This is a genomic window from Nocardia terpenica, assembly GCF_013186535.1.
Taxonomy (GTDB): domain Bacteria; phylum Actinomycetota; class Actinomycetes; order Mycobacteriales; family Mycobacteriaceae; genus Nocardia; species Nocardia terpenica.
The window spans coordinates 1,591,977-1,648,800 of record NZ_JABMCZ010000002.1 but is presented as its reverse complement, the minus strand read 5'-3'; the positions used below and the strand labels follow the sequence as shown (position 1 = coordinate 1,648,800).

The window sequence follows — 56,824 nt, the reverse complement described above, 5'->3', positions numbered from 1 at the left end:
CGCTGATGTCCTGCGGTCACGAATTTCTCGCCCAGCAGTGTGAGCGCGGCCGAGGGATTCGCCAGGCCGAGGGCCGCTATCTCGGCGACGTCGGCCGGGGTCAGCATGCGTCCGGTGAGCGCCAGTAGCGAATTCAGGGCGCTGGTACCGATTTTCAGCTCGGCCTGCCGGACGTCGGGTGTTTCGCGGGGATCGGAGGCCTCGGCCAGGCGCTGGCTCAGCGAGTATCCGGGAGCCAGCGACAGGGTGCCCAGGGTCGCGCCGCGCAGGTCGTGGTCGACGATCTCGGTGGCTGTTTTGGACGCGGTCGCCTGGACGGCCCGCTGGATCGAGGTCAGCGCGGCCATCGGGTCGGCCGGATCCAGTTCGACCTGCCCGGCGATATTCACCAGCACCCGCAGCAGGGGCATGCGGGGCGCGTCGCAGGCCAGGTCGCCGGGCAGGCAGAACGACGCCACTCGCCCGGTGAGCGCGCCGAAATCGGTGGTGATATCGCGTTCGGGCCCGATCCCTTCGCCGTCGGGGATTCGGCGCGGGTCGGCGTGCAGGCGGGATACTTCGGTGCCGGTGGTGCCGGGCGCGGGTGCGGGCGTGGTGCGGTCGGGTGCGCCGGGGAACAGTGATTCGTCGCGGCCGCGGGTGGGGTCGGCCAGCAGCGCGACCGCGGCGACCCGGTCGGCCGGGATCGCGGTCGCGCCGTTGCCGATCTGCTGGGCGAGCATCGAGACGATATGGGCGCCTTGGGAATACCCGAGCAGTGCCAGTTCGGTCCGCGGGCAGCGCGCCACCAGCGTGGCCGCCATCGATCGCAACCGATCCAGCCCGCCGCCGATCGACGCCGCGTAGGGCACGTCGCCGCCCGGTACCGCGCCACCGAAACCCGCCTCGTACGGCACGTACGCGTGACCGGCCAGGTGTTCGACCGCCCGCAGCGGGCCCAGCACCGCCCCCAGCATCCCGCTGTCGGCGCCGGTGAGCGGGCTCTGCGGCGACGACTGGCCGGTACCCTGCACGCCCAGGACATACAGGTTCGGGCAGCCCTGCACCGGGATGCCGGGGTCGGCTTGCGCGACACCGGATGCCCCGATTGTCACGATCAGCGATACCATCGCGATGGCCATGCCCCGGATCCCTGCCATCGGACATGAATGCCCGCGCACTATCCCCCTATCGATACGAAACAAGCAGTGCCACTATCGATTTCGATCTACGCGAACGGGTCGGGGCGGACGCCGTGTGGATCCGCCCCGAACGCCGGGAAAGATCAGGCGTTACCGCCGGTCAGCAGCGCGGTCAGAACCCCCGTGAGACCATTCAGCAGAGCGCTCACAATACCCATCACCATGAAATTGTCCTCCCGATTCGGATGATTCGACGACACATCACGGGGCCCACACCACGCGGGCACCGGCCTTCACTTGGTGACCCGATGCCAGCCCTCGATTCCGTCGAAACCGGACAGTGCGAACAGGCAGACACCGCAATGTGATTCGATACCCGCACCGCTGCGGATTGGCCCCGGCATAAATTTTTGTGGGCCGCTTATCGATGTGCGAGGGCGGTGGCGATGATCTCCGCGCTCGGGGCGCTCAGGGCCTGGGCCGCAGTTTGTTTCGTCGCCGCGAGATAGGCGTCGACCAGGCGGTTGCCCACGGCGTATCCGGCTCCGGTGGGCAGGCCGACCGGGGGGATGCCGAAGCGTTCGGCGCTTGCGTCGCCGTGCACCCAGGCCGTGAAATTCTGCATGCCGGTTACCCCGAGGCCGGATATCACCTTGGCGAGGACGGCGTCGTCGTGCAGATGGGGTACGCCGATTCGGGTGTAGCCGAGGGTATTGCCGTAGAGCTGGCGGGCGAAGGCGTCGGCCAGGCCCTCGGAGATCACGTGGTCGCCGACCGTGACGGTTGCCGGATCCCATACGACGCCACCGGGACCGAAGCGCAGGTTGTGCGCGAGCTCGTGCACGGCGGTCGCCTCCAGCCGTTCCACGTTCTCCGGGTAGGGCCACAGGGTGATGGTGATATAGCCGGATATGCCGCCGAAGCCGGTGACGCCGAGGACGGGGCCCATGAAGTGGGAGTCGGCGGGGTCGCCGAGGAGCAGGGCGACGGTGATGTCGGGGACCTCGAGCCCGGGCGTCGCCGCGAGTTGCACGGCGAGCGCCTGCTCGCAGGCCCGGCGCATCCGGTCCCAGGCCCCGGCCGCGGCCAGCGTCTCGAGGGCGTCCAGGCAGCGGTCCTCGTCGCGGTCGATCGGGAAACCCGATGTGCGGCCGTGGATTTCGGCGAGATCCGGCTCCCCGGGGTAGTAGCGGTACATGCCCGCGATCGGCTCGAGCATCGCGCGCAGCAGGTCGGCGCGATCGGCCACGGGGGCCCGCAGGATCTGCCGGGTAGCCGTGTAGGTATCGAGAACGGTGATGGTCATGTTCGGCGATACTGAACCCTGACGCAGCGTCAGGGTCAATCGAATCAGAGATCGCCCTCGTAGTTCTGGGTGATCCAGCGGTCGGGGCGGATGGTGAACAGGATCGAGGTGGCGCCGTCCATACGCTCGGCGAAGGCGCGGCCGCCCTCGGGGCCCAGGTAGCGGGCGGCGATGGCCTCCCGCGCCGCGCGCGGTGACGGGGTCACGGCGTCGACCACCGTGCCCTCGACGATGACGTACTGATAGGGCAGCTCTTCGCGCTGCACGACCAGCGAGACCGCACCGGCCGCACGGATGAGCCGCGCCTTGCGCCGCTCGTTTCCGGTGTTGATCACGATATTGCCGCCGGGGGTGTAGTCGTACCAGATGGGGAAGGCCGCGGGCGGGCGGCCGTCGGTCGCCGCGACCGACAGTGTCGCAACGCGCTTGCCCGCGAGGAATTCTTGACGCTCGTTCTCCGTGAACGGTTTCGGCATGCGAGCTGGAACATTCCGGCCGGTGAGGTTATTCCGGTCACTCGTCGAGCGGCAGGGTGACGGCGGTGGACAGGGCCTCGTGTACGCGGGCGCGAAGCCAGCGGTGGGCGTCGTCGGCGGTGTGGCGGGGATGCCAGGCCAGGGAGAGCTGGACCGGCGGCAGGTCCAGGGGAATCTCGAAGGGGCGCAGGTCCAGTGCGGTGAGGGCGGGGGCGTCGGGGCGGCCGTGGGCCAGGGTGACCAGATCGGTGAGGCGGACGGCGAGCAGGGCGGCGGCGTAGCCGGGGACGGTGGCCACCACGCGGCGGGACAGGCCGAGCTCGGCCAGGCGGTCGTCGATCGGGCCGCGGATGCGGCCGCGCCGGGAGACGCCGAGATGGGCTGCGGCGGCGAAGGATTCGGGAGTGACCGGACCCGTGGTGAGCGGGTGCCCGGCGGCGGCGATGCCGAACAGGCCCACGCGGGCAACGGGTTCCACGACGGTCTCCGGGTCGGCCTGGTCGACGGCGCCGACCTCCAGGTCGATGCGGCCGTCGCGGAGCGCGGAGCTGCCCTCCAGGCTGTCGGGGAGGAAACGCAGGACGACGCCGGGAGCCGCGGCGCGCACGGCCGCGGTCAGCGGGGCGACGATATCGATCAGCCCGGCGTCGCTGGCCTGGATCGTGAAAACCCGTTCCAGCGTGGCTATTTCGGGCGCGGCGTGCGGGGTGAGCAGCGTGCGGGCCTGCTCCAGCAGCGCCGCCACCTCGCCGCGCAATTGCAGGGCGCGCGGCGTGGGCACCAGGTCGCGCCCGGCGCGGACCAGCAGCGGATCGCCCAGGGCGCGGCGCAATCGGGCCAGGGCGCGGCTCACGGCGGGCGGCGAGGTGCGCAGGCGTTCGGCCGCGAGGGTGACGCTGCTGGTGTCGAGCAGCGCGTCCAGGGCGACCAGCAGGTTCAGGTCCAGATTGGCGGCGCGCGGGCTCCCATCCGATTTCATACAGCGAAAAGTACTCTGGCCGATCTTGGCATTGCCGGTCATCGGGCAGGTGGCGACGATGGAGGTATCGGCGGGCGCCCGAGCCGAATCCCGGCCAAAAACATGCCGGGATCAATCATTCGAGTAGTTCGCAGGAAGGATGTTGGTCAACCATGCCGACCCATGCCACCCACGCCGGTGCCCAGCTCGCGGTCTTGAGCCATACCGCTTGCACCGTAAGCTTTTTCGATCTCGCGACCGGTCACCGCACCGATATCGTCGAGGTGCTGCCGCAGGGGCACGAGTTGCTGTTCGACCCCGCGCGGCGCGTGGTGTACGCCAGCCACACCTACCGGTCCGGGCACTATCTCGCGCAGGGCGAGAAGGGCCACGAGATCTCGGTGATCGATCCGGACGCGCACAAGGTGCTCGATGTCATCGACATCGCGCCCGAGGGCGCGCCGCACGGCATGCAGCTCGATGCGGCCGGAATGCTGTACGTCAGCGTCGAAACGGGGCCGCAGGGGCCGGGCGCGGTGATCGCCGTGGATCCGGACACCGGCCGGATCGCGGCCCGGCACAGCGCGGAAGCGACGCTGCCGCACTGGTTCTCGCTCACCCGCGACGGCCGCAAGGCGTACACCACGAACAAGCACGACACGTATGTGTCGGTGCTGGATATCGCGGACGGCGGCCCCATGCGCCGGATTCCGGTGTCGGGCAGCGAGGATCTCGCACTCTCCGCCGACGGCACCCGGCTGTTCGTGGCGACCCCGACCCTGATCAACCCGGCCGGTGACCCCGCCGTGGAGGTAATCGACACGGCGACGGACGAGATCGTGCACAGCATTCGGCTGGGTCACCTGCCCGGTCCCGTGCACGTCACCACCGACGGCAAGGTCCTGGTCGGTCAGTGGCGAGTCGACGGCGACCCTATGGCGGGCCCGCGGCTGCCGGGGCTGCTGTCGGTCTTCGATGCCACCACCTTCGAGCTGATCGCCGAGGTCGATGTGGACTGTGGGCCGCTCAATATCATCTCGTCCCCGGACGAGTCGACGGCCTATGTCTCGAGCCTCCTGGCGGGGACGGTCGATGTGGTGGATCTGGGCACCTACCAGACGATTACCCGCTTCGCCATCGATCCGGAGGGACGGCACACCGCGCACGGAATCGCGTATATCCCTGCGGCGACGGCCGATTCGCGCTAGTCGTCGTACCGCGGCGAGCCGCGCGACCGGTGCGTACCCGGTCCCGCGGCTCGCGGTGCGTTCGCCTCAATTCACCTCGGCCGGAACGAGTTCGGCGGGCACGATCGCGGTGGTGTGCTGCTCGCGCAGGTGCGTCCAGCCGACCAGCAGCAGCGCGCCGAGACCCAGTACCGCGCCGATCCAGGCGACCGACGGGTAGCCCATGCCCGCGCCGATGGCGAGGCCGCCGAGCCAGGGACCGGCGGTGATGCCGATATTGAAGGCGACGATGTTACCGGCCGCGCCGAGCGTCGGAGCCTGTGGGGCGAGGGCGAAGACCCGGCTGTTCAGCACCGGATTGATCCCCAAACCGAAGGCGCCCAACAGCAATACCAGAACGACCACCGGGCCGATGTGCTGCGCGGTCAGCGCCAGCAGCACCGAGGTGGCGATCAGGCCGGTGATTCCCACCGCGAGGGTGCGCCGCGGATGCGCGTCCGCGGTCCGGCCGCCGACGGCGATGCCGATGAGGCTGCCCACGCCGTAGAGTCCCAGCACGACGGGCACCCAGCCCTCGGCCAGCCCGGTCGTCTCGGCGAGCAGGGCCCCGAGGTAACTGAAGGAGACCAGCAGCGCGGTGGTCGCCAGCACGTTGGTGATCATGAGCCGTGCCACCGCTCCGGTGGCCAAGGCGCGCAACTCTTCTCGCACCCGTGAAACGGCGGTGGGGCGGTCGTTCGGGATCTTGGCCAGCACACCGATCATGGCCAGCGCCGAGAGCAGCACCACCGCCCAGAACGCGCCGCGCCAGCCGAAATGCTGTCCGATGAACGTCCCGGCGGGCAGGCCGACGACGCTCGCCACGGTGAGCCCACCGGCGACGATGCTCATCGCCCGGCCGCGGGCGTGGTCGGCCACCAGCCCGATCGCCGTCGCGGCCCCGACGGACCAGAACCCGGCGTACACGAAGGCGGCGATCACCCGGGTCGCGAACAGCACCCAGTAGCTCGGGGTCAGCGCGGCCACCACGTGGGCGGCGACGAACACCGCGAGGAAGGCCAGCAGCGCGGTGCGGCGCGACCAGCGCGCGGTGACCACGGCCAGAATCGGCGCGCCGAGCAGCATGCCGAGGGCGAAGGCCGAGATGAGCAGGCCCGTCTGTGGCACGGAAACGCCCAGGTCCGTGGACATCTGGGTGAGCAGGCCCGACAGCATGAGCTCGGAGGTGCCCTGGGCGAATATCGATAGGCCCAGGATGTAGACGGCCAGCGGCATCGGAAAACCTCTCCATTTTGGATCGTACGGTTCAAAATTGAGGCGAGAAAAAGGCGGCCGCGTGGCCGCCTCGTCTCAGAGACAGGTCAGGGCGACATTCGCGATGGCCTCCAGCGTGTTTCGATCCGCGCCGCCGCGGGCCGCGACCCGCATGCCGCCGATGGTGGCGATGATGAACTGCGCGAGATCCGTTGCGGCCGGGCCCTTTCGGATCTCCCCCGCGCTCTGCCCGGCCGCGATGGTGGCGGTCAGGGCGGTCAGGCGGAGGTCCTGATCGGCCCGCAGCAGCGCGGCGACCTCGGAGTCTCGAGTGCCCAGCTCGACCGTCGAATTCACCACCAGGCAGCCCAGCGGATCGCGCTCCGGCGCATCGACGATCCGGTGCAGCAGGGTCCGGATCTTGTCCACCGCCGAGCCCGGGCCGTCCAGCACGGCGAAGGTCCCGGCGTTCTTCTGCTCCATGTATCGGCGCAGCGCCCGCTGGAACAGGTCATGCTTGCTGCTGAAGGTGTTGTAGATGCTGCTCCGGCCCAATCCCGTTGCGGCACAGAGCTCTTGCGTCGACGTTCCCTCGTAGCCCGCCCGCCAGAACGCGCGCATGGCGGCATCCACCGCCTGGTGCTCGTCGAACTGCTTGGGGCGTGCCATGGGGGTACCGTAGCATGTTTTGAATTGGTCGGTCCAAAATGGGTGGGATCCCGGCCAAAAGCATGCCGGGAACAAGGGGACCGCATGCCGGGAACATGGGGCGGCATGCCTGGGACATGGGGCGGCATGCCTGGGACATGGGGGCGGCATGCCGGAACATGAAGCGGGGGTGGGCTAGAACTCTCCGGCGACGGTGAGGATGGTGCGGCCCGAGTGGTGGCCGGAGCGGATGGAGTTGAGGATGGATTCGGCTTCGGTGATGGGGGATTGGTTTTCGAGGGCTGAGAGGTGTTGGGGTTTGAGGTCTTTGCCGAGGCGGGACCAGAGGGTGCGGCGGCGGGCGATGGGGTAGTGGGCCGAGTCGACGCCGAGGAGGGCCACGCCGCGCAGGATGAAGGGCATGACGGTGGTGGGGAGGGCGGCGCCGCCGGTGAGGCCGCTGATGGCGGCCGCGCCGCCGTAGGCGATCGTACTGAGCACGTAGGCAAGGGATTTGCCGCCGACGCTGTCGACCGCACCGGCCCAGGTGGCCTTGCCGAGGGGGCGAATTTTCGCCTCCGGGTCCTCGGGCAGGCGGCCGATGACCGACTTCGCGCCGAGGGTGGACAGCAGTTCCCCGGCGTCGGTCTTGCCGGTGGAGGCGACGACCTCGAAACCGAGCCCGGCCAGGATGTCCACCGCGACGGTGCCGACACCGCCGGTCGCACCGGTCACCAGCACCGGGCCGGAGCCGGGGGTGAGGCCGCGGTCCAGCAGTTCCTGCACGCTCAGGGCGGCGGTGAAGCCCGCGGTGCCGATCGCGGCGGCCTCCCGCATGGTCAGGCCGTCCAGCTTCACCACCCAGTCGGCGGGGACGCGGGCGTACTCGGCGAAGCCGCCGTTGTGCGAGACGCCGATGTCGTAGCCGTGCGCGATCACCGGGTCGCCGGGCGCGAAACCCGGGTCCTCGGAGGAGACCACCTCGCCGGTGATATCGATGCCGGGGATGATCGGGTACTCGCGCACCACGCCGCCGCCCGGCGTAATGGCCAGTCCGTCCTTGAAGTTGGCACTGGAGTAGTGCACCTTGATCGTCACCGTGCCCGGGCCGAGGAAGTCGTCGCCGACCTCCTCGCGCGCGAGCACCACACCGCCGTCGGATTCGCGTGCCACCATCGCCCAGAACCGCATGCGTTCGAGCATAGGGCCGGAACGGCGTTCTGGTCGGTCTACTCGAACGCGGCCGCGCGTTTGTCCAGGAAGGCGGCGATGCCCTCGCGGCCGTCGGCGGAATCGGCACAGGCGCCGATGAAGTCGGCCTCGCGCGCCAGCTGCTCCTCGAGGTTGTGGCCCGAGCTGACCAGCAGCAGCTTCTTCACCGCGGCGTTGGCGTGCGCGGGACCGGCGGCGAACTGCGCGGCCAGCTCGTCGACGCTGGCGGCCAACTCGGCGTCGGGCACGACCCGGTGCACCAGGCCCCAGTCCAGCGCTTCTGCGGCCCGCAGCGTGCGGTTGGTGAGCATGAGCTCCTGGGTGCGGCGCAGGCCGATCAGGCGCGGCAGATAGTAGGACGCGCCGCCGTCGGGGCTCAGCCCGGCGCGGGTGTAGGCCATGGTGAACGCGGCGGATTCGGCCGCCACCACCAGGTCCGCGGCGATGGCGAGGCTGAATCCGGCGCCCGCGGCGGCGCCGTTCACCGCGGCCAGCAGCAGCGCGTTCATGCGCGCGAACGACGACATGGCCTCGTGCAGATCGTGGGCGAGATGTTTGACGTAGGCGCCCGCGCCGTCCTCCTGGGCCGCCATCGCCTTGAGATCGCCTCCGGCGGAGAAGAATTTCCCGGCCCCGGTCAGCGCCACCACCTTCAGCGCGGGATCGTCGGCGCACCGGTTCGCCACCTGCGCCAGCTCCCGGCCCATCTGCTGATCGATGCCGTTGGCGGCGGTCGGCCGATCGAGCGTGATCCGGGCGATGGCACCGGACTGCTCGAACCGGATCGTCTGGAAATCACTCATGCCGTGCCTCTCGTCGGCGCTCATTCCTCCGGGACCAGTTCCAGCCGGACCCCGAGCAAGCGTACCGGGCGATCGATCTCGAAACGGTCGAGCACATCCAGTGCGGCCTGCGCGATCTCGGCCGGATCGGTGCTCGGCGCGGGCAGTTTGCGCTGCTTGGTGCGGGTGTAGAAGGTCTTGGTGCGCACCGTGACCCCGACCCGGTGGGTGCTGCGGCCCGCCTCGACCATCTCCTCGGCCACCTCGGTCGCCAGGCGCCGCACCTGGGCGCGGATCTCGGCGGGATCGGTGAGGTCGTGCGGGAAGGTCTCGGATTTGCTGCGGCCCACGGGGATTCGCGGCCGGGTGACCACGTCGGTATCGCCGCGGCCGTGGCCCAGCACCCACAGGTACGGTCCGGTGCTCGGGCCGAATTCGGCGGCCAGCACGTCGCGGTCGGCGGCCGCGAGCTGGGCCACCGTTTCGATTCCCAAGTCCGCCATGCGTTTCGCGATGCGCGACCCGATGCCCCACAGCGCGCTGGTGGGGCGGTCGGCCATCAGGTCGGTCCAGTTGTCGGCGGTGAGCCGGAAGATGCCCGCGCCGCCGGTGTCGACGGATTCGGAGCCCTTGCCCACCGTCTTCGCGAAGCCGGTGGCGAGCTTGGCGCGCAACTTGTTGTCGCCGATGCCGATCGAGCAGGACAGGTCCAGGGCGGCGACGGCGGTGCGGATCTCGCGGGCCAGGCGCTCGGGGTCGGCGGTGTCGGCGGCGAGGAATGCCTCGTCCCAGCCCAGCACCTCCACCCGGACCGGGAAGGTGCGCAGCAGGTCCATGACCTCCGCGGACGCTTCTCCATAGGTGGCCAGGTCGAGCGGGAGGAAGATGCCGTCGGGGCAGGCGCGGGCGGCCTGGCGCAGCGGCATTCCGGCGCGGACGCCGTAGCGGCGGGCCGGATACGACGCGCAGGTCACCACCTTGCGCGGCTCGGTGGGATCGCCGTTGCCGCCGACGATGACCGGACGGTCCCGCAGTTCCGGATGGCGGCGGAATTCCACCGCGGCCTGGAACTGGTCGAGGTCGACGTGCAGGATCCATCGGGCCATCGTTTCGGAAGCTACTCCCCTTCCGACCGCGCCGTACGATGTGGTCCGGGAGCGACCGAGGGGATGGCACCGATGACCGAAGATTCCTCCGCCCTACCCGCGATCCGGGTGGGCGATGCCGAGCGTGAGATCACCGCGCGGCAATTGCGGCTGGCCGTCGAATACGGTCAGCTGACTCTGGTGGAGCTCGACAAGCGGCTGATCGCCGTCTACCGGGCGGAGACAGTTCGCGATCTCGTCGCGGTGACCGCGGACCTGCCGGTGGCCGCGGCCGCGCGCGAGCCGCTGGAGCTGGAGACCAGCAGCGGGGCGCACCGCAAGGCCGGGCAGTGGATCGTTCCGTCCCAGATCTCGGCCACGACCGGGTCGGGCGTGATCACCATCGACTTCACCGAGGCGCTCTGCCCGCACGCCGAGGTCGCGGTGCGTGTGCAGGTCGGTTCCGGGGTGGTGAAGCTGATCGTGCCGCGCGGCTGGCGGGTGGATTTCGACCGGGTCAAGATCGGCAGCGGCAGCGCGGCGAACCGGGCGAACGAGCCGATGCTGCCGGGCAGCCCGGTGCTGCGGGTCGAGGGCCGGGTCAAGTCGGGGGCGGTCAAGGCCGAGTACCCGCGCCCGCCGCGCCGCTCGTTCTGGGCGTGGTTGCTACGGCGGCCGCGCTGAGGGTTAGTCGACGGTGGCGCGGACCAGGTTGTGGTCGGAGAGGCCGTGGGTGTTTTCTACGGTGATTTCGCGGATTGTGCCGTGGCGGACGGCGATGTGATCTACGTACTGCGACTTGGGGTCTGCGGAGGTGCGGGGGTGGGTGGGTAGTGCGGTCGGGGGGAGGTCGGCCACGGTGAAGGCGGGGCCCAGGGCCGCGGCGACGGTGGCGCGGTCGGCGTTGAAATCGCCGAGGAGGATGGTGCGGCGGCCGGGGGTGGCCAGTTCGGCCAGGCGGGCCAGCTGGCGGGTGCGGTGGAAATTCCCGGTCACGTGGGTGGCGATGACGACGGCCGCGTCGGTGTGGACGACCAGCGCGCCCTTGCCGGGATCGCTGGCGAAGGGTTCGGCGACGACCTCCCGGCTCGGCCCGGTGGTCAGCACCACCAGATATTCCGCGCGGTCGCGCAGCGCCGATTCGATTCGGCGCGAACGCGGTACGCGCGGATACCGCAGCGCGTGCAGCGTCCGGTCGGGCACCGCCGAGCGCAGGGCGGCGAGCTGATCGCCACTCACCTCCTGCAACGCGATGACCTCCTCGGTGCGCCGCGCCACCTGCCGCGCGATGGCCGCGATGCGATGCGGCTCGTCCGGCCACCGATTCGCCACGTCCCGATACCAATTCTCGGCATGGACGCGATGCAGAACATTCCAGGTGACCGCCGAGACCATGGTTAGTACGTAACCACGCCACCCACCGGAACGGGAGATGTCGAGCACACCCTGGGTCGGGCGTTCGACCAGAACATATGGCACACCGTAGTATCCGAGAAACTCCGCGATCACCATCCACGACCAGAACCGGGACCTGCCGTACAGATGAGCGAAATCCGTTGCGCCGACCCCCATCTTCGGGGCATGACGGCGGCGGCGGTGGTCACCTAGGTTCGGCTCTCGTGCGCACATCCCCGCTCACGTCCATACCCCGCACGCGCGCAACGCTTTTCGTGCTGGGTGTGACGGCGGTGCTGGCGGTGGTGCTGGTGTTCACGCTGGTCGATCCGTGGCTGGACAAGGCCGGGATCCTGGTCGGCGGGCTGGACGCGCACGTCTACCGCGACGGCTCCTGGAAGATCCTGCACGGCCATCCGCTCTACACCGAGCCCAGCGTGTACGGGCTGCTGTACACCTACACGCCGTTCTCCACGCTGGCGTTCCTCCCGCTGGCCGCGTGGCCGTGGAATTACGTCACCAACACCTGGCTGCTGGTGAATCTGGGGGTGTTGTTCGGCTGTGTGCTGCTGAGCTGGCGCATCCTCGGCTACCGACTGGATCGCAGGCTGGTGTCGATCAGCGCACTGCTCGCCATCAGCTGCGTCTTCGTCGAACCGGTGCGCACCACGCTGTACTACGGGCAGATCAATCTCATGCTGATGGCGCTGGTGCTGTGGGACTTCTCGCGCGCCGACCGCAGCAGGCTGCGCGGGCTGGGCGCGGGCCTGGCCGCGGGAATCAAGCTGGTGCCGCTGTATTTCGTGGTGCAGTTCCTGGCGCTGCGGCAGTGGCGGGCGGCCGTGACCGCGGCGACGGTGTTCGCGGCCTCGGTGGTCGGGACGTGGCTGGTGCTGCCGTCCGACTCGCGGCAGTACTGGACCTCGACGTTCTTCCAGTCGGATCGGATCGCGCTGGACACCCATCCGGCCAATCAGTCGCTGCGCGGCGCGATCGCGCACCTGACGAAACACGCTGCGCCGCTCGGGTTGTGGGCCGTGCTGTCGGCCCTGGTCGTGATGGCGGGGCTGGCCGTGTCGGTGGGTCTGTTCCGGCGGGGGGAGCGGCTGCTGTCGGTCGTCGTCGCCGGGATGACCGCGTGCGTGGTGTCGCCGTTCTCGTGGAGCCACCACTGGGTGTGGTTCGTGCCGCTGCTGGTCTACCTGGTGCATCGGGCACAGACGCGGCCGCTGTGGTGGCTGGTGGCGGCGATGCTGTATTTCTCCATCGGCGCGTGGACCTATCAGTGGACGCCGGACTGGGTGGTGGTCGGCTTCTGCATGTTCCCGCCGTGGTGGACCATCGCGCCGATCCTGATGAACTCCTACGTGCTCATCTATCTCGTGCTGCTGGCGGTCACCGGGGTGGGGCTGCTGCGAAAGACGAAGGGGCCGCGCCCCATCCGGGAGGATGAGGCGCGCCCCCGGTCCGGTGCGCACGAGGACGCGGCGGTCGGGTCCTAGGCCACGGCGTAGGCGGGCTCGGCGACCGGCTCGATGGCGTAGGCCAGGATGTCGGCCACGTCGGCGACCGGGCGCACGTCCAGCGCCTCGCGCACCTCGGCCGGGACCTCGTCCAGATCCGGTTCGTTGCGCGCCGGGATGAACACGGTCTTCAGCCCGGCCCGCTGCGCGGCCAGCAGCTTCTGCTTGACGCCGCCGATCGGCAGCACCCGGCCGTTCAGCGTGACCTCACCGGTCATGCCCACATCCGAGCGGACCTGGCGGCCCAGCGCCAGCGACACCAGGGCCGTGACCATGGTGACGCCCGCCGACGGACCGTCCTTGGGCACCGCGCCCGCGGGGAAGTGGATGTGGATATTGCGGTCCAGCACGCTCGGCTCGATGCCGATCTCCGCCAGGTGCGAGCGGACGTAGGTCAGCGCGATCTGCGCGGATTCCTTCATGACGTCGCCCAGCTGTCCGGTCAGGGTGAGCGAGCGCTCGCCCTCGGCGGCATTGGCCTCGATGTAGAGGACGTCGCCGCCCGCGCCGGTCACGGCCAGACCCGTGGCCACGCCGGGGACCGCGGTGCGCTCGACCCCATCGGGGGTGAAGCGGGGGCGGCCCAGGTAGTCCTTCAGGTCGCCGAGGCCGATGCTCACCGGCTCGGCGGGCGACGGGGTTTCGTGCTCCGACAGCCGAGTCGCGGCCTTGCGCAACGCCTTTGCGACCAGCCGTTCCAGCTGCCGCACACCGGCTTCCCGGGTGTAGTTCGCGGCGATCTCACGCAGGGCCTCGTCGGTGATCGAGACCTCCTCCGCCGTCAGCGCATTGCGTTCCAGCTGCCGCGGCACCAGGAAGTCGCGGGCGATGGCCACCTTGTCGTCCTCGGTGTAGCCGTCGACGGTGATCAGTTCCATGCGGTCCAGCAGCGGGCCGGGAATGGTCTCCATGACGTTCGCGGTCGCGATGAACAGCACGTCGGACAGGTCCAGATCCAGGTCCAGGTAGTGGTCGCGGAAGGTGTGGTTCTGCGCCGGGTCCAGGACCTCGAGCAGGGCCGCGGCCGGGTCGCCGCGGTAGTCCGAGCCGACCTTGTCGATCTCGTCCAGCAGGACGACGGGATTCATCGAGCCCGCCTCCTTGACCGCGCGCACGATGCGGCCGGGCAGCGCGCCGACGTAGGTGCGCCGGTGGCCGCGGATCTCCGCCTCGTCGCGCACGCCACCCAGGGCGACGCGAACGAACTTGCGGCCCAACGCGCGTGCCACGCTCTCGCCGAGCGAGGTCTTGCCGACACCGGGCGGGCCGACCAGCACCAGCACCGCGCCGGAACCGCGACCGCCCACGACCTCCAGCCCGCGCGCGGCGCGGCGGGCCCGCACCGCCAGGTACTCGACCATGCGGTCCTTGACCTCGTCCAGGCCGTGGTGATCGGCGTCGAGCACCGCGCGGGCGGCCGAGACGTCGGTGGAGTCGGTGGTCCTCACCGTCCACGGCAGGTCCAGGACGGTGTCCAGCCAGGTGCGGATCCAGCCCGCCTCCGGGCTCTGGTCGCTGCCGCGCTCAAGCCGGTCGACCTCGCGCAGCGCGGCCTCGCGGACGTGCTGCGGTAGATCCGTCTTCTCCACGCGGGCGCGGTAGTCGTCGGCGCCGTCGGGCTCGCCCTCGCCCAGCTCCTTGCGAATCGCGTTGAGCTGCTGGCGGAGCAGGAATTCGCGCTGGGACTTCTCCATCCCCTCGCGCACGTCCTCGCTGATCTTCTCGGTGACCTCGACCTCGGCGATGTGGTCCTTGGTCCAGGCGATCAGGCTGGTCAGTCGGGCGCCGACGTCGGGAGTGTCGAGCAGTTCGCGCTTCTGCTCGTCGGTCAGGTACGGCGCGTATCCGGCGGTATCGGCCAGCGCGGACGGGTCGCTGAGCCGGTTCACCGCGTCGATGACCTGCCACGCCTCGCGACGCTGCAGCACCGACACGACCAGCTTCTTGTACTCGGCGGCAAGCTCTTTCGTCCGCCCGTCCGGCGCGGGGTCCTCGACCGGTTCGGCCTCGACCCACAGCGCGGCCCCCGGCCCGGTCACCCCGTGGCCGATCCTGGCCCGGCGCTCGGCCTTCAGCACGGCCGCGGGCGCGCCTCCGCGCATCCGCCCCACCTGCTCGATACTCGCCACCACCCCGTAGGCGGCATAACCCTCGGCCAACCGGGGCGCCAGCAGCACGGCGTCCAGGTTCGCGGCCCGCGCGGCGTCGATGGCGGCCTGCGCCGACTCGTCCAACTCGATCGGCACCACCATCCCCGGCAGCACGATCGGATCGGTCAGAAACAACACCGGCAGTCGTTGTGGGGTACTCATGTGTTCAGCCCCTTCCAAAGCATGCCCTGGATGCTTCTTCCAGGGTTGAGCGATATCTACTCAACCTTGGGTCGGGGCGAGTTGTTCCGCCCGGGCGTTCACCGGCAGCGAACTACGACGGTCGACACCGAGGTGCACCCGCCGAAGATCCTGCTCATCCGGGGCCGGGCGGAGCTGGACGTGGTGGACGGCATCCCGGAGGTACCTGCCCCCCGAGCAGCACGGTCGAGGAACTGATCCGGCAGCGGGCCGAACGGCAGCGCGCCTGAGTCTCTGGCACGAAACCGAAGATCGGGTTAGGGTGCTGGATCGTCGGGGCGCTCGGGCGCCGGATTCGATCGATTCGCGAGGGCTCCATGGGGTTTCGGGTTGTGGCTGCGCGGCGGGCGGGCGTGGTGGCCGGGGCGGTGCTGGCCGCCGCGGTGACGGTGGGCGTGAATGTGCCTGCGGCGGGGGCCGATTCGATCGCCGATGCGTTGCCCACCGGGGTGGAGGCCAGCCTGGTCGTGTTCGATCGAGACAGCGGGACGGCCAGTGTGCAGTTCGAGCCGCACAAGCAGTTTCGGTCGGCGTCGGTGGTCAAGGTGATGATCGCGCTGGACTATCTGGAATCGCATGACCCGGCGGCCATTTCGGCGGACGACCGGGCTCGGCTGGAGGCCATGCTGCGGTCCAGTGACGACGACGCGGCCAGTTATCTGTGGGTGGAGAACGGGTGGGACGGCATCGTCACCCGGACCGTGGCCAAGCTGGGGCTGACCGATACCGCGCCGCCCGCCAGCCGCGGGATGTGGGGATACACCGCGATCAGCGCCGCCGACGTGGTGACCGTCTACCGCTACATTCTCGACCGGGCCGCGCCCGCGGTCCGCGACTTCATCATGGACAACCTGCACGCCTCCACCAAGTGCGGGCAGGACGGCTTCGACCAGTCCTTCGGTCTCGCCCGCGCCGTCGACCGGCCCCGGGCGGTCAAGCAGGGCTGGTCCGGATTCGGCGATGCGCCCGCGCCCGACAAGGTCTGCGCCCCCGGCAATCCGAAGCCGCCGATCCCGCAGGACGCGCTCAGCGCCGCCGCCTCCGGCCCGCTGAGCTTCGGTCCGGACGGCGTGCGGGAGAAGTGGAACTTCACCCAGGGCACCCCGCCCGCCGGACCGGCCATCGACCTGACCCGGCGCGCCATGCACACCACCGGCACCGTCGGCGTGCACGACGACCGGATCGTCGCGCTGCTCACCCTTGAGCCCACCACCACCTCGTGGGAGGCGTCGGCCCAGCGCATCACCCTGCTGACCAAGGCGGCCGACGTCGCCGACTGGGGACTGGCCACCGGGCTCGGCGACCACGACGGCTCGCCGGACCGCTGACCGCACGCCCGTGTTACGTGCGAAAACGACCGGCGCCTGACCTATCGTTGAAGGTCACCGGCCGAGAGGAGCCCGCGCGTGCAGCAGCGTCGTAGCCACGACTACCGGCCCGCGGCGGCGGTGCTCGGCGTCGTGGCCGCGCTGATCGCGATCCCGGCGGCGCTGGCGGTGGTGGTTCCCGAGCGCGAGGACGTGGTGCTGCCCGACACCGAGATCACCGTGACCGCGCCCGGCGAAAGCCCCGACACCGTCACCTTTCCCGGCCCGCCCGGATGGTCGCGGCGGCCCACCGGCGACCCCACCACCGCGGTGCTGACCGCGCCCGGCGGAGCGGTGCTGCTGGTGAACGCCGTCAACGGCGTCACCGACTTCCCGGCCGCCGCCGACTGGCGCCGGAAGGTGCTGGGGCTGCAGGCCTTTCCCGTCGAATTCGACGGCGGGCAGCTCACCACGCGCGGCGGCTTCGCGGGGCCCACCTGCGTGGGCGTGGATCGCGTCGGGCAGTGCGCGATCGTCGGGCACCGCAATCTGGCGGTGAGCGTGCTGGTCAGCGGCGACATGTCCGGCGGGGTGCTGAGCGCGGTCGTCGAGGCGCTGCGGGTGAAGTCATGAGCTGGTTCCAGCCGCGTTCGGCGCTGTTCTGGGTGTACTGGGTGGTCGTGGTCGGCGGGGCGCTGGGGCTGGTGGTCCAGGTGCTCCCGGTCGCGGCGGTGACCTGGTCCGGCATCCTGGTCGGCCTGCCGTTCGTGCTGACGAAGCTGCTCGCCATCGGCGCGATCATCGTGCTGCTGGACCGATTTCGCGCCCGGCGGCCGATCGTCACCCCGCTGATCATGGGCTTCGTCTGGGGCGCGGCCGCCGGGCCCGGCATCGCGATGTTCGCCAACGACAACAACATGCGGGTCGTGCAGAACGTCGCGGGGGACGCCTTCGCGGTGAACTGGCAGGCCCCGATCTCCGCGGCGATCGTGGAGGAGGGGATCAAGGGCGCGGGGGTGTTCGCGGTCGCCTGGCTGTCGCGGCCGCTGCTGATCCGGCCCATGCACGGGCTGCTGCTCGGGGCGTTCACGGGCCTGGGATTCCAGGTGGTCGAGGACGTCGTCTACGAGGCCAATGCCGGATTGCAGTCCGCGCAGGGCGATATCGCGTCCGCGGTCGGAGTCGGCATCCTGCGGCTGGCCACCGGCATCACCTCGCACTGGATGCTGACCGGCCTGGCCGGCATCGGCATCGTGGTGGCCGTCGGCGAGTCGGGCTGGCCGCGCGCCCGGCGCGCGCTGGTGTTCGCCACCTTCTATCTGCTCGGCGCCGCACTGCATTTCGGCTGGGACGCGCCCGCGCCGTGGAACGCCGGAGTCGGCAGCATCGTGCTGCGCACCCTCGGATACGTGGTGGTGTTCGCGGCGGTCTACGCCTGGGTGTTGCGCACCGAACAGCGGTGGTACCGCATGATCGTCGGGTGGGTGGTGGCGCGGGGGATGGCGCCGCCGGACGAGCTGGCGACCCTGGTGTCGTGGCGGTCGCGCCGCCGCGCCCGGCGGCAGCGGCGCGTACCCCACCGCGTCGCGCGGCAGCGCCAGCACGTGCTGCTGGACTGGGTGCAGATGGTAGGCACGAATCTGCGCATCGCCCACGGCCCCGGGGGCGATGTAATACTCGAAAGGTCGGCCGGGCCGACCGGTTTCGACGTGGCGACCACCGGTCGCCCCGACCCGCGAGGAGCACATGATCATGCTGGCCGCCCGCCTGCACCTGGGACCGGAACGTAGCCTGCGACTGGACGAGGTGCCGGTGCCCGAGCCCGGCCCCGACCAGGTCCTGATCAAGGTCCAGGCCGCGGGCGTGTGCCTGTCCGACGTGCATCTGCTCGATGGCACCCTCAACCCGGTGTTCCTCGACGGCAATGTGGTCACCCTCGGCCACGAGGTCGCGGGCACGGTGCACGCGCTGGGGCCGGGTGTCACCGCGGCCCGGGTCGGCGACCGAGTGGTGTTGCAGGCCGGGGAGATTCGCGGCGGGCGGATCTTCACCCGCGGCGTCGACTACGACGGCGGCTGGGCGGAGTACACCCTGGCCCGGATCGAGACCCTGGTCCCGATCCCCGACGATCTGCCGTTCGAGCAGGCGTGCTTCATTCCGGACGCGGTGTCGACGCCGTGGGCGGCCATCACCGAGACCGCGCAGGTCCGCCCGGCCGAGGCGGTCGGCGTCTGGGGCGTGGGCGGGCTCGGCGCGCACGGGGTGCAGCTGCTGCGGATGATCGGCGCGGCGCCGATCATCGCGGTCGACCCGCTACCCGCCGCGCGCGAACGCGCCCTCGAGCTCGGCGCCGACCTGGCCTTCGACCCGGCCGAATCCGATCTGCGCGCACAGATTTACGGCGCCACCGGCGGCACCGGCCTGGCCGCGGCGTTCGACTTCGCCGGGGTGGCCGCGGTGCGCGAGCAGGCGGTCGTCTGCCTCGGCCGCGGTGGGCGACTGGTGCTGGTCGGGCTGACCGACAAGCCGATCACCATCACCGGCGGCAGCATGTTCAGCTTCTTCTCCCAGCAACTGCGCGGCCACTACGGCTCCGGGCCGGAGCACGTCGCCCAGCTGGTGCAGCTGCAACGCCTGCACCGGGTCGACTTCTCCCGCTCGGTCAGCGCGGTGCTGCCGCTGGCCGAGGCCGAGAAGGCGGTGCACGCGCTGGCCACCAAGGAGGGCAATCCGATTCGCCTGGTGCTCCGTCCCTGATCTTGTGAGAATGTGAGGATCCCGATATCTCACAACCGCTTCGGCGCTAGGGGAGCACATCATGACGACACTGGCCGGTGGGGTGTTCCTGGATTGGGAGCGCCTCACCGGACAGTCGAAGTTCGTCGTCGACCTGGTGACCTTCCCGATCTTCAGCGCCCTCGCGGGCTGGCTGACCAACTGGACCGGCGTGCTGATGCTGTTCTGGCCGCTACAGTTCCGCGGTATCCGGATTCCGGGGCTGGACGTGCTGTATCCGTATCTGCCGCGGCGGGTGCAGGTGCTGCCGACCTTCTCCGGTGACGGGCGGCGGGTCGGGTTTCAGGGGTTCATTCCGGCGCGCGCGGAGAAGATGGCCAGCATCTGCGTGGACATGGCCATCATGCGGATCGGCCAGCCCAAGGACTTCATCCACGAACTCGATCTGGAGGGCATCGCCGACTACATCGCCGAACTCGCCCGCGACCAGGTGCCCGCGATCGTCGACGATGTGATGCGGCGGGAGAATCCGGAGCTGTGGGCGGTGGTGCCGCGGTCGGTGCGGCAGGTGCTCTATCAGCGGGTGGAGCGGGAGTTGCCGAATCTGGCCCGGCGCGGGTTCGAGCGGCTGGGCGACAATGTGGACCAGCTCATCGATATCAAGAGCTTCGTGATCCGCTATCTGCGCGCCAATCCGCACATCCTGAAGGATCTCACGACCACGATCGCCGCGCCGGAGCTGCGCTTCATGGTGCGCATCGGGTTCCTGGGCGCGCCCTTCGGATTATTACTCGCGCTGTATCTGCATGTGCACAAGGCGATTCCGGTGTTCGGCTGGATTCCGAGTTGGGCGGTGGTGCTGACCGCGGCGGCGGCGATCGGCGTGATCGTCAATGTCATCGCGGTCAAGATGGTGTTCGAGCCGGGGGATCCGCAGCCGCGCTACAAATACCTGTGGGGGCAGGCGCTGCTGGCGAAGCGGCAGCCGCAGGCGGCCTCCGATCTGGCGCACATCCTGGCCTACCAGGTGCTGACGCTGCCGAATCTGGCCACCGAACTGCTCGACGGACCCAATGGCGACAAGACCCGTCAGCTCATCGAGCAGCTGATCGCCGAGGAGATCCATCATCAGCTGGGCCGGTCCACCTCGGTGGTGCGAATGGCGTTCGGGCGGCGGCAGTTCGACAATCTCAAGGTCGGCGCGGCGGGGGCGGCGGTGGGGCTGGCGCCCGGCCTGGTCGAGGACGAGGAATTCGCGCGCGAGCAGGCCGAGAAGATCGACGCGTTCGCGGCGCGCAAGCTACAGCGCCTCACGCCGGGCGAGTTCATGGAGGTCTTCTACGCCTCGGTGGAGCAGGACGCCTGGCTGCTGTATCTGCACGGCGCGGTGCTCGGCCTGGCGGTGGGCGGGGTGCATCTGGTGTTGTTCGGCTGGTAGGCAATACAAGCACGCGTGCTTGCATTTTTCTTCTACCGTTGCGAAGCTGGACGCGCGGGAGCGTTCCCGCGGCGACGGGTAAGGATTCCGATGGCTGATCTCGAGGCGCTGCTGGCCGACTTCGACGCCGAATGCGCGGAACTGGACGGGCTGATCGCGCCCCTGGACCCGGCGGAGTGGGCCCGCGCGACCCCCGCGCCGGGCTGGACCATCGCCCATCAGATCGGCCATCTGGCCTGGACCGACCGCGTGGCCACACTGTCGGCCACCGATGCCGCGGCGTTCACCGCGCTGCTCGAGCAGGCCGCGCCGCGGGCGCTGACCTTCGTCGACGAGGCCGCCGAGCAGGAGGCCGCGACCCCGGCACCCGAGCTGCTGCGCCGCTGGCGCGGGACCCGGGCCGCGCTGGTCACCGCCCTGCGCGCCGTTCCCGCCGGGACGAAACTGCCGTGGTTCGGGCCGCCGATGAGCGCGGCCATGATGATCACCGCCCGGCTGATGGAGACCTGGGCGCACGGGCAGGACGTGGCCGATGCGCTCGGCGTGCGCCGCGTGCCCACCGCGCGATTGCGCAATATCGCCCATATCGGCGCGCGCACAAGGGATTACGCCTATGCGGTGCAGGGCCGCAGCGCGCCCGCGGCGGAGTTCCGCATCGAGCTGACCGCGCCGGACGGCGACGGCTTGTGGACCTGGGGGCCGGAATCGGCCGCGCAGCGCGTGACGGGCCCCGCGCTGGACTTCTGCCTGCTGGTGACACGCCGTCGGCATCCGGACGATCTGAAGATCGAGGCCATCGGGGCCGATGCCGCCGAGTGGCTGACCATCGCGCAGGTGTTCGCCGGTCCACCCGGATCAGGCCGCGCGGCAGGTCAATTCGACTGACCCGCCGCGCGGCCCGACCTCCGGCGTGAACATCCGGCCCTGGAAACCGGCGGCGCGCCATCGAGCCCGCTCACCCCGACGGGAGCGGGAGCGGACGAGCGCCAACTTGGGTGCGCCGTGCCTGTTGCCGACCGGACGCCATTGGCCGGGGGTCTTCGAGTTGGCAGTCGAAGCAAGCGCTCGCCAGCTACCAGAGGTTTACCCAGTCGTTGTGTGATGGAAACACCTGCACCGCAAAGAATTCTGCAACTTATGCCGTGCCCGCCCCGAGTGTGATCTCGACCGCACGATTTCGGGCGGGTACCGCGCGGCACAGTAACCTGGATGACGCGTAGGAGGGAAAGGATCGCACCGTCATGCGCCGACCGGTCCAGATTCTCCAGCACACCGCCATCGTGCTGGCCGGAATGGGCAGCATCGGACTCACCGTCATCGCGGGCACCTACATCGTCAACCAGATGGCCGACGCCACCCACCACCCCGGCCGCCTCACCACACCCGGCACGGCCCTACCCGAAGCAGCGCCGCCGAACTCGATCCCGCACGAGAGTCCCGAAACCCTGATCACGAACGGCACCTGGGGCCTGGCGGCCGAAACCCGCGTACTGCCCACCGCATTCCGCACCCACCCACCCGCAGCACCCGAACCGCTCGCCCCCCACCCCACCGAGCTCCCCACCCCACCCGCACCCACCGAGTTCGGCGCCCGCCTGCAACTACTTGGCGACGCCTACGTAGGCGCGAATCTGGCCACCACCCAACCGAATTCACTCTCCATGACGGTGGACACCAACCTGGTCACCCTCCTGACCAACACCGACCAGCCCACCACCGCCCTGCGCACGGAGCTCGATACCCGCAGCGGCGAGGTAACGGTGGCCGTCTCCGGCCCTCTGGTCGGCCAACACAACGTCCAACTCCGCCGCCACTCCCGACCGGCCCCCACCACCCCACTCGCCACCTCCCACACCTTCGGCCCAACCACCACCATCTGATCCTCATGCTCCCGCCTCGCTAACGCTCGGCGGGAGCATGAGGAAATCTGGGGCAACCACCGCCTTGCCGCAAGGCTGGCACGACCACCGCCCTGCCGCAGGGATCTGGGACAACCACCGCCCTGCCGCAGGGATCTGGGGCGACCACCACGTTGCCGCAGGGATCTGGGGCGACCACCACGTTGCCGCGTGAACGGGCAGCCAAGGGGACCATCATGTCGTCGCGAGGGGTGGTTGGGTGGCCACCGGGCCCTCGCGAGGAACCGGCGGGCGGCCGAGATGATCGCCGCGTTGTCGTGCGGTAGGAGCGATGGTCGACGAGGAGTGTTGGGCTGCTGGCAACGTGTGGGCGGGAGGGTCGGCGCGGGCGGGTCCGCTATGTAATCCGGTGGAGCCCTCTCAGATTGGTCCCGGCGTGCTTTTGGCCGGGATCTCGGTGGGGGATTGTGGCCGAAAGGGGGGCGGAGGCGGGGGGTGGGTGTGTGAGACTGCCTCTCGTGTACGACTACTGCGTTGTTGGTGGTGGGATTGTGGGGGTGGCTACTGCTGCTCGGATATTGGAGCGGTGGCCGGGGGTGGGGGTGTTGGTGGTGGAGAAGGAGGGGCGGGTGGGGGTGCATCAGAGTGGGCATAACAGTGGGGTTGTTCATTCTGGGATTTATTACGAGCCGGGGAGTTTGAAGGCGCGGCTGTGTCGGGAGGGGGCGCGGTGGACCAAGGAGTTTGCTGTGGGGGAGGGGATTCCGTATCGGGAGTGTGGGAAGTTGTTGGTGGCTACGGATTTGGGGGAGCGGGGGCGGATGAGGGGGCTGTATGAGCGGGCGGTGGCCAATGGGGTGGGGGTGGAGTTGCTGGATGCGGGGGAGTTGAGGCGGCGGGAGCCGCGGATTGCGGGGGTGGGGGCGTTGTTCGTGCCGGGGACGGGGATTGTCGATTACGGGCGGGTGACCGAGGCGTTGGCGGGGCGGGTGCGGGCGGCGGGGGGTGAGTTCGCGATGGGGGCGGAGGTTACCGCTGTCGAGGAGGATTCCGACGGGGTGACGGTGGCGGGGCCCGCGGGGTCGTGGCGGGCGCGGCGGATGGTGGCGTGTGCGGGGTTGCAGGCCGATCGGGTGGCGCGGATGGCGGGGGTGGCGGTCGGGTTGCGGATCGTGCCGTTTCGGGGCGAGTACTACCGATTGCCGCCTGCGCGAAGCGATCTGGTGAGCACGCTCATCTATCCGATCCCGAATCCGGAGCTGCCGTTTCTGGGCGTGCATCTGAGCCCGACCATCGACGGTGAGCTGACCGTGGGGCCGAACGCGGTGCTGGGGCTGGCGCGCGAGGGCTACCGCAAGGGCAGCATCGATCTGCGCGATGCCCGAGATGTGCTGGGCTACCGGGGTTTTCACCGCGTGGCGGCGGCCAATGTGCGAACCGGGCTGCGGGAGCTGCGCAATTCGGTGTTCAAGCGCGGTTATCTGGCCGAATGCCGCAGGTACTGCCCGGAATTGACGATCGCGGATCTGTTGCCGCGCCCGGCCGGGATTCGCGCCCAGGCGGTGCTGCCCGACGGTACCCTCGTGCACGACTTCCTCATCGAACGCACCGAGCGCTCGGTGCACGTGCTCAACGCGCCGTCCCCCGCGGCCACCTCCGCGCTACCGATCGCCGAGCACATCGTCGGACAATTGGACAACTGACCGATTCAGACCTCGCGTTATTTTCCGGTAATCGCTCAATAAAGAGGAATTGTGTAGTAGTTTATCGGCAGCCGTGGAACAGGGGAGCAAAGCCGATGGGCCACATCAGGTACGCGAGCGATGTCGGGGCTCCGGTCGAGGTCGCCTTCACGTACACCGAGAACCACCTGTTCGTGCCGGACTGGATGTTCGGCAGCACAGCCTTCGAACCGGTCGGCGAGGTCGGCCACGGGCCGGGCGCTGTGTATGCCGCCGCCTTCCGGTTCGGGTTGTGGCGCCCCACGGTCGAGTACGAGATCACCGAGTACCGCCGGAACGCGGTGATCGGATACACGCTGCGCAGGCGCCGACCGGGGAAGGCGGTGCCTGCGCAGTCCGATCCCGCCGGGGCGCTGGGCACGCTGACCCTGCAATTCGATCCGCTCGGCTACGGTCGGTCGGTACTGACCTCGGAGGCCGACTACCGCCCGCCGCGCGGACCCGCGGGCCGGCTGCGCTCGTGGCTCGTCGATGCCGCGGCGCGGTCGGCCCTGCGCCGCAGCGAATCGCAGTTACGCAGGGAGATCGAGGAATTCCACGGCACCGACCTTGTCGGCAGGATTGCGTAGGGTGGCGACCATGATCATCGTGAGCACCGACGGATCGTGCCTGCGCAATCCCGGGGGCGCCATCGGCTGGGCGTGGGTCAATCATCAGGGCACCTCGGCCAGCGGCGGGGCGGCCAGCGGCACCAACCAGGTCGCCGAGCTACGCGCGGTGCTGGAGGCGATCCTCGCCCACCCCGGCCCGGATCCGCTGCTCATCGAGAGCGATTCGCTGTACGCGATCAAGTGCGCCTCGGAATGGCTGCCGACCTGGCGGCTCAAGGGCTGGCGCACCGCATCCGGCGAGCCGGTGAAGAACCTCGAGCTGGTCCGGGGCATCGATCAGGCCATCGCGTCGCGGCCCGGCCCGGTGCGATTCCGCTGGGTGCGCGGGCACGTGGGCAACTACTTCAACGAGCAGGCCGACAAGCTGGCCGGCGAGGCCGCGCGGGCGGCACAGGACGGAAACTCCGCCCCCACCACCGCCGTCGCCGACCTGCCGCCGTTAGCCGAGCCGGAGCCGCCGAAGACCGACGCGCTCACCCTGTTCTGAGCGCAGCCGAGGACCTCCGGCGATGGTGGACTGCCCCATCGCCGGAGGCACGGAAACGCCTGTGCGACTACGGTTTCAGCGACCCTGCGGGGCCGGGGCGCTCTGCGCGGGGGCCTGCGGACCGGCGGGCGGCTGCTGCTGATCGCCCTGCGGAGCACCCGGGGCCTGCGGGCCACCCGGCGCGGGTGCGCCCGGCGCCGCCGGTGCGCCCGGGCCCATGCCCTTGGTGACCGGCGAGTCGAACTTGGCGACCAGCCACTTGCCGTTCTTCTTCTCCATCTGCGCGACGCCCGGGATGGTCAGCTTGTTCGGCTGCGGCACCGCGGAATTGGTCTGCTCCTGGGTGATGACCAGCACCACATTGGCCTCGCTGTCGTTGCCCGACTCCCAGGCGCAGTGGATCTCGTCCAGCTTGGAGCGGGCCTGCACGCTGACCATCGCGTCCTTCAGCGCGGAGGAGGCCCCGCCGAAGAACTGGCCCCACTCCCCGGTCGACAGATCGTTGACCGTCTTGAAGTAGTTGTCCAGATTCTTGGCGTCGTAGCTGGCGACCGCCTTGCCGAAATCGCAGGCGGCGCGCGTCGACTGGTCGCGGGCGTCGAGCTGATTGCCGCGATCGTCGGCCTGCCGCCAGAACACCACGACCGCGGTCACCGCGCCCACCAGCAATACGCCGGCGGCGAACGCCGCCGCGATCGGCAACCAGCTCGTGCGCCCCCGCTCCGGCGCGGGCCGCTCGACCTGCACGGTCTTCTCGGCGTCGGCCGCGGCCGATTCCGCACCGGCCGGTGCGTCCGCGTCGGTGCTGCCCTGCGGCCGTTCGACCTTCGCGGTCGCGTCGGCGTCGGGCGTCACGTTCTCCTTGGCAGCGTCGTCATCGGACATCGAATAGACCTGTCACTTTCCCGGCGCGCGTGCGCACACCGTGTAGCCGGATCGACCCGGGCACGCCCGGGCCGGACGGGTTCTGTCGGCGAGTATGCCACTCACCGCACCGGGGGCAGGGTCCGCTCGTTCGGATCGACCCCTGCCGGCATCTGGGCGCCGTTGTTGGGCACGTCGGGCCGCGGCGCGTTCGCCGAACCGCGAATCTGTTGATCCGGCGGCGGATTGCTGCAATAGTTCCACTTCGGCAGCGTGCCGTCCAAGGCCACGTACGGCGCCGTCGGTTTGGTGCTGTACTGGCAGAACGGCCGCGGCCAGATATCGGTGATGGTGTAGAACTCACCGTCGTGCGCCGGGACGCCCATGGCCGAGCTGCCGACCACCAGCGAGGGGAACAGCGCCCGCAGCGCGGGAACGCGCAGCTGCGCCGCCTTGGTGATGGCCGCGAAGTTGGTGGCCAGGTTCGTGATCGGATCGGCGGTCTTGTCCAGCACCGCGCCGAGCTGTTGCAGCTGACCGGGCGCCTTGTCCAGCACCCGCCGCAGCTCGTCGTCGGCATTGTTGAACTGGGACAGCAGCGCGCCCGAATTGCGGGTCAGGGTACCGAGATCCGGCTGGGCGTCGGAGGTGGTGGACGCGATGGTGCGCAGGTTCGTGAGCAGATTCGTGGTCTGCGGCAGCAGATTGTCCAGACCGGCGGTGACCTCGCTCAGCGCGTCGATCATATTGCGCAGCTGATCCGGGCCGCCGCTGAGCGCGGTGTCCAGGTCGTTGAGGATGCTGCTGAACCGGTTCGGGTCGATCTGGGAGATGAACGCGCTGGAGTTTTCGAGCACCGACACGATCGGCGTCGGCGTCGACACTCGCTGCGGGTCGAAGCGCACCACCGACCCGTTGCCGAGGAACGGACCCCGGTCGGTCTCGGGCCGGAAGTCGATGTACTGCTCGCCCGCGCCGGACAGCGCCTGCACCGCGACCCGGGCGTCGGACGGAATGCGGTACCGGTTGTCGATCTGCACCTCGGCGGCGATGGACGCGCCGTGGTCGGCCAGCACGATGGAGTTCACCTTGCCGATGCGGTAGCCGCGCAGCGTCACGTCGTTGCCCGGTTGCAGACCGCCGGAACGATCGAGATCGACCGTGACCGTGTAGGTTCGGCGCAGCGGGTTCACCCGCATCACGCTCACCGCCAGGTACGACGCGCCGATCACCAGCGCCAGCACCAGGCCCAGATTCGCCAGCAGCATCTTGTGCCGGGTCAGCCAATTCATCGGTGCGCCCCCGTCACTCGGCTGTACACGATCTGCAATACCTGGATGAGACTGCCGGTCAGATCCTGCACATCCCGCAGATCGAAGAACTTGCCGTTGGCCGGGTCGGTGAGCACCGACGCGTCGAGCTGGGTGAGCGTGCCCGCCAGCGCGAGGCTGTTGCCCTTGAAGGTGGCGTCCACCTTGGGCCGGATCGTGTGCAGGGCGTCCAGGAACGGCCCGAAGTCGGTGCGGGTGCGCGAGAGCGCGTCCATCAGCTTGTGCAGGTTGTCCAGCAGGCTGTTCAGCTGACTCGAGGTGGTGTCGGCGTAATCGCCCAGTGCCGCACTGGTTGTCGACACCTTGGTGAGCAGATCGCCGATCTGCTTGTTGTTCTCGGCGATGGTGCCGATCATCCCGGGCAGCGAGTCGGCGACCTGCCCGAGGTCGCGGTGGCGCGCCTCGATGGTGTCGGCGAGCGCGCTGAATCCGGTGAGGGTGCTGTCGATTCGGTCGCTGTTGCGATGCAGCGTGGTGGTCACGCTGGTCATCTGCTTGATCAGATCGGCCAGCTGCTCGGGCCGCCCGCCGACCACCGAGTCGAGCTCGGAGGTGAGCTTGCCCAGCGCCGCGAGGCCGCCGCCGTTGAACAGCATCGAGATCGACAGCAGCAGCTCCTCGACGGTGGCCCCGGCCGAGGTCTTATCGATCCCGATGGTGTCGCCGCCCTTCAGCAGCGGTGTGCCGGAATCGCTGCGAGGCTTGGACACCGCGACGAACACATCGCCCAGCGGGGTGGCCTGGCGCAGTTCGGCGGTGGTGCCCTGGGGCAGGGTGATGTCCTTGCGGATGGTCAGGTCGACGAGGGCCTGGAAGTTCTTCGTCGAAATGTGCGTGACCACACCGACGTCCGAGCCGCCGATCTTGACCTTGGCCTGATCGGGCAGGTTCAGCGCGTTCGCGAAAACCGCGTGCACGGTATAGGTGTCGCCCTGCTGGCCCGGTTTGGGCAGCGGCAGTTTGTCCACGGTGAAGCCGCAGCCCGACGCCGCCAGCACGCCGGCGGACACGGCGACGGCGACGATGCTGCGGGCGAGGTATCGGCGCGTCATTTCGTCAGTCCCAGCAGTGCCGCGGTCAGGCCCAGGTCGGGCCCGAAGTCCTCGATCTTTCCGGTCCGGCAGCCGTCGGCCTTCATCTGGATCTTCTCGCAGAACAGGCTGACGATCTCGCCCGACAGCGTGGTGCCCAGGATGGCGTGCAGCCGGACGTGGCGGTCCTGACGATCCATCGAGCGGTCCAGGTTCTGCAGCAGCAGCGGCGCCACGTCGACGATCTCGGTGACCCCGGCGGCGTTGCGGCGCAACTGATCCGTGACCGCGGTGAGGCCGGTGAGGCTGGACGCCAGCTGGTCCTGATACTGGGTGAAGGTGCCGCTGGTATTGGCCAGGAAGCCGTTGAGCTGGTCCAGCGTGGCCTGCAGGCCCGGCGCCTGCTCGGCCAGCAGCTGCGACAGCTGGGTCATCTTGTTGCTGAAGTCGCGCACCGACTGGTCGTTTTCGGCCAGCATCGTGGTCAGCTCGTTGAGCTTGACGATGATGCTCGACACCGCGTCCTTGTTGTCGACGCCGACCTTCAGCGCGCCGGACAGGGCGTTGAGGGTGTCGCGGATCTTCTCGCCCTGGCCGTTGACCATGTCGTAGAGCAGGGTGCCCGACAGCGGCCCGACATTGCTGCCGGGCGGGGGTTTCAGCGCGGCCGCGAACTGATCGATGGCCTTGATCGTCTCGTCCAGTTCGACCGGGGTGTGGGTCTGCTGCAGGGTCAGGTGCGCGTTGTCGGGCAGGGTCGGGCCGCCGGTGTAGACCGGGCTCAGCTCGATGTGCCGATCGGTCACGAGGGTCTGGGTGATCAGCGACGCCCGCACGTTCTTCGGGATCTTCACGTCGCCGTTCACGGTCATGTGGACCTCGACGTACTGGTCCCGGGGAATGATCTTGTCGACCTTGCCGACATCGAGGCCGAGCACGGTGATCGGATTGCCCTCGTACATGCCCGCGATATTCGCGAAGTCGGCGGTCAGGTGGGTGGTCGCGCCGACGGCGTCGCGCACCGAGGTCGGCAGCACCGAGCAGCTGCCGAGCGCCAGCGCGGCCGCGCCGATCACCGCCGCCTTCACCACCCGGGCGGTCACACGCATGCGCGTCATCCCTGGCACCCCTCGATCACTCGGGCGAAACACAACCAGTTGTCCGGGAACAGCCACGGCAGACCGACCTCGCCGTACGGGCCGTCGCCGAACACATTGTTGAACTGCCGCAACGAGACCGGCATGATCGACAGCAGCCGGTCCAGGTTGTCCTTGTTCTTCTGCAGGCCACCGGCGATGGTGTTCAGCTGCTCGATGGTCGGGCCGAGCTGATTGTTGTTCTGGTCGCCGATCTGCTGCAGCTGCCTGGTCAGCTGGGCCACGTTGTCGAGCAGCTGGCGCAGCAGGGCCTGGCGCTCCATCACGCGGTTGGCGATGGCCTCGCCCTGGGTGATCACCAGCAGCACGCTGTTGCGGTTGTCGCCCAGGATCTTGGTGACCCGGTCCAGATCCTTCAGCAGCTGGGAGACCTGGTCGCGGCGATCGTTGATGGTCTTGGCCAGCGCGCCGACGCTGTCGAGCGCCTGGGCGGTCAGCTGCGGCGAGCCGTCGATCTGATCGCCGAGCACCTTCAGCGACTGGGTCAGCTTTCCGGTGTCCAGCTCCTCCAGCTTCGGCGTGCCGTTCTGCGTCAGGTTGTAGGGAACGCTGGTGTTGTTCTTCGGAATTCGGTGCCCCTTCAGGCCCGATCCGTCGCCCGGATCGACCGAGACGTAGCGGGTGCCCAGCAGCGTCGCCATCTTGATCGCCGCCCGGGCGTCGGGACCGAACTTCACATCGCTCTTCATCTGCAGGGTGACCAGCACGTGGTCGCCCTCCAGCCGGGTGCCCGCGACCTGCCCGACCGGCACGCCCGCGACATCGACCTTGTCGCCGGTCCGCACGCCCGCGGCCTGGACGAACTCGGCGTAGATATCCTGCTGTCCCACACCGAGTTTCTTGATCCCGCTGGAGGCGATCAGCAGGATCACGATGAGCACGGCGCCGATGATGCCGAGCCAGAAGTAGCGGTTGCTGTCGAACCTGCGCCTGATCGAACTGGTCATGGCCGGCACACCGCCGAATGCGAGTTGCCGCCGATCTGGGGCACCAGACCGCGGGGCAGCAGCACGCCGTAGAGCGACACGTCCAGGCTGCAGATGTAGGCGTTGTTGTAGGCGCCCTCGGAGGTGGCCTTGCCCAGATCGTCGAGGACGTTCGGCAGGTCCACCGCCGCCTGGTCGAGCTTGCTGCCGTTGTCGATGAGCAGGCTCAGCGCGTCGCGGGTGGAGTTCTGCGCGGCGGTGATCTTCGGCTGCACCTGGCTCACCATGTTCACCAACGACGTGGTGGCATTGGCGATCTGCACCGTCGAGGACTGCAGTGACTGCCCCTGTTCGTAGAGCCCGCCGATGAGCGCTCGGGTCTGGGTCACCAGTGTCTCCAATTCGTCACCTCGTTTCGCCAGTCCCTGCATCACCGCGGACAGGTTGGTGATCACGTCGGACAGGATCGCGTCGCGCCGCTGGAAGTCGCCGGCCACCGCGGCGGCCTGGGTGATGAAGGCGCTCAACGAGACCCCGTCGCCCTGCAGCGCCTGGACGAAGGTATTGGACAGCTCGTTGATCTTGTCCGGCGACAGCGAATCGAACAGCGGCTGGAAGCCGTTGAGCAGACCGGAGATATCGAACGAGGGCTCGGTGCGGTCCAACGGAATCGAGCCGCCGTTGCGCAGCACCGTGTCGTCGCCCTTGGTGCCCGCCGCCAGCGCCACATACCGCTGTCCGATCAGATTCTGGTACCGGACAAGGGCTTTGGTGTCGCCGTAGAGCGTCTGGTCGCGCTGCACGATGAAGGTCACCCGGGCGTGGTGCTGGCGGTCGATCTCGATCTTCTCGACCTTGCCCACCCGCACCCCGGCCATCCGGACGTCGTCGCCCGCGCGCAGGCCGAGCACGTCGCTGAAGGTGGCGCTGTAGGTGTTGGTGTCGCCACTCACGGTGCGCGCCAGGGTGTTCCAGACGACGACGGTCACCAGCACCGACACCAGCGCGAAGATGCCGAACCCGATCAGTGGTCTGCGAATGCTCATCGGCCCGCACCGCCCTCGGTGACCTGCAAGGTTCCACCCCTCAGAATCGAACTCAGCAGCAGATATTCGGCGGCGTTGGGACGGTGGCCCAGCAGCGCCGTGATGGCGTCGTCACCGGTGTAGTAGGCGATGTCCCCGGCGGCCGGATGCGGTCCGGGCGGGACCGGCGCGGGCGGAATCGCCGGTGCGGGCGCGGGATTCGGCGCGCCCGGGAACAGCTGCGGCAGCAGGCCCTGCAGCGGGGTCCCGGCGAACGGGTCGGCGGGCTTGGCCGCCTGCTGCGGCGCGGCGGTCGGCGCGTTGTCGCCGGTGGTGAGGCCCGGGATCGCGGGCAGGCCCGGCAGCGGCGGCATGGCGGGCAGCCCCTTCGCGGAGTCCAGCGCGCGCGGCTTCATCGAATCCGGCAGCTGGCCCACGTCCGAAACCAGCGGCGCCGTGGCGCAACTCGGGGCGGCCAGGTCGCCGTAGCGGGGGCAGTCGCCGCGCTCGTAGGGCTTGAACGGGGTGAGGGTCAGGCCGACGTTCCACACCATCTGCTTCTGCGGGCCCCAGTGGAATACGGTGTCCAGCGCGCGGATTGAGGAGTTCAGGTTCGCGATGGCCTGCGGGATGGATTCCGGGTTGTCCGACACCGCGCCGAACAGATCGCTGGTGCCGGACGTGATCTGCTTGCCGACATCGGAATTGCGCGCGAACAGCGCGTTCACCTTGTCGACGGTGGCGCTGGTGCCGGTGAGCAGCCCGGCCAGCTCCGCGCGCTTGGACGAGATCGTCTGCGCGGTCTTCACCGAATCCGCCAGCACCTGCATGAGATCCGGGGCCGACTGATTCAGCGCGTGGAAGGAGGCGGAGAAGTCACCGAGGGTCTGATCCACGTCGGGCACGGCCGCGCGCACCTGGGTCAGCCAGTTGTTCAGCCGGTCGACGGTGGAACCGGGCACCCGGCCGCTGCCGTCGAGGGCGTAGGACAGCGTGCTCAGCACCCGGCCCAGCTTCACCGGATCGATCCTGTTCAGGATCGTCCGGATGGTGGTGAGGGTGTCCTGCAGGGCGATGGTGCCCTGGCTGCGGTCCTCGGCGATCTGCGAGCCCGCGCGCAGCGACGCCTGATCGGGTCCGTTGTAGACCAGTTCGACCGAGGTCACCGCGAACAGATTGCTCGGCACCACCCGCGCGGTGACATTGGCCGGGATGTCGCCGATGTACTCCGGCTTCATCTCGATATTCACCTGCTGCAGCTCGCCCTTGGCCGCGACGGAGACGTTCTTCACCGCGCCGACCAGCACGCCGCGGAATTTCACGTCGGCGTTCTCGGGCAGGCCGTCGCCGGTGGTGGTCAGATCGGCGGTGACGTCGACCTTCGGATGCAGGATGTAGCCCTTGTAGCGGGCCATCAGGAAGGTGAGCACCAACGCGAACACGACGAGCCCGCAGGTTCCCGCGACGAGCAGCTGCCGCATCGTCGGTCCGCGACCACTCGGATCGATGATCATCCCGGCCCCTATCCCGAAATCCTGATGCCGGGGTTGATGCCCCAGACCGCCAAGGTCACGAACAGATCGGCGAAGACGACGGCGATGATGCAGTACTTGATCGCACGGCCCGCCGCGACGCCGACGCCCTCCGGACCGCCGGAGGCGAAGAAGCCGTAGTAGCACTGGATGAACGTCGTGATCGCCACGAACACAATGGCTTTCAGCAGCGACCAGAGCACGTCGTGCGGAATCAGGAACTGATAGAAGTAGTGCTGGTAGGTGCCCGAGGCGGTGCCGCCGACCAACCGCACGGTGATCGAGCAGGACAGGTAGGCGACCGGCAGCGCCAGGCAGTACAGCGGCACGATCGCGATCATCGCGGCGATCATGCGGGTGCTCACCAGATAGGGCAGCGGCCGGATGGCCTGGGCGTCGAGCGCGTCGATCTCCTCGGAGATCCGCATCGCGCCCAGCTGCGCGGTGAACCGGCAGCCCGCCTGGGCCGCGAAGGCCAGCGTGGCCAGCATCGGGCCGAGCTCACGGGTGGTGGCGAAGGCCGACACCGCGCCCGTGATCTGGCCCAGGCCGAGCAGATTCAGCGAGGTGTAGCCCTGCAGGCCGACGGTGACGCCGCCGAAGGCACTGAGGATGACGACCACGCCGATGGTGCCGCCGCCGACGACGAGATTGCCGTTGCCCCACGTCACATCCGACAGCAGGCGCCAGATTTCCTTCGGATAGTGCTTGAACGCCAACGGCATCGAGCCGATCGACCGCAGGAAGAAGAAGACCTGGTGACCGATCCGGGCAAGCCAGTCGCGCGGTGCCCGCGCGGTACGGGTGATCCGCTGGAACGGCCGCAGCAGCGGCGGAACATATGTCGACGACACCGGCTCAGACCATCTGTGGGGGGAACAGGGTGTTGTAGATCTGCGTGATGATCACGTTCGCGCCGAACAGCATCACCGCCGACAGCACCACGGCGGTGTTCACCGAGTTGGCCACGCCGCCCGGCCCGCCGCGGGTATTGAGGCCGGTATCGCAGGCGATGATGGCCGCGAACAGCCCGAACAGCAGCGACTTAGCCAGCGCCACCAGCAGATCCGTGGAGACCGCGAAGGAGGAGAAGGTGCTCACGTAGGAGCCCGGCGTACCGCCCTGGGCGAAGACGTTGAACATATAGCCGGTCAGGAAGCCGACGAAGACGACGAACCCGCAGAGCAGGACGCTGACCAGCATGGCGGCGCCCAGCCGGGGGGCGACCAGCCGCCGCAACGGATCCACGCCCATCACCCGCATGGCGTCGATCTCCTCGCGGATGGTGCGGGAACCGAGATCGGCGCAGATGGCCGAGCCGACCGCCCCGGCGATCATCAGCACGGTGACGAGGGGAGCGCCCTGCTGAATGATGCCGAGGCCGTTGGCGGCGCCGATGAAGGAGGTCGCGCCGATCTGCCCGGCGACCGAGCCGACCTGGATGGAGACGATGACGCCGATGGGGATGGCCACCAGCAGGGTGGGCGCGGCGGCGACGCTGGCCATGAAGGCGCACTGCCGGACGAACTCCTGGAACGGGAAGCGCCCGCGAGCGATGCTGACGAACAGCTCGGCGACGGCCTGCACACCCATCGTCATCTGGCGACCGAAGGTTTCCAGTGACCGCTTCGGGTGATCCTGCCAGTACGCCCTCGTCCAGTCGACCGCCTCACTCATTCGCGACCCTGTCGGCGGACTGTTGGTGACCTGCACTGGCTAACCCCTCTCGACGCCGGTTGCCCGCTCCGACGACTGTTTGCTTGACGCACCTTACTACGGAGTTAGAAAAAACACATCACAATGTGTGGTCGCAGTCATAGACCCAGATCACCATCGGCGATCAGCTGTGATGCACGGCATGAAGTTGGGAGAGGCCACAAAGAACCGGACATTGGTCTATAACATGTGCCAGTTCGCCGACTCGAGTTCGGCAGTGCGGTGCCGTCCGAGAATTTCTCGGATTGCATTTATCCAAATTTGACGACCGGTTCCGGAATCAGGTTCCGAGCCTATCCGGAGGGGGTCGGGATCGGCCGTCGCCGGGCCCGAGTGTCGCGGTCGCGACGCGCCGATTGCCGCCGGTCAACCTGAGATCCGCCCGCGCGGCCGTAACGGCTCGCTCCCGGGCATCGATCCAGCAAACGTCGGGGCGATACGAGGCGCGCCCGCGCTCGAATACTGACAGGATGTAGTACTACATGGCTGATATCGTGCGGGCTTCCGACATCTGGAGGGACATGTTCAAAAAACTCGCCAGGGCGGCTCATACCGCCCTCGCCGTGGCCCTGGGCGCGGCGTTGATCGGGACGGGCGCGGGGGTGGCGCACGCCGATCCGGGTCCGCCGATCATCGGAGGCGGCTCGGGGATCATCATCGACAATCAGTTCGAGTGCACCGTCACCACGATCGGGCACGACAACGGCGGTCGGCTGGTGGGTCTGACCGCCGGGCACTGCGGCGAGGCCGGTTCCCAGGTGTGGGCCGAGCAGGCCCGTGCGGCCGGTGTGATCGGTCACTTCGTGTACTCCAACCACGATCTGGACTACGCGGTCATCGAGTTCGATCAGGACAGGGTCACCCCGGTCAACCATGTCGGCAATGTGACCATCACGGGTCTCGGCGCACCCGCGCAGTTCCCCAACATCGTCTGCAAGGAGGGCCGGACCACCGGCAACACCTGCGGCATCACCTGGGGCGACATCTTCCAGACCGATGAGACCTGGACCCAGATGTGCGTGGTCGAGGGCGATTCCGGCGCCCCCGTGGTGGTCGGCAGCACGCTGGTGGGCATGGTGAACGCCTACCTGGCGGTGGCCTGCTTCGGCCCCGAGGTCGGCACCAACATGAACGCGATCATCAACGACATCAATGTGCGCAACGGCGTCGGCGCGGGGTTCTACCCGATCTGAGTTCGCGAATGTCCCGGTGCGGGGCGGTGATTCGAGTCCGAGCTCGGGTCACCGCCCCGCGCTGTGTGGTGGCTCGGGTTGCACCGCCGGGCCCGTCATCGGGCACTGCGGCAGGCAGTCGACGGTGGTCTGCTCCGGTTCGGCGGGGCGGCGCGGCGAGCCGAGCAGCACGCCCGCGAGCGCCGCGCCGACGACCAGCAGGCCCGCGCAGATCCCCATCGCCACCGTGAAGCCGCGGTCGATGACGGCCGCGTCCCGGATGGAGCCGGAGATCCCGGCCAGCCCCGGCAGCGCCGCCACCGCCAGCAGCTGCGCGGTCCTGGCCACCGCGTTGTTCACCCCGGAGGCGATGCCGGATTCGCTGGTCGGCACCGCGCCCAGCACGGCCCCGGTCAGCGGTGCCACCAGCGCCGACAGGCCCAGCCCGAAGACCAGCACGCCGGGCAGCACATCGCCGAGGTAACCGGCGACGGTGGCCGAGCCCGTCCCGATCCGCAGCAGCAGTAGCACTCCGGCGGCGGCCAGCAGCGGGCCGACCGTCATCGGCAGCCGCGGGCCGTGCTGCTGGGCCCAGCGCCCGGCCGGGGCGGACAGCAGCAGCATGAGGATGGTGATCGGCAGCGTCGCCACCCCCGACGACAGCGGGGAGTAGCCCGCGACCTGCTGCAGCTGCAGCACCAGCAGGAACATCACGCCGCCGAGCGCGGCGTAGACGGCCAGCGTCACCAGATTGGCCGCGGTGAACACGCGGGATCGAAACAGCACCGGCGGCACCAGCGGATGGTCGCTGCGGACCTCGATGACGACGAAGACCGCGAGCAGGACCAGCCCGGCCACCGACAGCAGCGGCAGCGCCTGGATGAGCCCGAAGGTGAGCGCGCCCAGGGCCAGCGCCACCACCACCGCGCCCGGCACGTCCAGGCGCTGGGATGCCTGCGGGTCGCGGCTCTCCGGCACGTGCCGCACCGAGACCGCCACCACCAGGGCCGCCAGCGGCACATTGATCAGGAAGATGGACCGCCACCCGGCCAGCTCGATCAGCCAGCCGCCGAGGAACGGGCCCAGCGCACCCGCGATGCCGCCGAAGCCGGACCACAGGCCGATAGCCGCGCCCTGGTCGCGCTCGTCGATGGAGGAGGAGATCAGCGCCAGGCTGCCCGGGGTCAGCAGCGCGCCCGCCACACCCTGCAGGATCCGGGCGAGCACCAGCATCTCGATATTCACCGCGGCCCCGCACAGCACCGAGGCGGTGGCGAAACCGATTGTGCCCCAGACGAATACCCGTCGCCGACCGAGCCGGTCGCCGAGCGATCCGCCGAGCAGGATGAACGAGGCCAGGGTCAGGGTGTATCCGCTCAGCGTCCACTGCAACCCGGAGACGCCGGTGTGCAACGACTCCCCGATGCGCGGCAGCGCGATATTGACGACCGTGGCGTCCAACATCGCCACCGACGAGCCGAGAACCGTGGCCAGAACGATCCACCGACCCGTCGCCGACCGCAGCCGCGGCAGCTCCGTGGTACTCACCCGCCTCACGCTACGCGGTTAGGGTGGTGACACCGGCTCGAAGGGAGAAGACCGTGAAGCTGATCAGCGCGATCATGTGTTCGGCCGCGGCGGTCGGTACCTGGGTCGGCACCGCGGCCAGCGCCGCGGCGGCGGGCGTGCACTGCGATTCCGAGCCCGGACAGGACGTCACCGTCGTCGCCGGGCCCACCGCCTGCCGCGCGGTCGCCGAACAGGCGGGCCACGCCCGCGCCGCCGGGGTGGACGGGGTCGCCGTCGCGCGGGCCGCCCGGGGCGCAATCGCGTTGGGGCTGGGCGCATTCGGCGGCATCGCGACCAGCGAGGGGACCACCGGGCTGCCGGTGGCGGTCGGGCTCGGGCCGGACGCGTACGCCTACACCTCGCTGGAACCCGACCCGACGACCGGCGCCCCCGCCCGGATCGGCCTCGCGGTGGCGATGAACGGCTCACGGGCACAGCTGGTTTCGACCGAGGCGTCGGTGATCTGCCTGGGCACATCGGCGTTCGCGTGGGATTCGCGCAGCGGCTCCACCTGCGCGGCCACCCCGTTCGGCCGCTGGGGCGGACTGCTGCCCGCGCTACCCTGACCCTCATGTCGTCACCGGAAACCGAGACGCGCCGGATGGTCATCGATCCGCGCTTCGTGCCGGTCGTGCACCGCTTCTTCCGGATGTTCTCCCGGCCCATCCGCGGCGGCGGCGCGTTCGCGGTCTACCTGCACGGGCGGCCGGTGGTGGACGTGTGGGCGGGCTGGTCGGCGCCCGGGGTGCGCTGGGGGGCCGACACCGTGGCGCTGAGCTTCTCCACCGGCAAGGGCGTCGCCTCCACGGTGCTGCACCGCGTCGCCGAGCGTGGGCTGGTCGACTACGACGCCCCGGTGGCCGAGTACTGGCCCGAATTCGCCGCGCGCGGAAAGCAATCCATCACCGTGCGGGAGGTGCTGGCACATCGCGCCGGGCTGCACCGGGTGCGCGGGCTGGCCCCCACCGCCGACGACCTCCTCGACTACGACGTCATGGTCGCCGCGCTGACCGACGCCGAACCCGATCCGCGCCGACTACAGACCTCCGGGTATCACGCGGTCACCTTCGGCTGGCTGGTCGCCGAGATCGTGCACCGGGCCACGGGTATCGACTTCGTCGAGGTGCTGCGCCGCGAGATCGCCGAACCGCTGGGCGCGCCCGAACTCTGGTTCCGGGTGCCGCCGGCGCAGCGGCACCGGATCGCCCGCAGCTTCCCGCGGCTGAGTGTGCCCGGACTGCGCTGGGACACCGCCTCGGAGCTGATCGCGCGCAGCCGGATCGCCGCCGTCGCCGAGGCCGGGATGCCCGCCGGATTCGACCGGCTGATCGGCGATCCGCGCGTGCACGACGCGGTCATGCCGGGCTTCAACGGCGTGTTCACCGCGCGCGCCCTGGCGCGGATGTACGGCGCGCTGGCGATCGGCGGCGAACTGGACGGGGTGCGGGTGCTGCGGCCGGAGACCATCGCCTTCGCCAACCGGGTGCAGCGCAGCGGGCATCGCGACTACGTGCTCGGCCTGCCGGTGGCCTTCACCCTGGGCTATCACCGGCCGCCGGTGGCGTCCCGGCGCCCACCGCGAAAGGCGTTCGGCCACTACGGGGTCGGCGGCTCGGGCGCCTTCGCCGATCCGGAGCTGGGCATGTCGGTCGCGTTCGTCACCAATCGGCTCGGCAATGCGCTCACCCCGCTCGGTGACGGACGCCTGGCCCGCCTCGCGGCGCACGCCCGGGCCGCCGTCCTCCGGGAAGCGCAGTAGGGGTTCGGCGGCAAGCGACCGGGTGTCGGCAGATCCGAAGCTATCCGGGACCAGGGGTTCCGGTGACCCGGCCGCGACGGTCCGAACGATCCCGCATCGGAAATATCCGTTTGTTCCGGTCCGAACCGTCGGGGACGTAACCTCGTATTCGTCCACATGGATACCGAGTCGCCCGAACCGAATGCCCGGCCGCGCACCCCACGGCCGGTGCTTTTGCACGCAATGGCCGCCGGGATCGACTTCGAGCGCTATTTCCGATGGCGCCGGGCGCGCGACGGCGATCCGTTCCTGGTGCGTTTTCCCGGATTCGGCGGCGCATTGTTCACCGGAACGCCTTCGGGGACACGGGAAATACTGCGGGCGCCGGTGGAATTGCTGGCCCCGCCGCTTCCGAATCCCATTGAGCCGCTGGTGGGTTCGGCGTCATTGATTCTGTCGCGCGGCGAACGGCACCGGCGCGAACGGACTTTGCTCGCCCCGGCGTTCCATCGTGCGCGAATGATTCGGTACGCCAGCGTCATTCGCGAGGCGGCGCTCGACGAACTGGACGGTACTCGCACGGGTTCGCCGTGGCGTCCCGGGGCGCGGGTGGATGCCCGGGCGGCCGCGCGGGCGATCACGCTGCGGGTGATCGGGGCCGTGGTGTTCGGCGCGCAGACCGCCGAGCGCCGCGCGCACTACATCGCGACGGTGCAGCGCTTCCTCACCGCCTTCGGCGGGCCGCTGATGCTCGTTCCGGCCCTGCGCCACAGCGCATTCGGATATTCGCCATGGGATCGGTTCACCGCCGCCCGCGCCGAGCTGGACGCCCTGCTCGATACCGACATCGCCCACCACCGCGCCGCGGGCGCACCCGGCGACGACATCCTGGGCGCGCTGCTGTCGACCCGCTACGACGACGGCGCGGGGATGTCCGACGCCGAACTGCGCGAGCAGCTGCGCACCCTGCTGGTCGCCGGGCACGAGACCACCGCCACCACCCTGGTGTGGGCGCTGTACCGGTTGCACCGCAATCCCGCGACGCTGCGGCGGCTGCGGGCGGAACTGGCCGAGGCGGGCGCGGATCCCGCGCCCGAACTGCTCGCGGGGCTGCCGTATCTGGATGCCGTCTGCCAGGAGACGCTGCGCCTGCATCCGCCGGTGCCGATCGTGCTGCGCAGGCTCACCGGCCCGTTCACCCTGCGCGGCATCGAGCTCGCCACCGGCGACACCATGGGCATCGCGGTGCCGCTGCTGCACTCCGATCCGGCGGTGTGGCCGGACCCGGCGGCGTTCCGGCCCGAGCGGTTCCTGGATCGCCGGTTCGGCCCGTTCGAGTACGCGCCCTTCGGCGGCGGCCATCGCCGGTGCGTGGGCGCGGCGCTCGCGGACTACGAACTGCGCATCGTGCTGGCCACCGTGCTGTCGCGAGTGCACCTCGCGCTGACGCCGCGCTACGCCCGCGGCCGGGTGCCGCTGTCGGTGCCGCACAACATCGCGACCGGACCGCACGCCGGAATCACCTTCGATGTGCTCGCTCCCGGCCGGTCACAGAGGTGATTTGCCTCACAATTGCGTTTGGCGAGGCATTGTGCGCGGAAGCGGTCGACCGGATGTTCGCCGCTCCCGACTCGCCGATGCGAACGGCACTTTCGCCCGGTCGTGGCTACCACCCCGCGGTGGGGTGACGCATCGCACACCGATGGGTCTGTGTTCATAACCGGCAGAAGGCAATTGGCCGATGCACGGATGGGATGTAGTAATGGACCGGGGTCGGGGCCCACGCGCGAGCTTTTGCGTGCTCGCTCAGCTGCGTGTGCAACGAAGACGGAGAGGATCCCTACGGCTGTGCGCATCACCACCTGTCGGAAACCCGTATCGAACACGGCAACTCGAACCACGCGACTCGGTCTGCTAGCCCTCGCGGTGACGGCCGCCGGTGCGGTTTCCGCGGCGCCCGCGCTGGCCGCGCCGCTGTGGCCCGGCGGCCCCGATATCCCGGGGGCACCGGCCGTGGTGCAGAGCCCGCAGCCGGAGCCGGGCGCCGCGCCCATGAAGAACCCGCCGCCGCTGCCGCAGCCCAATTTCGCCAAGCCCAATGTCAGCCCGGGCGACGGTGACGTCGTCGGCGTGGCGCAGCCGATCATCGTGAACTTCAAGGACCCGGTGCCCGATCACGCGGCCGCGGAGAAGGCCATCCGGATCACCTCGTCCAATCCCACCAAGGGGCACTTCTACTGGTACGGCGACAAGCAGGTGCGCTGGCGGCCCGAGGAGTTCTGGCCCGCGCACTCCGATGTCACCGTGCAGGCCGGAGATACCAGCGTGGCCTACAAGATCGGCGACGAGGTGATCACCACCGCCGACGACGCCACCCACACCATCACCATCACCCGCGACGGCGAGGTGATCAAGACGATGCCGACCTCCATGGGCAAGGCCACGCACGAGACACCCAACGGCACCTACTACGTGGGCGAGAAGAACCGGAAGATGATCATGGACTCCTCCACCTACGGGGTCCCGGTCACCGACCCGCAGGGCTACAAGGTCGAGGTCGAGTACGCGACCCGGCTGTCCAACAGCGGCATCTTCGTGCACGCGGCCCCGTGGTCGGTCCCGCAGCAGGGCGTGTCCGACACCAGCCACGGCTGCCTCAACGTCAACACCGACAACGCCAAGTGGTTCTTCGACAACGCCCAGAAGGGCGACCCGGTGGTGGTGAAGAACTCCACGGGAACCTTCAGCACGAGTGACGGCATGGGGGACTGGAACTGAGGTAGATCCCGGCCAAAAGCGTGCCGGGACCATAAGGATTGGCGTGCCGGGATGACGAGTTGAGACTCGCCGGGATGACGGACGAGGACTCGCAGTCGGGCCCTGTGCGATCTGCACAGGGCCCGCTCGTGGTTAGGCGATGCGACAACTGATCTCGGGAGCACATGGGTAACTCGCCGGGTACGCCCAGAACCCGACCACGCTCCTGGCGCAGGACCTGGACGCGAATCCGGCGACACCCAACTCGTATGGCCAAAAATGCGGAGAGGCGGGCAGCTGCCCCTTACTATTCGGCGCATGTCCGGTTTGCCCGAGGATGACTTCGTTGCCGAAAACAAGAGTGCGCACAGACAGTTCAGCGTTTGGGCATCCTTGGTTAACCGCTCATTTGCCCGGGGCCGTCAAGCTGCCGCGGTGCGATCCCGGCCCGAACGAGTCCTGCCCCAATCACCGGTTCGTGGTCTGAAGGGACGTCCCTGGAGCGACTACGCGCTGTTCCTCGTCCTGGTGGCGCCGAATCTGGTGCTGCTGGGGCTGTTCGTGTATCGGCCGCTGGTGGACAACATCCGGCTGTCGTTCACGGACTGGAACATCTCCGAACCGGTGGCCCACTACATCGGCTTCGTGAACTACCGCGAGTGGTGGGGGCGCGAGGATTCCTGGCAGATCGTCACCAACACCGTCGTTTTCACGCTGGCCGCCGTCGTCGGCAGCATGGTGCTGGGCCTGGCGCTGGCGCTGCTGCTGGACCGGAAGCTGTTCGGGCGCGACGTGGTCCGCTCGGCGATCTTCGCCCCGTTCGTGATCTCCGGCGCGGCCATCGGCGTCGCGTTCCAGTTCATCTTCGATCCGAGCTTCGGCCTGGTGCAGGACGTGCTGCACCGCCTCGGCGTGCGCGATGTGCCGGACTTCTACCAGGATCCGCACTGGGCGCTGCTGATGGTGACGGTCACCTACATCTGGAAGAACCTCGGCTACGCCTTCGTCATCTATCTGGCCGCGCTGCAAGGGGTTCGGCACGAGCTGATGGAGGCCGCCGAGATCGACGGCGCGAGCCGCTGGACCACCTTCAGCCGGGTGCTGCTGCCGCAGCTGCGACCGACCACGTTCTTCCTCTCCATCACCGTGCTGCTGAACTCGCTGCAGGTCTTCGACATCATCAACGTGATGACCCGCGGCGGGCCCCTGGGCACCGGCACGACGACCATGGTCTACCAGGTCTACCTGGAGTCCTTCCGCAACTTCCGGGCCGGTTACGGCGCGACGGTGGCCACCATCATGTTCGTGGTGCTGCTGATCGTCACGCTGGTGCAGGTCCGCGTCATGGATCGGAGCGACCGATGACGGCCTACCAGCGGCGGCAGCGCGCCGCGACCATACTCGGCTACGCGGCCATGGTGTGCGTGCTGATCATCGTCGGGGTGCCGCTGTTCTGGATCTTCATCACCTCGTTCAAGGCCCGCCCGGACATCTACACCCAGCCCGCCGTGTACTGGCCGCACAGCTGGCATCCGGAGAACTACCGGGAGGCGACGACCACGCTGCCGTTCTGGACGTTCCTGCGCAATTCGGCGATCGTCACCATGATCGTCGCGGCGGTGAAGTTCGTGCTCGGTGTGCTCAGCGCCTACGGGCTGGTGTTCCTGCGCTTCCCCGGCAAGACGCTGGTGTTCCTGGCGATCATCGCCGCGCTGATGGTGCCCAACCAGATCACGGTGATCTCCAACTATGCCATCATCGCGCAGCTGGGCTGGCGAAATACCTTCCAGGGCATCATCGTTCCGCTCTGCGGCGTCGCGTTCGGCACCTTCCTGATGCGCAATCACTTCCTGTCGCTGCCGGGCGAGGTGATCGAGGCGGCGCGCATGGACGGCGCCAACTGGTGGCGGCTGTTGACCCGGGTCGTGCTGCCGATGTCGGGGCCGACCATGGTGGCGTTCGCCGTCGTCACCCTGGTCAACGAGTGGAACGAATACCTGTGGCCGTTCCTGATGGCCGACGACTCGCGCGTCGCGACGCTGCCGGTGGGCCTGACCCTGTTGCAGAACACCGAGAATCCGAGCGTCACCAACTGGGGTCCGGTGATGGCGGGCACCCTGCTCACGATGGTGCCGATCCTGCTGGTCTTCCTGATCCTGCAGCGGCACATGATCAAGGGCCTCACCTCCGGTGCCGTCAAAGGCTGACCCCCACAAGGAGATTGTCTTGTCCGATCGAAATGCGCTGTCGCGGCGTGGGTTTCTGGGACTCACCGGCACCGTCGCGGCAGGGCTGGCGGCCTCGGCGTGTGCCGGTATGGGCGGCGGCGGTGTGCAGGGCGGCGACCCCAACACCCTCACCTTCTGGTCGAATCACCCGGGGACGTCGAAGAATCTGGAGCTGGAGCTGATCAATCGGTTCCAGGCCGCGCATCCGGGGCTGCGGGTCAAGCTGGTCGACGCCGGTAAGGACTACGAGGAGGTGTCGCAGAAGTTCAATGCGGCGCTGATCGGCGGCGAGCTGCCCGACATCGTCGTGCTGTCGGACGTGTGGTGGTTCAACTTCGCGATCAACCATGCGATCGCGCCGCTGGACCCGTACCTCGCCGACGCCGGTGTGCGGCTCGACGACTACGTCGACACCTTCGTCGACGACTACACCTTCGACGGCAAGCACTACGCGCTGCCCTACGCCCGCTCGACACAGATCTTCTGCTACAACAGGGACGTCTGGGCGAAGGCCGGTCTGCCGGACCGGGGTCCGCAGAGCTGGCAGGAGTTCGACGAGTGGGGCCCGAAGATCCAGGGCGTCATGGGCGAGAACAGGTGGGCGCACGGCTGGGGCAATGCCAGAAACTATCTGGCCTGGACCTTCCAGGGGCCGACGTGGACCTTCGGCGGCGCCTACTCCGACGGGTGGGACCTGAAGTTCGACGACCCGGGCACCATCGCCGCGGGTAATGCGCTGCGCGACATGATCAACGGCAAGCGTTACGCCAGCATCCGCCCGGCGGTCGCCACCGACTTCGGCACCGGCGTCCTCGCCTCCGCGATCACCTCCACCGGAGATCTGAAGGGCATCAACGCCAATGCCGCCGGAAAGCTGACCTACGGCACGGACTTCCTGCCGCATCCGCACGGGCCGGGTTGCACCACCGGCGGCGCGGGGCTGGCCATTCCCGCGCGCATCTCCGATGAGCGAAAGGTCAACGCGCTCAAGTTCGTCGACTTCATCACCAACCCGGCCAACACCGCCTACTTCACGCAGGCCACCGGGTACATCCCGGTGCGCAAGTCGGCGCAGCAGGACCCCAGCGAGGTGGCGTTCCTGGCGAAGAACCCCAACTTCAAGACCGCCCTCGACCAGCTGCCGCTGACCAAGTCGCAGGACTACGGGCGGGTATTCCTGCCCGGCGGCGACCTGATCATCGGAACCGGACTGGAACAGATCGGCCTGCAGAACAAGGACGTGAAATCGGTGTTCGCCCAGGTCGGCAATCAGTTACGCGGGATCTACACCCGCCAGATCGCGCCGAAGCTGCCGAAATAACCAGCAACGTAAGGAGACCGGCCACTATGGCAACGGTGCAATTCGACAGTGCGACGCACCTGTACCCCGGTGCGCCGACCCCGGCCGTCGACGCGCTCGACATCGACATCGCCGACGGGGAGTTCCTGGTCCTCGTCGGCCCGTCGGGCTGCGGCAAGTCGACCAGCCTGCGCATGTTGGCGGGGCTGGAGTCGGTGGAGTCGGGCCGCATCATGATCGGCGAGCGCGATGTGACGGGCCTGCCGCCGCGGGCCCGCGACGTGGCGATGGTGTTCCAGAGCTACGCGCTGTACCCGAATATGACGGTGGCCGAGAACATGGGCTTCGCGCTGCGCAATGCGGGAATGAACAAGTCCGACACCATGGTTCGGGTGCGCGAGGCCGCGACCATGCTCGAGCTCGAGCATCTGCTGGACCGCAAACCGGCCAAGCTGTCCGGCGGTCAGCGCCAGCGCGTCGCCATGGGCCGGGCCATCGTGCGCCGCCCGCAGGTGTTCTGCATGGACGAGCCGCTGTCGAACCTGGACGCCAAGCTGCGGGTGAGCACCCGCGCGCAGATCGCCGCCCTGCAGAAGCGCCTGGGCACCACCACCGTCTACGTCACCCACGACCAGGTGGAGGCGATGACCATGGGCGACCGGGTGGCGGTGCTCAAAGACGGGAAGCTGCAACAGATCGCCGCGCCCCGCGACCTGTACGACGATCCGGACAACACCTTCGTCGCGGGCTTCATCGGCTCCCCGGCCATGAACCTGCTGGAGGCTCCCGTGCGCGACGGCGCGGCCGTGATCGACGAGCTGCGAATTCCGTTGCCGCGCAGCGCCGCCGACCGCGACCGCGTGGTGGTCGGCATCCGGCCGGAGACCTGGGAGGTCACCACCGCGGCGGGTAACGCGCTCGCGGTGGAGGTGGAGCTGCTCGAGGAGCTGGGCGCCGAATCGTTCGTCTACGCCCACGGCATCACCGACGACTGGTCCAGCCGCTCCGGCAAGCTCGTGTCCCGCATCGACCGCCGCTTCCGGGTGGCATTGGGCGACCGCCTGCTGCTCACCCCGAAGACGGACGAGGTCTACTTCTTCGACGCGACCACCGAGGAACGGTTGCGCTGACCCTCACCAAATACGCACGCGCTCAGCGGGATCCAGGTACAACGCATCGCCCGGCCGGACGTCGAACGCCTCGTGGAAGGTGTCGAGGTTGCGGACCACGCCGTTGCAGCGGAACTCGGGCGGGGAGTGCGGGTCGACGGCGAGGCGGCGGATGGCCTCCTCGTTGCGCGCCTTGGTGCGCCACACCTGGGCCCAGCCGAAGAACACCCGCTGCAGGCCGGTGAGACCGTCGAGGACCGGCGGCTCGGCGCCGTCGAGGGAGATCCGGTACGCCTCCAGGGCGATCGACAGCCCGCCCAGGTCGCCGATGTTCTCGCCGATGGTGAGCTCGCCGTTGACCTTGTGGCCGGGTAGCGCCTTCGGCTCGAACTCGCCGTACTGGGAGATCAGCGCCTTGGTGCGGGCGCCGAATTCGGTGCGGTCGGCGTCGGTCCACCAGTCGATCATGTTGCCGTCGCCGTCGTACTTGCTGCCCTGATCGTCGAAGCCGTGCCCGATCTCGTGGCCGATCACCGCGCCGATCCCGCCGTAGTTGGCGGCGTCGTCGGCGTTCAGGTCGAAGAACGGGGGCTGCAGGATGGCGGCGGGGAACACGATCTCGTTCATGCCCGGGTTGTAGTAGGCGTTCACCGTCTGCGGGGTCATGAACCATTCGCCGCGGTCGACCGGGCCGCCGAGCTTGTTCAGATCGCGGTCGTAGTCGGCGGCGAAGCCGCGGCGGTAGTTGCCGACCAGGTCGGCCGGGTCGATCTCGACGGCGGAGTAGTCGCGCCAGACATCGGGGTAGCCGATCTTCGGGGTGAAGCGCTCCAGCTTGGCCAGCGCGGCGCGGCGGGTGTCGGGGCTCATCCACTCCAGCTCGGCGATATTGCGCCGGTACGCCTCGATGAGATTGTCCACCAGCTGCTGCATGCGGGCCTTGGCCTCGGGCGGGAAGTGCCGCGCCACATACAGTTTGCCGACCGCCTCGCCGAGCAGCTCCTGCACCACCGTGACGGCGCGCTTCCAGCGCTCCCGATTCTCCTGGGCGCCGGTGAGGGTGCGCCCGGCGAAGTCGAAGTTCTCCGCGACCAGCGCCGCGGTGAGAAACGGTGCGCGCGAACGCAGTACCCGCCAGGTCGCCCACGCCTGCCAGTCGGCCAGCGGCTCGGACGCCCACAGCCGGGCGAAGGTGCGCACGTAATCCGGTTGCCGCACCACGATTTCGGCGAACACCTCGGGACCGGACCGGTCGACGCCCGCGGCGAGCGCGGAAGTCCATGCCGCCCAGTCGAATTCCGGATTCTCGGCGGCGAGCGCGTCGAAGGTGGTGAGGTTGTAGCTCAATTCGGCGTCGCGGCGGCGCACCACGTCCCAGTGGCCCCCGGCCAGCTTGCGCTCGAGCTCGAACACCCGCTGCGGGTCGTGGTCGATACCGGCGAGGGCGAACATGCGGCCGATGTGCTCGACGTACTTGGTCCGGATCTCGGCGTAATCGTCGCTGCGGTAATAGGATTCGTCGGGCAGGCCGATGCCGGACTGGGTCGCGTGCACCAGGTACCGCTCGGAGTTCTTGTCGTCGGTGTCGACGTAGACGGCCAGCGCGCCGCCCGTGCCCTCCCGCTGGAACCGGCCCAGCAGCGCCGCGAACTCGCCGCGGTCGGTGACGGCGTCGATGGCGGCCAGGTCGGCGGCGATCGGGGTCAGGCCCGCGGCCTCGACGGCGGCCTCGTCCATGAAGCTGCGGTACAGGTCGCCGATCTTGCGTTCCTCGCTGCCCGGCTCGGCGTTCGCGTCGGCCGCCGCCGTGATGATGGCCTGCACGTCGAGTTCGGCCCGGTCGAACAGGACGCGGAAGGCGCCGTCCACCGCGCGGTCCGCCGGGATCTCGTAACTGTCCAGCCAGAGGCCGTTGACGTGCGCGAACAGGTCGTCCTGCGCCCGCACCGCGGGGTCGCGATAAGTCAGATCGATACCGGAGGGGGTCGTCACGTCGGAAGTCACGATCTCCAGTATGCCGACGACCGGGAGTGCGCGCCCGGCTCAGGCGGGCAGGGCGGTCCGGTCGAACTCGCCGTCGCGCACGCCCGCCACGAAGGCGCGCCACTCGCCCGGGGTGTAGGTGAGCGCGGTACCGCGGTGGCGGAGGGTGGTGTGCCCGTCGGCGGTGGTGTGCGCGGTCAGCGGGGTGGTGGCCGCCCGGCCCCGGACGATGTCGAGGAAGGCCATCCACTCGCCCGCGCCGACGGTGATGACCGGCTGGGCCTCGGGGCGGTGGCCCGGCTCGCGCCGGAATTTGCTGTCCCGGATGTGCACCGCATGGCCGTCGAACCGCACCTCGACGCATTGGTTCCCGTTGTTGGTACGGGTGGAGGTGAACCAGGCGGTGATCTCCGGCCGATATCGGGTTGCCATGGGCAGATTTTACACGCGGGCGTAGGTCCTGATCAGCGCCAATGAGTCAGTGCGACTGAGGGATTGGTCGAGTGCACGCACATATGCGAAGGCCAGGTCGCGGACCTGTTCGGGATTGTCGACCGGCCCGCCGAAGACCGCGCTCTCCGCCCAGCCGAAGGTGGGCAGGTTCTCGGAGGCGAAATCGAGCAGGTGGAAGCTGGAGCCGCCCAGGATCGCCCCGGCCGTGGCGCCGAACGGGATCACCCGCACCGTCACGGTGTCGAGCTCCTCGAGCAGGCTCGCCAGGTATTCCAGCTGGCCGCGCAGCACCTTCGCGCCGCCGATCTGCTGCAGCAGCGTCGCCTCGCCGACCACCGCGGTCAGCTCCACCCGGTCCGGGCCGCGCAGCCGCTGCTGCCGACGCATCCGCACCGCGACCAGCTGTTCCACCTGCACCGGGCGGATCATGACGTCCGCGCTGATCAGTGCGCGCGCGTAGTCCTCGGTCTGCAGCAGGCCGGGCACCACCAGGCTGTCGTAGCTGCGGATGCTGTCCGCGCCGTACTCCATGCCGTAGTAGCGCTGCAGCTCCGGGCCGATCAGCGCCGAGGACTTGGCCCACCAGCCGCGCTCCTTGCTGGCGGTCAGCAGCGCGAGCAGTTCGTCGCGCTCCTCGTCGGACACGTCCAGCAGCTCGAGGACCGGGCCGATGGTGTTGTGCGTGAGCACCCGACGGCCCTTCTCGACATGCGACCAGTTGGCCGGGGTGAAGGCGACCCGCTTGGCGAATCCGGCCGAGTCGAAACCGCGTTGCTCACGCAATTCCCGCAGGCGAAGCACCAATTCCCACCGGGCGACGGTGGGAGACAGGGGAGCCATGGACGGTGATGGTACGCCCGTGCGATTACCCGGCGTGTGACTATTGTCATTTCGATTGCGCGGCGATACCGTCGATGCATCGGTGTGGCTGGACTCGACCACGAGACGAGGCGCCATGAACACGCTGGACCCGGCGGGCATGCGATTCCCGAACGAGCCGCCACCCATCGCGCCCGACGAACCCGCGTCGGCGGTCTCCTACTCCGCCGCCCAGGAGGCGCTGGCCCGCTGCCGCGAATACCGGAAACTGCACGGGCTCTACGGCGTGGTCGAACCGGCGCTGGGCCGGATCATGCTGGAGGTCGGCGCGGTCGGCGCCCTGACCATGCCCGCCGCGCTGGGCGGGCGGATCCGCGAGCAACTGCGCGACCGCGACCGGCACGGCCCGATCATCGGCCATCCCCGCTCGGGCCGCTGGACCTTCCTCACCGACCACGCCGACGACTCGATCCAGGACATGACCATCCTCGGCGAGCTGTTCCACCGCGGCGCCACCCTGGCCATGCCCGGCACCCGCATCGTCCTGCCCTCCCCCGCCGACGAACGCACCGGCTACCGAGTCTGGATCGACGCCCCCACCGACGACACCCGCCCCACCCTCACCGAGGTGGTCACCCTGACCCGGACGTACCGGTACGCCTGAATGCTCGGCGGGCGATCCCGGCCAAAAGCATGCCGGGATCGACGGGGCAACGTCACCCCGGCGAGGGCCGACCAAATGATCCCGGCGTGGGCCGATCAGATGATCCCGGCGTGCTTTTGGCCGGGATCACTCCGTAGGACGCGGCGTGAGGGTCACGCTGAACTTGTTCTCCAAGGTCTTGTTCCAGTCACGCTGGCACTGGTCGATCTTGGACTGGTCGCCGTTGGCCTTGTTGACGCAGTCGACGAAGTCCTTGCCGCCGTTGTTGACGAAGAAGGTCACGCCGATGGCGACCAGCACGATGGCGGCGATCAGGCCGAGCAGGCCCAGGATCAGGCCGGTGATCGCCATGCCACCGCCGGCCGCGGTGCCGCGGCGCGACTTGACCGTGGCGATGATGCCGAAGATCAGCGCCAGCAGGCCGAAGATGATGCCGCCGAACACCGTCCAGCAGCTCAGCAGCGCGAGAATACCCAGCACCAGGGCGGTGATGGCCAGGCCCCGGCTCTGCGGCTCCTGCCAGTACGGCTGGCCGGGCTGCCCGGGAAACGCGCCACCGGGTGGCGGCGGATAGTTGCCGGGCGGGGGCGGCGGGTACTGGCCGGGCGGGGGGTACTGGCCGGGTGGCGGGTTCTCCGTCATGGCTCACTGTCCTCTCGTTCGGCCCTGAATGTTATTGCCCTCCGAGTCGCGCGTGCATCTCCCACACCAAGACTTCCGACGGCAGGTTCGCGACGATCCGCTGCCCACCGCTGCGGGTGAGCCGCACCGCGTCGCCCTCGTAGAGGGTGCCGACGCCCTCCATCTCGACCTCGCCCCGGGCCACGAACAGATGCAGATAGGGGGCCTCGGGCAGCTCCACCGAGCGCGCCCGGCCCGGGACCGCCATGCGCGCCGCGTGCAGCGCGGAATGACTGCTGGCGATGGCGATGGCGGTGCGGTCCCGGTAGCGCGGCAACCCGGAGGCCACCGTCACCAGGCCGCCGCCGGCCAGCTCCTCGTCGATCTCGAGCTGCTGGTAGCCGGGGGTGAGGCCGGGCTCGTCGGGGACCACCCACATCTGCACGAAGTGCACCGGCTCGGTGTGCTCGCCGGTGCCGCCCCGGTCGGCGGCCAGCCGCCAGGAATCGTTCTTCTCCGAGTGCAGGATTCCGGTGCCCGCGCTCATCCGCTGCGCCAGGCCGGGATAGACGACGCCGCTGTGCCCGAGCGAATCCTGGTGCACCAGTGAGCCGCTCAGCACCCAGGTGACAATCTCCATATCGCGATGCGGATGCGTGTCGAAACCCTGACCCGGCGAGACAATATCCTCGTTATTCACGAGCAACAGGCCGTGATGGGTGTTATCGGGATCGTAGTGCTCGCCGAAGGAGAATGAGTGCTTCGAATCCAGCCACGCCACACGGGTTTTCATGCGGTCGCCGCCACGATGAACGTCGATGTGAGGTGTCGTGAGTGTGGACACCGTGGTCCTCCTCTCGGGGCGAGCACCGATCACCGTTCAAGGGTAGGAGCACATCCCGCACCACACCCTGAATTCCTAGTAAATTCTAGCGTGGAGCCGCCCGGGGTCCGGGGGCTACATCGGCACCCGAACCGGGACCGGCTCGCACGCGGTCGCGGGTGCGGCGGCAAATGCCCGGCGCTCCATCCGGCCCCGGTCGGGCCGCCGGCCCCGCCCGGACCGGCCGCGGGCGTCCGTATCATGGTGTGCCGCAAGACGAACCGGAGGTGAGGCGCGAATGTTCCCCGCGGATCTCGAGCGCGACCTCCGGCAGCAGGCCCGCAGCGCGGGCATCGACCACTTCGTGGTCGGCGTCGCCGTGTTCCGGGAGCGAAAACTGCTGGTGGTGCGGCGTGTCGCCAATGATTGGCAGGGTGGGATGTACGAACTGCCCGGCGGCGGCGTGGAATCGGGGGAGTCGTTCGCCGACTGCGTGGCCCGCGAGCTGTTCGAGGAGACCGGGCTGCGGGTGCGGCGCATCGTCGACGTGGTCGGCGGCTTCGACTACGCCACCCGCACCAAGTCGCGGGTGCGCAAGTACAGCTTCGTGGTGGAGGTCGAGCCGGGCGAGGTCTCGCTGGAGCCGGACGAACACGACGAGTTCCGCTGGATCGACGCCGAGACGCTGGCGGGCCTGCCGATGGCGCCCGATATGCGGGAGACGGTCCGCACCCTGGTGGCAGCGCGGTCCGGGCAGTGACGATGACCGAGCGGCAGCGCGCGCGACGCGCGGCGATGGCCGCTCTGCTGCGCAGTCCGGGCATGCTGCGGCTGGCCCTGGTCCGATTTTCCGGGCAGTTCGGCGACGGCATGTTCCAGGCGGCGCTGTCGGGGGCGATCCTGTTCAACCCCGAGCGCGCCACCGACCCGCTCGGCGTGGCGGGCGGGTTCACCGTGCTGCTGCTGCCGTATTCGATCATCGGCCCGTACGCCGGGGCGCTGCTGGACCGCTGGGACCGGCGCGCCGTGCTGCTGGTGGCGAATGTGCTGCGCGCCTTGCTGATCGGGGTCGCGGCCGCGGGGCTGATGGTCGGCATCCCGGATACGCCGCTGCTGCTGCTCGCGCTGGCGGTGGTCGGGATCAGCCGGTTCGTGCTGGCCGGGGTGTCGGCGGCGCTGCCGCGGGTGGTGGAGCAGCGCTGGCTGGTGCCGATGAACTCGGTGCTGGCGACCGCGGCCTCGGGCTGCGCCGGGGCGGGTGCGGCGGCCGCGGTCGCCCTCATCGGCGCGATCGGGGCCGGGGATACGGCCTCGGCGGTGGCGGTGGCGACCAGCGCGGCGGGATCGGTCGCGGGCGCGGTGGCCGCCGCCGGATTCGGGCCGCGGGCGCTGGGGCCGGAGGGGGAGCGGGCGGGCGGCTCGTTGCGCGCCATCCTGACCGGACTGCGCACCGGCGCGCGGGCGGTGTGGGAGTCGCGCGAATGCACCACGGCCATGCTCGGCATCGGCACCCATCGAATCGTGTTCGGCGCCAACACCTTGCTGATGGTGCTGGTGCTGCGGCGCACGCCCGGGGAACTGTCGCTGAGCAGCGGGCTGCTCGGTTTCGGCGTGGCCATCACCGCGGTCGCCTCGGGCATGCTGGTCGCGGCGGTGGCCGCGCCGCTGCTGATTCCGCGACTCGGGCGGCCGCGCACCGTGGTCGCGGGGCTGGTCGCCGCGCTGCTGGTGCAGCTGCTGCTGATCACGCCGATCACCGTCGCCGGGGCCGAGGGGCACGCCCATCGGCTGCTGCTGGTCGGGGCGTTCCTGCTCGGGCTGGCCGGGCAGACCGTGAAGCTCACCGGCGACGCCACCATGCAGATGGATATCGATGACGCCCGGCGCGGGCAGGTGTTCGCGTTGCAGGACACGGTCTTCAACATCACGTTCGTGCTGGCGGTCGCGGTGACGGCGCTGGTGATCCCGGCCGACGGACGTTCTCCGGGCGTGGTGCTCGCGGGCGCGGCGTGCTACGGGCTGGGGTTGGCGGCCATCGCGCTGAACAGCCGCAGGCACACCCGGATTCGGTGATCGAGGCTTCCTTGCCCGTCGGGCTGCGCTCGGGCGGCCCGGTCGGTTAAATTGGGTCCCGCTGTGAGCCGCCCCGGATGCGGCGGCGGATCGCTGTGCGCTCTCATCGTGGGGGGCACGTCTGGAGAACCGAGAGAGAGATGGGCTTGTCGGCGAAGAACTTCGGCGCGGCGTCGGCCGCGGTCGACCGCGGCGAATCCGCGCGGTAGCCGGACCCGACGTGCGCGCTCGCTGCCATAATGCCGCTGCCCCAGCGCTTTTCGGTGTGCTGCTGATCGGAGCGCTCACCGCGCCCGCGTCGGCCGCGCCCGCCCCCTGGGCGCCGCCGCCGGTGAATGCCTGCGGGGAGACCGGTCTGGATCCGCGGGCGCGCCAACCCGATCCGAACCTGCCGCCGCCCCCGCTGCTCCCGCCCCTGCCGCAGCACATCGAAATCCCCTATCCGGTACCGCAACCGACGCCGGTACCGATACCGGGCCCGCCGCCGGACAACACCCGCATCGACCCGGTCCCGCTGCCGGCCGATCCATGCCAGAACCCGTGCCCCGATATACGGGACAACCCCAAGCCCGACCCGCCCCAGAGTCCCTCGGAGAGGGACGATTCCGGCACCGGCCCCGACGGGGGCACCGGGCAGGACCCGAACCCTGCGCCCGGCCCCAACTCGGGATCGCCTGGCACCGAGCCGAATTCGGGATCGGGATCCGGCTCGGGTGCGCCCGGCTCGGGATCCGCCTCCGGCTCGGGTGCCCCCGGCACGGGGCCCGACTCGGGATCCGCCTCCAGTTCGGGTTCGCCCAGCACAGGGCCCAACTCGGGATCCGCCTCCAGTTCGGGTTCGCCCAGCACGGGGCCCGACTCGGGATCCGCCTCCGGCTCGGGTTCGCCCGGCGCAGGGCCCAACTCGGGGTCGGCATCCGGCTCCGGGGGGAATTCCGGGCCCGACTCCGGTTCCGCCTATGGGCCTGGGCCGGGTTCCAGTTCGGGGCCCAATTCGGGATCGCCCGGCTCGGGATCGGCCACGGGGCCGGGCTCCGGGTCGGCATCCGGGCCCGGCTCGCCCCAGGGCGCCCCGCCCGATTCCGGTTCGGCCGCTTCGGGTTCCAGTTCCGGATCCGGGTTTCGCGGCGGTGGGCCGCTGAATCTGCCGAGTATCGACTTCACCCCGGATATCGAGCCGATTCCGATCCCGGTGCCGGGCGGCACCCCGCCGCCGCCCGAGACGCCGCCGCCGCCCGTCGTGCATCCCGCGGCGCCCGGTCCGGCCGCCGCGCCGGTCGCGCCCCGGCAGGTGGACTCGGTGGATCTGGTGAATCAGGTGACCGGGCCCGGATCGTCGAACCGCACCGATATGCGCTGGCAGGTGGACGGCACCGACCTCGGCATCCTGTGGGAGACCAGGCCGGGCGAGGTGGCCGCGGTCTTCGGCGACACCTTCGGCAAGGGCTGGCAGCCCGGCGGTGCGGGCGGCCCGGACTGGCGCAGCAATGTGCTCGGCTACAGCACCGAGCGCGACCTGTCGAAGGGCCTGGTCATCGACAATATGGTGCAGGACAGCCGCTGTCACGCGGCGGAGTTGCTGGACAGCCGCAAGATCAAGAACTTCGAGACCACCGTCATCCCGACCTCAGGTTTCGCCGTCGGGTCGCGGCAGTATCTGAGCTACATGTCGGTCAACCGGTGGAGCAAGATCCCCGGCATGTGGTGGACCAACCGCGGCGGGCTGGCCTACTCCGATGACGACGGGCGCACCTGGACCAAGGATCAGTACGCGCTGTGGGACAACATCTTCGGGCTCGATCGCTTCCAGGTGACGGCGATGGCGCCGCACGGCGACTACGTCTACATGTTCGGCACGCCGAACGGCCGCATCGGCGTGGTCGGCCTGGCCCGGGTGCCGAAGAAGGAGGTCCTGAACAAGTCCGCGTACCAGTACTGGGTCGACGGCGTCTGGGCCCCCGCCGAGGAGAACTGCGCCACCCCGGTGTTCCCCGGCATCGCGGGCGAGCTGTCGGTGCGCTACGACGAGTCCAGCGGGCAGTGGCAGATGGTCCACCTGGATCCGGTCCGGCACGCCCTCGTCCTGCGCACCGCGGCCGAACCGCAGGGCGCCTGGACCGACGGCACGGTCCTGGTCGACACCGACGACTATCCCGCGGCCTACGGCGGATTCATCCATCCCTGGTCGACGGGCAAGGACCTGTACTTCACCATGTCGGCGTGGGGCAGCTACAACGTCTTCCTCATGCACGCCACCCTGAACGACCCACCGGACCCGTAGTCAGCAGGAATACACCTCCACCTCGGTGGCCTTCACCGCGAAGTACACGACCTGCCCCGGCCCCAACCCCAGCTCCCCGACCGCAGCGGGCGTCAGATCGGCAACCACCCCCGCCGAGCCGTCCTCCCGCTCTTCCCCCCGAACCCGAACGACCCCACCACGATCGGTGAGCTC

At 69.3% G+C, this 56,824-nt stretch carries 54 protein-coding genes and 1 pseudogene (2 of these 55 only partly in view); 26 read left to right on the top strand and 29 right to left on the bottom strand.

Translation table 11 applies throughout. From position 1 onward, the window contains the following. The 4 genes from HPY32_RS19430 to HPY32_RS19415 form a co-directional block, all read right to left on the bottom strand. On the bottom strand, nt 1-1,121 hold the 5' portion of the coding sequence (locus HPY32_RS19430; RefSeq protein WP_171982932.1) for a cutinase family protein. It extends 547 nt beyond the left edge of the window; only the first 1,121 of its 1,668 coding nucleotides appear in the window; the start codon lies at nt 1,119-1,121; its stop codon lies off the left edge, out of view. A 421-nt stretch (nt 1,122-1,542) separates the two neighbouring features. Beyond that, entirely contained in the window at nt 1,543-2,427 is an 885-nt protein-coding gene (locus HPY32_RS19425) for a DUF2268 domain-containing putative Zn-dependent protease (protein ID WP_067579251.1), read from the bottom strand. Between the two features lie 44 nt (nt 2,428-2,471). Next, nucleotides 2,472-2,903: a pyridoxamine 5'-phosphate oxidase family protein gene (locus HPY32_RS19420; RefSeq protein WP_067579253.1), complete on the bottom strand. Its 432-nt coding sequence runs from the start codon at nt 2,901-2,903 to the stop codon at nt 2,472-2,474. Between the two features lie 37 nt (nt 2,904-2,940). Beyond that, the gene (locus HPY32_RS19415; RefSeq protein WP_171982931.1) at nt 2,941-3,882 is read right to left on the bottom strand and encodes a LysR family transcriptional regulator; all 942 of its coding nucleotides are present in this window, start codon (nt 3,880-3,882) and stop codon (nt 2,941-2,943) included. A 152-nt stretch (nt 3,883-4,034) separates the two neighbouring features. On the opposite strand from HPY32_RS19415, the gene HPY32_RS19410 reads away from it, so the two are divergent. Continuing rightward, nucleotides 4,035-5,069: a beta-propeller fold lactonase family protein gene (locus HPY32_RS19410; protein WP_067579255.1), complete on the top strand. Its 1,035-nt coding sequence runs from the start codon at nt 4,035-4,037 to the stop codon at nt 5,067-5,069. Nucleotides 5,070-5,135: 66 nt separating this feature from the next. Here the strand turns inward: HPY32_RS19410 and HPY32_RS19405 are convergent, their stop codons facing one another. The 5 genes from HPY32_RS19405 to HPY32_RS19385 form a co-directional block, all read right to left on the bottom strand. Beyond that, nucleotides 5,136-6,323, bottom strand: coding sequence for a Cmx/CmrA family chloramphenicol efflux MFS transporter (locus HPY32_RS19405; protein ID WP_067579257.1), 1,188 nt, complete (start codon nt 6,321-6,323; stop codon nt 5,136-5,138). A 75-nt stretch (nt 6,324-6,398) separates the two neighbouring features. After that, complete coding sequence (locus HPY32_RS19400; RefSeq protein WP_067579260.1) at nt 6,399-6,971, bottom strand: TetR/AcrR family transcriptional regulator; 573 nt, start codon at nt 6,969-6,971, stop codon at nt 6,399-6,401. Between the two features lie 174 nt (nt 6,972-7,145). Further along, complete coding sequence (locus tag HPY32_RS19395; RefSeq protein ID WP_067584714.1) at nt 7,146-8,141, bottom strand: oxidoreductase; 996 nt, start codon at nt 8,139-8,141, stop codon at nt 7,146-7,148. 38 nt (nt 8,142-8,179) lie between these two features. Further along, nucleotides 8,180-8,965, bottom strand: a complete 786-nt coding sequence (locus HPY32_RS19390; RefSeq protein WP_067584717.1) for an enoyl-CoA hydratase/isomerase family protein — start codon at nt 8,963-8,965, stop codon at nt 8,180-8,182. Nucleotides 8,966-8,985: 20 nt separating this feature from the next. Further along, on the bottom strand, nt 8,986-10,050 hold the full coding sequence (locus tag HPY32_RS19385; protein WP_067579262.1) for a DNA polymerase IV: 1,065 nt from the start codon (nt 10,048-10,050) through the stop codon (nt 8,986-8,988). Nucleotides 10,051-10,122: 72 nt separating this feature from the next. Between HPY32_RS19385 and HPY32_RS19380 the strand changes: the two genes are divergently transcribed. Next, complete coding sequence (locus HPY32_RS19380; protein WP_171982930.1) at nt 10,123-10,713, top strand: DUF1707 SHOCT-like domain-containing protein; 591 nt, start codon at nt 10,123-10,125, stop codon at nt 10,711-10,713. A 3-nt stretch (nt 10,714-10,716) separates the two neighbouring features. Here HPY32_RS19380 and HPY32_RS19375 read toward each other — a convergent pair whose 3' ends face one another. Then, entirely contained in the window at nt 10,717-11,508 is a 792-nt protein-coding gene (locus HPY32_RS19375; protein ID WP_231951359.1) for an endonuclease/exonuclease/phosphatase family protein, read from the bottom strand. A gap of 200 nt (nt 11,509-11,708) precedes the next feature. Between HPY32_RS19375 and HPY32_RS19370 the strand changes: the two genes are divergently transcribed. After that, the gene (locus tag HPY32_RS19370; protein WP_067579266.1) at nt 11,709-12,926 is read left to right on the top strand and encodes a glycosyltransferase 87 family protein; all 1,218 of its coding nucleotides are present in this window, start codon (nt 11,709-11,711) and stop codon (nt 12,924-12,926) included. Here the strand turns inward: HPY32_RS19370 and lon are convergent. Further along, a complete protein-coding gene (lon, locus tag HPY32_RS19365) occupies nt 12,923-15,259 on the bottom strand; it encodes an endopeptidase La (RefSeq protein WP_067579268.1) in 2,337 nt (778 codons plus the stop codon). The two genes, HPY32_RS19370 and lon, sit on opposite strands and share 4 nt — an antisense overlap. Nucleotides 15,260-15,615: 356 nt before the next feature. On the opposite strand from lon, the gene HPY32_RS19360 reads away from it, so the two are divergent. The 10 genes from HPY32_RS19360 to HPY32_RS19315 all read left to right on the top strand — a co-directional run bounded on the left by HPY32_RS19360 (nt 15,616) and on the right by HPY32_RS19315 (nt 25,478). After that, the gene (locus tag HPY32_RS19360) at nt 15,616-16,626 is read left to right on the top strand and encodes a serine hydrolase (RefSeq protein WP_195118095.1); all 1,011 of its coding nucleotides are present in this window, start codon (nt 15,616-15,618) and stop codon (nt 16,624-16,626) included. A 78-nt stretch (nt 16,627-16,704) separates the two neighbouring features. Continuing rightward, complete coding sequence (locus HPY32_RS19355) at nt 16,705-17,238, top strand: hypothetical protein (protein WP_067579274.1); 534 nt, start codon at nt 16,705-16,707, stop codon at nt 17,236-17,238. Further along, the gene (locus HPY32_RS19350) at nt 17,235-18,395 is read left to right on the top strand and encodes a PrsW family intramembrane metalloprotease (protein ID WP_067579276.1); all 1,161 of its coding nucleotides are present in this window, start codon (nt 17,235-17,237) and stop codon (nt 18,393-18,395) included. Before HPY32_RS19355 ends, HPY32_RS19350 begins: the two co-directional genes overlap by 4 nt. Next, nucleotides 18,352-19,362 (top strand): zinc-binding dehydrogenase, encoded by a 1,011-nt coding sequence (locus tag HPY32_RS19345; protein ID WP_067579278.1) that lies wholly within the window; start codon nt 18,352-18,354, stop codon nt 19,360-19,362. Before HPY32_RS19350 ends, HPY32_RS19345 begins: the two co-directional genes overlap by 44 nt. A gap of 61 nt (nt 19,363-19,423) precedes the next feature. Next, nucleotides 19,424-20,779: a DUF445 domain-containing protein gene (locus HPY32_RS19340; protein ID WP_067579280.1), complete on the top strand. Its 1,356-nt coding sequence runs from the start codon at nt 19,424-19,426 to the stop codon at nt 20,777-20,779. 90 nt (nt 20,780-20,869) lie between these two features. After that, nucleotides 20,870-21,664, top strand: a complete 795-nt coding sequence (locus tag HPY32_RS19335) for a TIGR03084 family metal-binding protein (RefSeq protein ID WP_067579282.1) — start codon at nt 20,870-20,872, stop codon at nt 21,662-21,664. A gap of 356 nt (nt 21,665-22,020) precedes the next feature. After that, the gene (locus HPY32_RS19330; protein WP_171982929.1) at nt 22,021-22,659 is read left to right on the top strand and encodes a hypothetical protein; all 639 of its coding nucleotides are present in this window, start codon (nt 22,021-22,023) and stop codon (nt 22,657-22,659) included. 446 nt (nt 22,660-23,105) lie between these two features. Beyond that, nucleotides 23,106-24,341 (top strand): L-2-hydroxyglutarate dehydrogenase, encoded by a 1,236-nt coding sequence (lhgD, locus tag HPY32_RS19325; RefSeq protein WP_309247534.1) that lies wholly within the window; start codon nt 23,106-23,108, stop codon nt 24,339-24,341. A 95-nt stretch (nt 24,342-24,436) separates the two neighbouring features. Then, the gene (locus HPY32_RS19320; RefSeq protein WP_067579286.1) at nt 24,437-24,949 is read left to right on the top strand and encodes an SRPBCC family protein; all 513 of its coding nucleotides are present in this window, start codon (nt 24,437-24,439) and stop codon (nt 24,947-24,949) included. A gap of 10 nt (nt 24,950-24,959) precedes the next feature. After that, nucleotides 24,960-25,478, top strand: coding sequence for a ribonuclease H family protein (locus HPY32_RS19315; RefSeq protein WP_067584723.1), 519 nt, complete (start codon nt 24,960-24,962; stop codon nt 25,476-25,478). Between the two features lie 75 nt (nt 25,479-25,553). Here HPY32_RS19315 and HPY32_RS19310 read toward each other — a convergent pair whose 3' ends face one another. From HPY32_RS19310 to HPY32_RS19270, 9 genes are all read right to left on the bottom strand, one after another. After that, entirely contained in the window at nt 25,554-26,363 is an 810-nt protein-coding gene (locus HPY32_RS19310; protein ID WP_156673951.1) for a hypothetical protein, read from the bottom strand. 101 nt (nt 26,364-26,464) lie between these two features. Continuing rightward, nucleotides 26,465-27,634: an MlaD family protein gene (locus HPY32_RS19305; protein ID WP_067579290.1), complete on the bottom strand. Its 1,170-nt coding sequence runs from the start codon at nt 27,632-27,634 to the stop codon at nt 26,465-26,467. Beyond that, complete coding sequence (locus HPY32_RS19300; RefSeq protein ID WP_067579292.1) at nt 27,631-28,725, bottom strand: MCE family protein; 1,095 nt, start codon at nt 28,723-28,725, stop codon at nt 27,631-27,633. Before HPY32_RS19300 ends, HPY32_RS19305 begins: the two co-directional genes overlap by 4 nt. Then, nucleotides 28,722-29,813, bottom strand: a complete 1,092-nt coding sequence (locus tag HPY32_RS19295) for an MCE family protein (protein WP_067584729.1) — start codon at nt 29,811-29,813, stop codon at nt 28,722-28,724. Before HPY32_RS19295 ends, HPY32_RS19300 begins: the two co-directional genes overlap by 4 nt. A gap of 5 nt (nt 29,814-29,818) precedes the next feature. After that, entirely contained in the window at nt 29,819-30,808 is a 990-nt protein-coding gene (locus HPY32_RS19290; RefSeq protein ID WP_067584726.1) for an MCE family protein, read from the bottom strand. After that, a complete protein-coding gene (locus tag HPY32_RS19285; RefSeq protein ID WP_067579294.1) occupies nt 30,805-31,833 on the bottom strand; it encodes an MCE family protein in 1,029 nt (342 codons plus the stop codon). The genes HPY32_RS19290 and HPY32_RS19285 overlap by 4 nt, the downstream gene beginning before the upstream one ends. Then, nucleotides 31,830-33,326 (bottom strand): MlaD family protein, encoded by a 1,497-nt coding sequence (locus HPY32_RS19280; RefSeq protein WP_067579296.1) that lies wholly within the window; start codon nt 33,324-33,326, stop codon nt 31,830-31,832. The genes HPY32_RS19285 and HPY32_RS19280 overlap by 4 nt, the downstream gene beginning before the upstream one ends. A gap of 8 nt (nt 33,327-33,334) precedes the next feature. Beyond that, nucleotides 33,335-34,198, bottom strand: coding sequence for an ABC transporter permease (locus tag HPY32_RS19275; RefSeq protein ID WP_067579298.1), 864 nt, complete (start codon nt 34,196-34,198; stop codon nt 33,335-33,337). 4 nt (nt 34,199-34,202) lie between these two features. Next, nucleotides 34,203-35,021, bottom strand: a complete 819-nt coding sequence (locus tag HPY32_RS19270; RefSeq protein ID WP_067579300.1) for an MlaE family ABC transporter permease — start codon at nt 35,019-35,021, stop codon at nt 34,203-34,205. A gap of 560 nt (nt 35,022-35,581) precedes the next feature. On the opposite strand from HPY32_RS19270, the gene HPY32_RS19265 reads away from it, so the two are divergent. Next, the gene (locus tag HPY32_RS19265) at nt 35,582-36,253 is read left to right on the top strand and encodes a chymotrypsin family serine protease (RefSeq protein WP_067579302.1); all 672 of its coding nucleotides are present in this window, start codon (nt 35,582-35,584) and stop codon (nt 36,251-36,253) included. Between the two features lie 48 nt (nt 36,254-36,301). Here the strand turns inward: HPY32_RS19265 and HPY32_RS19260 are convergent, their stop codons facing one another. Next, nucleotides 36,302-37,780, bottom strand: a complete 1,479-nt coding sequence (locus tag HPY32_RS19260; protein WP_067584732.1) for an MFS transporter — start codon at nt 37,778-37,780, stop codon at nt 36,302-36,304. A gap of 53 nt (nt 37,781-37,833) precedes the next feature. On the opposite strand from HPY32_RS19260, the gene HPY32_RS19255 reads away from it, so the two are divergent. From HPY32_RS19255 to HPY32_RS19220, 8 genes are all read left to right on the top strand, one after another. Next, nucleotides 37,834-38,367: a DUF6764 family protein gene (locus HPY32_RS19255; protein ID WP_067579304.1), complete on the top strand. Its 534-nt coding sequence runs from the start codon at nt 37,834-37,836 to the stop codon at nt 38,365-38,367. Nucleotides 38,368-38,372: 5 nt separating this feature from the next. Beyond that, nucleotides 38,373-39,560 carry a serine hydrolase domain-containing protein gene (locus HPY32_RS19250; protein WP_067584734.1) on the top strand — a complete coding sequence of 396 codons (1,188 nt, stop codon included), beginning with the start codon at nt 38,373-38,375 and terminating at the stop codon, nt 39,558-39,560. A 156-nt stretch (nt 39,561-39,716) separates the two neighbouring features. After that, entirely contained in the window at nt 39,717-41,099 is a 1,383-nt protein-coding gene (locus HPY32_RS19245) for a cytochrome P450 (protein WP_067579306.1), read from the top strand. A 366-nt stretch (nt 41,100-41,465) separates the two neighbouring features. Next, nucleotides 41,466-42,317 carry a L,D-transpeptidase gene (locus HPY32_RS19240; protein WP_373686642.1) on the top strand — a complete coding sequence of 284 codons (852 nt, stop codon included), beginning with the start codon at nt 41,466-41,468 and terminating at the stop codon, nt 42,315-42,317. A gap of 372 nt (nt 42,318-42,689) precedes the next feature. Then, nucleotides 42,690-43,661 (top strand): carbohydrate ABC transporter permease, encoded by a 972-nt coding sequence (locus tag HPY32_RS19235; protein ID WP_373686641.1) that lies wholly within the window; start codon nt 42,690-42,692, stop codon nt 43,659-43,661. After that, nucleotides 43,658-44,503 (top strand): carbohydrate ABC transporter permease, encoded by an 846-nt coding sequence (locus HPY32_RS19230; RefSeq protein WP_067579309.1) that lies wholly within the window; start codon nt 43,658-43,660, stop codon nt 44,501-44,503. The genes HPY32_RS19235 and HPY32_RS19230 overlap by 4 nt, the downstream gene beginning before the upstream one ends. 19 nt (nt 44,504-44,522) lie before the next feature. After that, nucleotides 44,523-45,845, top strand: coding sequence for an ABC transporter substrate-binding protein (locus tag HPY32_RS19225; protein ID WP_067579311.1), 1,323 nt, complete (start codon nt 44,523-44,525; stop codon nt 45,843-45,845). 26 nt (nt 45,846-45,871) lie between these two features. Beyond that, nucleotides 45,872-46,954 (top strand): ABC transporter ATP-binding protein, encoded by a 1,083-nt coding sequence (locus tag HPY32_RS19220; RefSeq protein ID WP_067579313.1) that lies wholly within the window; start codon nt 45,872-45,874, stop codon nt 46,952-46,954. 3 nt (nt 46,955-46,957) lie between these two features. On the opposite strand, the gene HPY32_RS19215 is transcribed toward HPY32_RS19220, so the two are convergent. The 3 genes from HPY32_RS19215 to HPY32_RS19205 are packed head-to-tail and all read right to left on the bottom strand — an operon-like array spanning nt 46,958 to nt 50,209. Then, nucleotides 46,958-48,925 carry a M13 family metallopeptidase gene (locus HPY32_RS19215; RefSeq protein ID WP_067579315.1) on the bottom strand — a complete coding sequence of 656 codons (1,968 nt, stop codon included), beginning with the start codon at nt 48,923-48,925 and terminating at the stop codon, nt 46,958-46,960. A gap of 51 nt (nt 48,926-48,976) precedes the next feature. Next, on the bottom strand, nt 48,977-49,348 hold the full coding sequence (locus HPY32_RS19210) for a DUF397 domain-containing protein (protein WP_067579317.1): 372 nt from the start codon (nt 49,346-49,348) through the stop codon (nt 48,977-48,979). Between the two features lie 9 nt (nt 49,349-49,357). Continuing rightward, on the bottom strand, nt 49,358-50,209 hold the full coding sequence (locus tag HPY32_RS19205; protein WP_067579319.1) for a helix-turn-helix domain-containing protein: 852 nt from the start codon (nt 50,207-50,209) through the stop codon (nt 49,358-49,360). A 115-nt stretch (nt 50,210-50,324) separates the two neighbouring features. Between HPY32_RS19205 and HPY32_RS19200 the strand changes: the two genes are divergently transcribed. After that, nucleotides 50,325-50,852, top strand: a complete 528-nt coding sequence (locus HPY32_RS19200; RefSeq protein ID WP_228786994.1) for a hypothetical protein — start codon at nt 50,325-50,327, stop codon at nt 50,850-50,852. A 126-nt stretch (nt 50,853-50,978) separates the two neighbouring features. On the opposite strand, the gene HPY32_RS19195 is transcribed toward HPY32_RS19200, so the two are convergent. Then, nucleotides 50,979-51,494, bottom strand: a complete 516-nt coding sequence (locus HPY32_RS19195) for a DUF4190 domain-containing protein (protein ID WP_171982928.1) — start codon at nt 51,492-51,494, stop codon at nt 50,979-50,981. A 31-nt stretch (nt 51,495-51,525) separates the two neighbouring features. Next, nucleotides 51,526-52,317: a pirin family protein gene (locus HPY32_RS19190; RefSeq protein ID WP_156673953.1), complete on the bottom strand. Its 792-nt coding sequence runs from the start codon at nt 52,315-52,317 to the stop codon at nt 51,526-51,528. 277 nt (nt 52,318-52,594) lie between these two features. Here HPY32_RS19190 and HPY32_RS19185 point away from each other — a divergent pair, with 277 nt between their 5' ends. After that, nucleotides 52,595-53,056: an NUDIX hydrolase gene (locus HPY32_RS19185; RefSeq protein WP_067579324.1), complete on the top strand. Its 462-nt coding sequence runs from the start codon at nt 52,595-52,597 to the stop codon at nt 53,054-53,056. Nucleotides 53,057-53,058: 2 nt separating this feature from the next. After that, nucleotides 53,059-54,369, top strand: a complete 1,311-nt coding sequence (locus tag HPY32_RS19180) for an MFS transporter (protein WP_067579326.1) — start codon at nt 53,059-53,061, stop codon at nt 54,367-54,369. 438 nt (nt 54,370-54,807) lie between these two features. On the opposite strand, the gene HPY32_RS44680 is transcribed toward HPY32_RS19180, so the two are convergent. Both HPY32_RS44680 and HPY32_RS44675 read right to left on the bottom strand, forming a co-directional pair. Continuing rightward, nucleotides 54,808-55,272 (bottom strand): hypothetical protein, encoded by a 465-nt coding sequence (locus tag HPY32_RS44680; protein ID WP_253949860.1) that lies wholly within the window; start codon nt 55,270-55,272, stop codon nt 54,808-54,810. Between the two features lie 54 nt (nt 55,273-55,326). Next, entirely contained in the window at nt 55,327-55,533 is a 207-nt protein-coding gene (locus HPY32_RS44675) for a hypothetical protein (RefSeq protein ID WP_231951573.1), read from the bottom strand. Here HPY32_RS44675 and HPY32_RS19170 point away from each other — a divergent pair. Further along, nucleotides 55,508-56,650, top strand: a pseudogene (locus tag HPY32_RS19170) (glycoside hydrolase family 183 protein); the annotation flags it as partial. The gene HPY32_RS44675 and the pseudogene HPY32_RS19170 overlap by 26 nt on opposite strands. On the opposite strand, the gene HPY32_RS44670 reads toward HPY32_RS19170, so the two are convergent. Then, a protein-coding gene (locus HPY32_RS44670) for a TOBE domain-containing protein (protein ID WP_171982991.1) crosses the window boundary here: on the bottom strand, nt 56,651-56,824 show its final stretch. It continues 648 nt past the right edge of the window; the window shows 174 of its 822 coding nt (coding positions 649-822); its start codon lies off the right edge, out of view; its stop codon occupies nt 56,651-56,653. It lies immediately after the preceding pseudogene.

Bases quoted from the DNA above. Each gene is read 5' to 3' on its own strand.
- HPY32_RS19425 (WP_067579251.1), bottom strand. From the start codon at position 2,427: ATGACCATCACCGTTCTCGATACCTACACGGCTACCCGGCAGATCCTG.
- HPY32_RS19420 (WP_067579253.1), bottom strand. From the start codon at position 2,903: ATGCCGAAACCGTTCACGGAGAACGAGCGTCAAGAATTCCTCGCGGGC.
- HPY32_RS19415 (WP_171982931.1), bottom strand. From the start codon at position 3,882: ATGAAATCGGATGGGAGCCCGCGCGCCGCCAATCTGGACCTGAACCTG.
- HPY32_RS19410 (WP_067579255.1), top strand. From the start codon at position 4,035: ATGCCGACCCATGCCACCCACGCCGGTGCCCAGCTCGCGGTCTTGAGC.
- HPY32_RS19405 (WP_067579257.1), bottom strand. From the start codon at position 6,323: ATGCCGCTGGCCGTCTACATCCTGGGCCTATCGATATTCGCCCAGGGC.
- HPY32_RS19400 (WP_067579260.1), bottom strand. From the start codon at position 6,971: ATGGCACGCCCCAAGCAGTTCGACGAGCACCAGGCGGTGGATGCCGCC.
- HPY32_RS19395 (WP_067584714.1), bottom strand. From the start codon at position 8,141: ATGCGGTTCTGGGCGATGGTGGCACGCGAATCCGACGGCGGTGTGGTG.
- HPY32_RS19390 (WP_067584717.1), bottom strand. From the start codon at position 8,965: ATGAGTGATTTCCAGACGATCCGGTTCGAGCAGTCCGGTGCCATCGCC.
- HPY32_RS19385 (WP_067579262.1), bottom strand. From the start codon at position 10,050: ATGGCCCGATGGATCCTGCACGTCGACCTCGACCAGTTCCAGGCCGCG.
- HPY32_RS19380 (WP_171982930.1), top strand. From the start codon at position 10,123: ATGACCGAAGATTCCTCCGCCCTACCCGCGATCCGGGTGGGCGATGCC.
- lon (WP_067579268.1), bottom strand. From the start codon at position 15,259: ATGAGTACCCCACAACGACTGCCGGTGTTGTTTCTGACCGATCCGATC.
- HPY32_RS19360 (WP_195118095.1), top strand. From the start codon at position 15,616: ATGGGGTTTCGGGTTGTGGCTGCGCGGCGGGCGGGCGTGGTGGCCGGG.
- HPY32_RS19350 (WP_067579276.1), top strand. From the start codon at position 17,235: ATGAGCTGGTTCCAGCCGCGTTCGGCGCTGTTCTGGGTGTACTGGGTG.
- HPY32_RS19345 (WP_067579278.1), top strand. From the start codon at position 18,352: ATGATCATGCTGGCCGCCCGCCTGCACCTGGGACCGGAACGTAGCCTG.
- HPY32_RS19340 (WP_067579280.1), top strand. From the start codon at position 19,424: ATGACGACACTGGCCGGTGGGGTGTTCCTGGATTGGGAGCGCCTCACC.
- HPY32_RS19335 (WP_067579282.1), top strand. From the start codon at position 20,870: ATGGCTGATCTCGAGGCGCTGCTGGCCGACTTCGACGCCGAATGCGCG.
- HPY32_RS19330 (WP_171982929.1), top strand. From the start codon at position 22,021: ATGCGCCGACCGGTCCAGATTCTCCAGCACACCGCCATCGTGCTGGCC.
- HPY32_RS19320 (WP_067579286.1), top strand. From the start codon at position 24,437: ATGGGCCACATCAGGTACGCGAGCGATGTCGGGGCTCCGGTCGAGGTC.
- HPY32_RS19315 (WP_067584723.1), top strand. From the start codon at position 24,960: ATGATCATCGTGAGCACCGACGGATCGTGCCTGCGCAATCCCGGGGGC.
- HPY32_RS19310 (WP_156673951.1), bottom strand. From the start codon at position 26,363: ATGTCCGATGACGACGCTGCCAAGGAGAACGTGACGCCCGACGCCGAC.
- HPY32_RS19305 (WP_067579290.1), bottom strand. From the start codon at position 27,634: ATGAATTGGCTGACCCGGCACAAGATGCTGCTGGCGAATCTGGGCCTG.
- HPY32_RS19300 (WP_067579292.1), bottom strand. From the start codon at position 28,725: ATGACGCGCCGATACCTCGCCCGCAGCATCGTCGCCGTCGCCGTGTCC.
- HPY32_RS19295 (WP_067584729.1), bottom strand. From the start codon at position 29,813: ATGCGTGTGACCGCCCGGGTGGTGAAGGCGGCGGTGATCGGCGCGGCC.
- HPY32_RS19290 (WP_067584726.1), bottom strand. From the start codon at position 30,808: ATGACCAGTTCGATCAGGCGCAGGTTCGACAGCAACCGCTACTTCTGG.
- HPY32_RS19285 (WP_067579294.1), bottom strand. From the start codon at position 31,833: ATGAGCATTCGCAGACCACTGATCGGGTTCGGCATCTTCGCGCTGGTG.
- HPY32_RS19280 (WP_067579296.1), bottom strand. From the start codon at position 33,326: ATGATCATCGATCCGAGTGGTCGCGGACCGACGATGCGGCAGCTGCTC.
- HPY32_RS19270 (WP_067579300.1), bottom strand. From the start codon at position 35,021: ATGAGTGAGGCGGTCGACTGGACGAGGGCGTACTGGCAGGATCACCCG.
- HPY32_RS19265 (WP_067579302.1), top strand. From the start codon at position 35,582: ATGTTCAAAAAACTCGCCAGGGCGGCTCATACCGCCCTCGCCGTGGCC.
- HPY32_RS19250 (WP_067584734.1), top strand. From the start codon at position 38,373: ATGTCGTCACCGGAAACCGAGACGCGCCGGATGGTCATCGATCCGCGC.
- HPY32_RS19245 (WP_067579306.1), top strand. From the start codon at position 39,717: ATGGATACCGAGTCGCCCGAACCGAATGCCCGGCCGCGCACCCCACGG.
- HPY32_RS19230 (WP_067579309.1), top strand. From the start codon at position 43,658: ATGACGGCCTACCAGCGGCGGCAGCGCGCCGCGACCATACTCGGCTAC.
- HPY32_RS19220 (WP_067579313.1), top strand. From the start codon at position 45,872: ATGGCAACGGTGCAATTCGACAGTGCGACGCACCTGTACCCCGGTGCG.
- HPY32_RS19210 (WP_067579317.1), bottom strand. From the start codon at position 49,348: ATGGCAACCCGATATCGGCCGGAGATCACCGCCTGGTTCACCTCCACC.
- HPY32_RS19205 (WP_067579319.1), bottom strand. From the start codon at position 50,209: ATGGCTCCCCTGTCTCCCACCGTCGCCCGGTGGGAATTGGTGCTTCGC.
- HPY32_RS19200 (WP_228786994.1), top strand. From the start codon at position 50,325: ATGAACACGCTGGACCCGGCGGGCATGCGATTCCCGAACGAGCCGCCA.
- HPY32_RS19195 (WP_171982928.1), bottom strand. From the start codon at position 51,494: ATGACGGAGAACCCGCCACCCGGCCAGTACCCCCCGCCCGGCCAGTAC.
- HPY32_RS19185 (WP_067579324.1), top strand. From the start codon at position 52,595: ATGTTCCCCGCGGATCTCGAGCGCGACCTCCGGCAGCAGGCCCGCAGC.
- HPY32_RS19180 (WP_067579326.1), top strand. From the start codon at position 53,059: ATGACCGAGCGGCAGCGCGCGCGACGCGCGGCGATGGCCGCTCTGCTG.